Origin of the sequence: Roseobacter sp. MED193, from assembly GCF_000152965.1 — a bacterium.
Classification (GTDB): domain Bacteria; phylum Pseudomonadota; class Alphaproteobacteria; order Rhodobacterales; family Rhodobacteraceae; genus Pseudophaeobacter.
The window spans coordinates 306302-363141 of record NZ_CH902583.1 but is presented as its reverse complement, the minus strand read 5'-3'; the positions used below and the strand labels follow the sequence as shown (position 1 = coordinate 363141).

Annotated in this window: 54 protein-coding genes and 2 tRNA genes (1 of these 56 cut by a window edge); 36 read left to right on the top strand and 20 right to left on the bottom strand. The window is 56.6% G+C overall.

What is annotated here, in order from left to right; translation table 11 throughout:
- From MED193_RS04235 to MED193_RS04225, 3 genes are all read right to left on the bottom strand, one after another.
- Nucleotides 1-431 carry the start of a DUF2235 domain-containing protein gene (locus MED193_RS04235; RefSeq protein WP_009808407.1) on the bottom strand. The gene continues 865 nt to the left of window position 1, outside the view, so the window shows 431 of its 1296 coding nt (coding positions 1-431); it begins with the start codon at nucleotides 429-431; its stop codon lies off the left edge, out of view.
- Nucleotides 432-499: 68 nt separating this feature from the next.
- Complete coding sequence (locus MED193_RS04230; RefSeq protein ID WP_009808406.1) at nucleotides 500-2542, bottom strand: ASKHA domain-containing protein; 2043 nt, start codon at nucleotides 2540-2542, stop codon at nucleotides 500-502.
- A 173-nt stretch (nucleotides 2543-2715) separates the two neighbouring features.
- Nucleotides 2716-3894, bottom strand: coding sequence for a CaiB/BaiF CoA-transferase family protein (locus tag MED193_RS04225; protein ID WP_009808405.1), 1179 nt, complete (start codon nucleotides 3892-3894; stop codon nucleotides 2716-2718).
- 226 nt (nucleotides 3895-4120) lie between these two features.
- Between MED193_RS04225 and guaB the strand changes: the two genes are divergently transcribed.
- The 3 genes from guaB (at nucleotide 4121) to MED193_RS04210 (ending at nucleotide 9203) form a co-directional block, all read left to right on the top strand.
- The gene (gene guaB, locus MED193_RS04220; RefSeq protein WP_009808404.1) at nucleotides 4121-5569 is read left to right on the top strand and encodes an IMP dehydrogenase; all 1449 of its coding nucleotides are present in this window, start codon (nucleotides 4121-4123) and stop codon (nucleotides 5567-5569) included.
- A gap of 48 nt (nucleotides 5570-5617) precedes the next feature.
- Nucleotides 5618-6787, top strand: coding sequence for an RsmB/NOP family class I SAM-dependent RNA methyltransferase (locus MED193_RS04215; protein WP_009808403.1), 1170 nt, complete (start codon nucleotides 5618-5620; stop codon nucleotides 6785-6787).
- Nucleotides 6788-6887: 100 nt separating this feature from the next.
- Complete coding sequence (locus MED193_RS04210) at nucleotides 6888-9203, top strand: PAS domain-containing hybrid sensor histidine kinase/response regulator (RefSeq protein WP_009808402.1); 2316 nt, start codon at nucleotides 6888-6890, stop codon at nucleotides 9201-9203.
- Between the two features lie 70 nt (nucleotides 9204-9273).
- Here MED193_RS04210 and MED193_RS04205 read toward each other — a convergent pair whose 3' ends face one another.
- Nucleotides 9274-9867, bottom strand: a complete 594-nt coding sequence (locus MED193_RS04205) for a hypothetical protein (RefSeq protein ID WP_039966627.1) — start codon at nucleotides 9865-9867, stop codon at nucleotides 9274-9276.
- A 192-nt stretch (nucleotides 9868-10059) separates the two neighbouring features.
- On the opposite strand from MED193_RS04205, the gene recA reads away from it, so the two are divergent.
- From recA to MED193_RS04190, 3 genes are all read left to right on the top strand, one after another.
- Nucleotides 10060-11124, top strand: a complete 1065-nt coding sequence (gene recA / locus MED193_RS04200) for a recombinase RecA (protein WP_009808400.1) — start codon at nucleotides 10060-10062, stop codon at nucleotides 11122-11124.
- A 159-nt stretch (nucleotides 11125-11283) separates the two neighbouring features.
- Nucleotides 11284-13935 carry an alanine--tRNA ligase gene (gene alaS, locus MED193_RS04195; protein WP_009808399.1) on the top strand — a complete coding sequence of 884 codons (2652 nt, stop codon included), beginning with the start codon at nucleotides 11284-11286 and terminating at the stop codon, nucleotides 13933-13935.
- Nucleotides 13936-14104: 169 nt separating this feature from the next.
- On the top strand, nucleotides 14105-14392 hold the full coding sequence (locus MED193_RS04190; RefSeq protein ID WP_009808398.1) for a DUF1330 domain-containing protein: 288 nt from the start codon (nucleotides 14105-14107) through the stop codon (nucleotides 14390-14392).
- A 147-nt stretch (nucleotides 14393-14539) separates the two neighbouring features.
- Here MED193_RS04190 and typA read toward each other — a convergent pair whose 3' ends face one another.
- Nucleotides 14540-16360: a translational GTPase TypA gene (gene typA / locus MED193_RS04185; RefSeq protein WP_039966625.1), complete on the bottom strand. Its 1821-nt coding sequence runs from the start codon at nucleotides 16358-16360 to the stop codon at nucleotides 14540-14542.
- 202 nt (nucleotides 16361-16562) lie between these two features.
- Complete coding sequence (locus MED193_RS04180) at nucleotides 16563-16898, bottom strand: multidrug efflux SMR transporter (protein WP_009808396.1); 336 nt, start codon at nucleotides 16896-16898, stop codon at nucleotides 16563-16565.
- 248 nt (nucleotides 16899-17146) lie between these two features.
- On the opposite strand from MED193_RS04180, the gene MED193_RS04175 reads away from it, so the two are divergent.
- A complete protein-coding gene (locus MED193_RS04175; RefSeq protein ID WP_009808395.1) occupies nucleotides 17147-17965 on the top strand; it encodes a class II glutamine amidotransferase in 819 nt (272 codons plus the stop codon).
- Between the two features lie 4 nt (nucleotides 17966-17969).
- On the opposite strand, the gene MED193_RS04170 is transcribed toward MED193_RS04175, so the two are convergent.
- From MED193_RS04170 to MED193_RS04160, 3 genes are read right to left on the bottom strand one after another with little or no spacing between them, the layout of a single operon-like run.
- Nucleotides 17970-19139, bottom strand: a complete 1170-nt coding sequence (locus MED193_RS04170) for an HD domain-containing protein (protein ID WP_009808394.1) — start codon at nucleotides 19137-19139, stop codon at nucleotides 17970-17972.
- Complete coding sequence (locus MED193_RS04165) at nucleotides 19136-19378, bottom strand: hypothetical protein (protein ID WP_009808393.1); 243 nt, start codon at nucleotides 19376-19378, stop codon at nucleotides 19136-19138. The genes MED193_RS04170 and MED193_RS04165 overlap by 4 nt, the downstream gene beginning before the upstream one ends.
- Complete coding sequence (locus tag MED193_RS04160; RefSeq protein WP_009808392.1) at nucleotides 19378-20031, bottom strand: alpha/beta hydrolase; 654 nt, start codon at nucleotides 20029-20031, stop codon at nucleotides 19378-19380. The genes MED193_RS04165 and MED193_RS04160 overlap by 1 nt, the downstream gene beginning before the upstream one ends.
- A 192-nt stretch (nucleotides 20032-20223) precedes the next feature.
- On the opposite strand from MED193_RS04160, the gene MED193_RS04155 reads away from it, so the two are divergent.
- The 11 genes from MED193_RS04155 to MED193_RS04105 all read left to right on the top strand — a co-directional run bounded on the left by MED193_RS04155 (nucleotide 20224) and on the right by MED193_RS04105 (nucleotide 29074).
- Complete coding sequence (locus MED193_RS04155) at nucleotides 20224-20685, top strand: Rrf2 family transcriptional regulator (protein WP_009808391.1); 462 nt, start codon at nucleotides 20224-20226, stop codon at nucleotides 20683-20685.
- Nucleotides 20686-20748: 63 nt separating this feature from the next.
- Nucleotides 20749-21792, top strand: coding sequence for a cysteine desulfurase family protein (locus tag MED193_RS04150; protein ID WP_039966622.1), 1044 nt, complete (start codon nucleotides 20749-20751; stop codon nucleotides 21790-21792).
- A 15-nt stretch (nucleotides 21793-21807) separates the two neighbouring features.
- Nucleotides 21808-23328, top strand: a complete 1521-nt coding sequence (sufB, locus tag MED193_RS04145) for a Fe-S cluster assembly protein SufB (protein WP_039965874.1) — start codon at nucleotides 21808-21810, stop codon at nucleotides 23326-23328.
- A complete protein-coding gene (locus MED193_RS04140) occupies nucleotides 23328-23561 on the top strand; it encodes a hypothetical protein (RefSeq protein WP_009808388.1) in 234 nt (77 codons plus the stop codon). The genes sufB and MED193_RS04140 overlap by 1 nt, the downstream gene beginning before the upstream one ends.
- Nucleotides 23558-23872 (top strand): heavy metal-binding domain-containing protein, encoded by a 315-nt coding sequence (locus tag MED193_RS04135; RefSeq protein ID WP_009808387.1) that lies wholly within the window; start codon nucleotides 23558-23560, stop codon nucleotides 23870-23872. Before MED193_RS04140 ends, MED193_RS04135 begins: the two co-directional genes overlap by 4 nt.
- Nucleotides 23873-23874: 2 nt before the next feature.
- Nucleotides 23875-24702, top strand: a complete 828-nt coding sequence (locus tag MED193_RS04130; protein ID WP_009808386.1) for a polysaccharide pyruvyl transferase family protein — start codon at nucleotides 23875-23877, stop codon at nucleotides 24700-24702.
- A gap of 33 nt (nucleotides 24703-24735) precedes the next feature.
- Complete coding sequence (gene sufC, locus MED193_RS04125) at nucleotides 24736-25491, top strand: Fe-S cluster assembly ATPase SufC (RefSeq protein ID WP_009808385.1); 756 nt, start codon at nucleotides 24736-24738, stop codon at nucleotides 25489-25491.
- Between the two features lies 1 nt (nucleotide 25492).
- Entirely contained in the window at nucleotides 25493-26773 is a 1281-nt protein-coding gene (locus MED193_RS04120) for a SufD family Fe-S cluster assembly protein (protein WP_039965872.1), read from the top strand.
- Nucleotides 26774-27271 carry a hypothetical protein gene (locus tag MED193_RS04115; RefSeq protein ID WP_009808383.1) on the top strand — a complete coding sequence of 166 codons (498 nt, stop codon included), beginning with the start codon at nucleotides 26774-26776 and terminating at the stop codon, nucleotides 27269-27271.
- A complete protein-coding gene (locus MED193_RS04110) occupies nucleotides 27268-27861 on the top strand; it encodes a YIP1 family protein (RefSeq protein WP_009808382.1) in 594 nt (197 codons plus the stop codon). Before MED193_RS04115 ends, MED193_RS04110 begins: the two co-directional genes overlap by 4 nt.
- The gene (locus tag MED193_RS04105) at nucleotides 27854-29074 is read left to right on the top strand and encodes a cysteine desulfurase (RefSeq protein WP_009808381.1); all 1221 of its coding nucleotides are present in this window, start codon (nucleotides 27854-27856) and stop codon (nucleotides 29072-29074) included. Before MED193_RS04110 ends, MED193_RS04105 begins: the two co-directional genes overlap by 8 nt.
- Before the next feature lie 66 nt (nucleotides 29075-29140).
- Here the strand turns inward: MED193_RS04105 and MED193_RS04100 are convergent, their stop codons facing one another.
- Complete coding sequence (locus MED193_RS04100; RefSeq protein ID WP_009808380.1) at nucleotides 29141-30697, bottom strand: trimethylamine methyltransferase family protein; 1557 nt, start codon at nucleotides 30695-30697, stop codon at nucleotides 29141-29143.
- A 445-nt stretch (nucleotides 30698-31142) separates the two neighbouring features.
- On the opposite strand from MED193_RS04100, the gene MED193_RS04095 reads away from it, so the two are divergent.
- From MED193_RS04095 to MED193_RS04075, 5 genes are all read left to right on the top strand, one after another.
- Nucleotides 31143-31670: a hypothetical protein gene (locus MED193_RS04095; protein ID WP_157041265.1), complete on the top strand. Its 528-nt coding sequence runs from the start codon at nucleotides 31143-31145 to the stop codon at nucleotides 31668-31670.
- A gap of 187 nt (nucleotides 31671-31857) precedes the next feature.
- A complete protein-coding gene (cysS, locus tag MED193_RS04090; RefSeq protein WP_009808378.1) occupies nucleotides 31858-33267 on the top strand; it encodes a cysteine--tRNA ligase in 1410 nt (469 codons plus the stop codon).
- Complete coding sequence (gene cimA / locus MED193_RS04085; protein ID WP_198133850.1) at nucleotides 33264-34886, top strand: citramalate synthase; 1623 nt, start codon at nucleotides 33264-33266, stop codon at nucleotides 34884-34886. Before cysS ends, cimA begins: the two co-directional genes overlap by 4 nt.
- Complete coding sequence (locus MED193_RS04080) at nucleotides 34883-35863, top strand: alpha/beta hydrolase (protein WP_009808376.1); 981 nt, start codon at nucleotides 34883-34885, stop codon at nucleotides 35861-35863. The genes cimA and MED193_RS04080 overlap by 4 nt, the downstream gene beginning before the upstream one ends.
- A complete protein-coding gene (locus MED193_RS04075) occupies nucleotides 35853-36629 on the top strand; it encodes a squalene/phytoene synthase family protein (protein WP_009808375.1) in 777 nt (258 codons plus the stop codon). Before MED193_RS04080 ends, MED193_RS04075 begins: the two co-directional genes overlap by 11 nt.
- A 90-nt stretch (nucleotides 36630-36719) precedes the next feature.
- Here MED193_RS04075 and MED193_RS04070 read toward each other — a convergent pair whose 3' ends face one another.
- On the bottom strand, nucleotides 36720-37937 hold the full coding sequence (locus MED193_RS04070) for an MFS transporter (RefSeq protein ID WP_039965867.1): 1218 nt from the start codon (nucleotides 37935-37937) through the stop codon (nucleotides 36720-36722).
- A gap of 95 nt (nucleotides 37938-38032) precedes the next feature.
- Between MED193_RS04070 and MED193_RS04065 the strand changes: the two genes are divergently transcribed.
- Together MED193_RS04065 and MED193_RS04060 are read left to right on the top strand one after the other, a co-directional pair.
- Complete coding sequence (locus MED193_RS04065; protein WP_254655431.1) at nucleotides 38033-38692, top strand: DNA-3-methyladenine glycosylase; 660 nt, start codon at nucleotides 38033-38035, stop codon at nucleotides 38690-38692.
- A complete protein-coding gene (locus MED193_RS04060) occupies nucleotides 38689-39354 on the top strand; it encodes an alpha/beta hydrolase (protein ID WP_009808372.1) in 666 nt (221 codons plus the stop codon). Before MED193_RS04065 ends, MED193_RS04060 begins: the two co-directional genes overlap by 4 nt.
- Before the next feature lie 52 nt (nucleotides 39355-39406).
- On the opposite strand, the gene MED193_RS04055 is transcribed toward MED193_RS04060, so the two are convergent.
- A complete protein-coding gene (locus MED193_RS04055) occupies nucleotides 39407-40132 on the bottom strand; it encodes an rRNA large subunit pseudouridine synthase E (protein ID WP_009808371.1) in 726 nt (241 codons plus the stop codon).
- 215 nt (nucleotides 40133-40347) lie between these two features.
- Here MED193_RS04055 and MED193_RS04050 point away from each other — a divergent pair, with 215 nt between their 5' ends.
- The gene (locus MED193_RS04050; RefSeq protein WP_009808370.1) at nucleotides 40348-40932 is read left to right on the top strand and encodes an HNH endonuclease; all 585 of its coding nucleotides are present in this window, start codon (nucleotides 40348-40350) and stop codon (nucleotides 40930-40932) included.
- Nucleotides 40933-40992: 60 nt separating this feature from the next.
- Here the strand turns inward: MED193_RS04050 and MED193_RS04045 are convergent, their stop codons facing one another.
- The 3 genes from MED193_RS04045 to rocF are packed head-to-tail and all read right to left on the bottom strand — an operon-like array spanning nucleotide 40993 to nucleotide 43885.
- Complete coding sequence (locus MED193_RS04045) at nucleotides 40993-42039, bottom strand: ornithine cyclodeaminase (protein WP_009808369.1); 1047 nt, start codon at nucleotides 42037-42039, stop codon at nucleotides 40993-40995.
- Nucleotides 42036-42962, bottom strand: a complete 927-nt coding sequence (ctlX, locus tag MED193_RS04040; RefSeq protein WP_039965864.1) for a citrulline utilization hydrolase CtlX — start codon at nucleotides 42960-42962, stop codon at nucleotides 42036-42038. Before ctlX ends, MED193_RS04045 begins: the two co-directional genes overlap by 4 nt.
- On the bottom strand, nucleotides 42959-43885 hold the full coding sequence (rocF, locus tag MED193_RS04035; RefSeq protein ID WP_039965862.1) for an arginase: 927 nt from the start codon (nucleotides 43883-43885) through the stop codon (nucleotides 42959-42961). Before rocF ends, ctlX begins: the two co-directional genes overlap by 4 nt.
- A 112-nt stretch (nucleotides 43886-43997) precedes the next feature.
- Here rocF and MED193_RS04030 point away from each other — a divergent pair, with 112 nt between their 5' ends.
- The gene (locus MED193_RS04030) at nucleotides 43998-44423 is read left to right on the top strand and encodes an Lrp/AsnC family transcriptional regulator (protein WP_009808366.1); all 426 of its coding nucleotides are present in this window, start codon (nucleotides 43998-44000) and stop codon (nucleotides 44421-44423) included.
- On the opposite strand, the gene MED193_RS04025 is transcribed toward MED193_RS04030, so the two are convergent.
- Nucleotides 44424-44891 (bottom strand): disulfide bond formation protein B, encoded by a 468-nt coding sequence (locus MED193_RS04025; RefSeq protein ID WP_039965860.1) that lies wholly within the window; start codon nucleotides 44889-44891, stop codon nucleotides 44424-44426.
- A 1-nt stretch (nucleotide 44892) separates the two neighbouring features.
- Nucleotides 44893-45471 (bottom strand): YqaA family protein, encoded by a 579-nt coding sequence (locus MED193_RS04020; RefSeq protein WP_009808364.1) that lies wholly within the window; start codon nucleotides 45469-45471, stop codon nucleotides 44893-44895.
- A gap of 161 nt (nucleotides 45472-45632) precedes the next feature.
- Between MED193_RS04020 and MED193_RS04015 the strand changes: the two genes are divergently transcribed.
- From MED193_RS04015 to MED193_RS04000, 4 genes are all read left to right on the top strand, one after another.
- Nucleotides 45633-45718: transfer RNA gene (locus tag MED193_RS04015), tRNA-Leu, on the top strand.
- Nucleotides 45719-46077: 359 nt separating this feature from the next.
- Nucleotides 46078-46560 (top strand): MarR family winged helix-turn-helix transcriptional regulator, encoded by a 483-nt coding sequence (locus tag MED193_RS04010; protein ID WP_009808363.1) that lies wholly within the window; start codon nucleotides 46078-46080, stop codon nucleotides 46558-46560.
- The gene (locus tag MED193_RS04005) at nucleotides 46538-47413 is read left to right on the top strand and encodes an alpha/beta hydrolase (protein ID WP_009808362.1); all 876 of its coding nucleotides are present in this window, start codon (nucleotides 46538-46540) and stop codon (nucleotides 47411-47413) included. Before MED193_RS04010 ends, MED193_RS04005 begins: the two co-directional genes overlap by 23 nt.
- 46 nt (nucleotides 47414-47459) lie before the next feature.
- Nucleotides 47460-48218, top strand: a complete 759-nt coding sequence (locus tag MED193_RS04000; RefSeq protein WP_009808361.1) for an enoyl-CoA hydratase — start codon at nucleotides 47460-47462, stop codon at nucleotides 48216-48218.
- A gap of 218 nt (nucleotides 48219-48436) precedes the next feature.
- Here the strand turns inward: MED193_RS04000 and MED193_RS03995 are convergent.
- Nucleotides 48437-48513 (bottom strand) — tRNA-Arg (locus MED193_RS03995).
- 126 nt (nucleotides 48514-48639) lie between these two features.
- The gene (locus tag MED193_RS03990) at nucleotides 48640-49209 is read right to left on the bottom strand and encodes a DUF882 domain-containing protein (protein WP_039965857.1); all 570 of its coding nucleotides are present in this window, start codon (nucleotides 49207-49209) and stop codon (nucleotides 48640-48642) included.
- A 359-nt stretch (nucleotides 49210-49568) separates the two neighbouring features.
- Here MED193_RS03990 and MED193_RS03985 point away from each other — a divergent pair, with 359 nt between their 5' ends.
- Genes MED193_RS03985 through MED193_RS03970 form a run of 4 tightly spaced genes read left to right on the top strand, consistent with a single transcriptional unit; the run spans nucleotide 49569 to nucleotide 53859 of the window.
- Complete coding sequence (locus tag MED193_RS03985; RefSeq protein ID WP_009808359.1) at nucleotides 49569-51194, top strand: murein L,D-transpeptidase; 1626 nt, start codon at nucleotides 49569-49571, stop codon at nucleotides 51192-51194.
- A gap of 45 nt (nucleotides 51195-51239) precedes the next feature.
- A complete protein-coding gene (gene lpxD / locus MED193_RS03980; RefSeq protein ID WP_009808358.1) occupies nucleotides 51240-52313 on the top strand; it encodes a UDP-3-O-(3-hydroxymyristoyl)glucosamine N-acyltransferase in 1074 nt (357 codons plus the stop codon).
- A 48-nt stretch (nucleotides 52314-52361) separates the two neighbouring features.
- Nucleotides 52362-52619, top strand: coding sequence for an acyl carrier protein (locus MED193_RS03975; RefSeq protein WP_039965854.1), 258 nt, complete (start codon nucleotides 52362-52364; stop codon nucleotides 52617-52619).
- Nucleotides 52620-52650: 31 nt separating this feature from the next.
- Nucleotides 52651-53859, top strand: a complete 1209-nt coding sequence (locus MED193_RS03970; RefSeq protein WP_009808356.1) for a beta-ketoacyl synthase — start codon at nucleotides 52651-52653, stop codon at nucleotides 53857-53859.
- 156 nt (nucleotides 53860-54015) lie between these two features.
- Here MED193_RS03970 and MED193_RS03965 read toward each other — a convergent pair whose 3' ends face one another.
- Nucleotides 54016-54630: an invasion associated locus B family protein gene (locus MED193_RS03965; RefSeq protein WP_009808355.1), complete on the bottom strand. Its 615-nt coding sequence runs from the start codon at nucleotides 54628-54630 to the stop codon at nucleotides 54016-54018.
- 650 nt (nucleotides 54631-55280) lie between these two features.
- Between MED193_RS03965 and MED193_RS03960 the strand changes: the two genes are divergently transcribed.
- On the top strand, nucleotides 55281-56825 hold the full coding sequence (locus tag MED193_RS03960) for a helicase HerA-like domain-containing protein (RefSeq protein WP_009808354.1): 1545 nt from the start codon (nucleotides 55281-55283) through the stop codon (nucleotides 56823-56825).
- The last annotated feature ends 15 nt before the right edge of the window (nucleotides 56826-56840 follow it).

The following is a 56840-nucleotide window of genomic DNA, read 5'->3' as shown; positions in this document are numbered from 1 at the left end:
TGGCGATAGGCTCGAAAAACCTCTGCCACTAGGTGTAGCCGTTCAGGCTTAAGGAGGCCGAAGTTATAGATGAAACCGGCCAGGACCCGTGCCGCATAGGCACCTCGCGAAAATCCAAATATATAGATCCTGTCGCGCCCATGGTGACCGGCCCCAAGCCCGTCTCGATAGTTTTTGCACAGGAAGGAATAGGCTCCCAGTACATCGTTCTCTAGCCCCCGGCCAAAGGCCAGCCCCAAGAGCGAGCGCGTGTTGCGCACTAGCGCGGAGTTCACCAGCTTCGGACCTTCGAGCGTCCCAATGCCAGGCACGTAGTGTTTCAGTTGGCTACGATCGTCTCGCAGCCCTTTGTAAAGTTTGAGAACATTGGTTTTAGTGACACCGATTTCGTTACCCGTGCCGTCAAAGCAGAGAATGATCTTGCGCGACATGAAAAAGCCTTTCTGGAATAATACCAGAAAGGCTAGCAAGATGCCAAATTTTACGCAACTTATAGCTGTTATCCGCGGCGTCTGCGGCGGCGCCCACCGGAGGTTCCATCGCCCCCGCCTGTATTGAAATTCACCTCGGGCAAGGACACGATGGAACCCAGAACCGGGAAGGGGTCCTTTGAGTTCGGGATCGCTGAGGCATTGACGAAATGCTCCTGGAAGCGCGGCTCAACTGCGGTTTCGATTTTCTCGATACGTCGCACCGTCTCTTCGATCTCGCCGCGGGCCTTGGTATTGAGGAGGGCGATACGGGCACCAGTTCCTGCGGCATTGCCCGCGCTGGAGACTTTATCGATGGGGCAATCGGGGATCATGCCCAGAACCATGGCGTGTTTTGCGGAGATATGGGCTCCAAAGGCGCCGGCAAGAACAACGCGATCCACGGTGTCGACACCAAATTTGTCCATCAGCAGGCGAGCCCCGGAATAAAGCGCGGCCTTTGCCATTTGAATGGCGCGAATGTCAGGGTTGGTGATGGTGATCTTGGGGCCGCCATCGGCGCTGCCGTCCCAGACCAGATAGGCATTGGTGCGCCCGTCCTGGATACAGCGGGGCGTTCCAGTTTGCTCGGCCGAGCCAATCAACCCGGAGGCATCCAGCACCCCGGCCATGCGCATCTCAGCAATGGCCTCGATGATGCCCGAGCCACAGATGCCGGTGATGCCGGTGGTGGCGATTGCGGCGTCAAAACCATCCTCGTCCGACCAGATATCGGACCCGATAACACGGAACCGCGGTTCTTTGGTGTCAGGGTTGATTTCCAATCGTTCAATGGCTCCAGGCGCCGCTCGTTGCCCACTTGAGATCTGTGCGCCCTCAAAGGCGGGTCCAGTGGGCGAGGAACAGGCCAGTACCTTGTTCTTATCGCCCAGCAGGATTTCGGCATTGGTGCCAACGTCAACGACCAAGACCAGATCTTCGGATTTGTCCGGCGCTTCCGACAGGGCAACAGCGGCCGCATCTGCACCAACATGGCCTGCAATACAGGGCAGCAGATAGACACGGGCTGCGGGGTGAATATTCAGATCCAGCTCAGCCGCGCGCAGGGCCAGGGAGTCTGAAGTGGCCAGGGCAAAGGGCGCCTGACCCAGTTCAAAGGGATCAATGCCAAGGAACAAGTGATGCATCACGGGGTTACAGACAAATACCGCATCCACGATCAGGTCTTTGTCGATCTCTGCTTCAGCTGCGATCTGGGTGAACAGGGCGTTCATACCTTCCCGTACCGCGCGGGTCATCTCCTGGTCGCCGCCCTCATTCATCATGGAGTAAGACACACGGCTCATTAGGTCTTCGCCAAAGCGAATTTGAGGGTTCATAATACCAGAGGAGGCAACGACTTCGCCGCTTTTGAGATCGCAAAGATGCGCGGCGATGGTCGTGGAGCCCAGATCAACCGCCAACCCGTAGACAGTCCCCTCATAGTAGCCAGGCCAGATATGCATGATCTTGGGCGGGTGGCTCTTATCACCAAGATGCACGGCGACAGTGGCCTTCCACTGGCCTTTGCGCAGGGCAGGTTGCAGGCTTTGCAGAATATGGAGGTCGGTTTTGACCCCTTTGAGTTGCCATTGGTTCTCCAGCGCCTCGATCAACCGCTCCATATCGCCAGAGGGTTTGTGCATGTCGGGTTCTTCAACCTCGACATAGAACAGCCGGGTTGAGGGGTTCATGGTGATGTCGCGCGCCTCGGCGCGTTTGCGAACCACCTGACGGTGCACTTGGCTTTCAGGTGGGACGTCAATGACCACATCCCCTTGGACCTGCGCCTGGCAGCCCAAACGGCGGCCATCCAACAACCCTCGTTTATCCTTGTAGCGTTGCTCGACCTTGTTCCATTCGGTCAAGGCATCATCCGCTACGGTCACCCCATGTTTGGAGAACTCACCATAGGAGGGGGTAATCTGGCATTTCGAGCAGATACCACGCCCGCCACACACAGAATCGAGATCGACGCCCAATTGGCGCGCGGCGGTCAAAACGGGCGTGCCCACCGGAAAATGGCCGCGTTTGCCTGATGGTGTAAAGATGACGAGAGGATCGCTGCTCATGAAGGCACCCCTTGGATTCATGTATTGTCCGGGGACCATAGGGGCTTGGCCTAGTAATCAAAAGTCGTAGAACGCCACAATCTGGTCTAGTGGCGTCATTTTCTATCGTCGCAATGGCACCAACACGAGCGTCGATCGGTGCACAGGTGCAGCTGATCTGGGCTTTGGAAAAGTTAATCCGAAGAAACTCTCTTCAGCCAATCCAGAATCTCCTGGCGGTTGCCGTCTAGGCGCGGGGCTGGGGCGCGTGTCTTGGGGTCCAGCAAGCCGGACATTTTGATGGGATTTCCAGCGGCGACATAGGCTGGGGCCCCTTGCTCATCCAGGACATCAACCACCATGTTGCGGGCCAGGATTTGTGGATCTTTTAGGACCTGAGCCACATCCTGGATTGGCCCGGTGGGGATGCCTGCCTCGGTGAGATGGGAAATCCAATATTCGGCAGGCCGGTCGATGGTCACGGCCTCGATTAAGCGTTTTAAAAGGCGGGCATTTTCGCATCTTGCCGGGTTTGTCGCAAAGCGTTTGTCCTGGGCCAACGGCAGATCAAGCGCAGCACAAAGCCGCGCAAAGAGCGCGTCATTGCCAGCAGCGATCACAAACAGGCTGTCCTCGGCATGGAAGGTTTCAAACGGGGTGATCGATGGGTGGCGTGCCCCCGATGGGCGTGGTGCTTCACCGGTGACCGAGGTAATGGCGATAGCATGTTCAAGCAGGGCCAGTTGACTGTCGAGCATGGCAATATCGACTTTTTGTCCGGTTCCGGTCTTTTGCACCTCGAGCAGCGCGGCCAAAACCCCCTGGGCCAAAAACATGCCTGCTGCAATATCCCCTATCGACGCCCCAACCCGAACCGGCTCACGGTTGCGCTCGCCGGTGATCGACATAACGCCACCCCGGGCCTGAACCACCATGTCGTAGGCAGGGCGTTGCGAGTCCGGGCCTGAATGGCCAAAACCGGAGACCGCCCCATAGATCAGCCGGGGAAAGCGTTTGTGCAGATCCTCCCAGCCAAAGCCGAGGCGCTCCATCACGCCGGGACGGTAGTTCTCCAATATAACATCAGCTTGCGCTATAAGGTCATTGAAAACAATGCGGTCCTCGTTAGATTTTAGGTCCAGTGCAATGCTTTCCTTGCCATGGTTGATGGTGGCGAAATAGGCGCTCTCCTCGCCTTTGAACGGGGGGAAGGAACGGGTGTCATCACCACTGCCGGGACGCTCTACCTTGATGACCCTTGCGCCCAGACCTGCCAGGGTCATCGAGGCATAGGGCCCAGCCAAAACATGAGTGAGGTCAATGATGACAATACCAGCCAAGGGGCCAGTGGCAGAAGGATTTGGCGCGGACATCGGGCGCTCCTCTTGATCTGTTCGCAGTGTCTCAAGGCATAGTTCGTTTAGGTGAAACAACTTTGACGTAGATCAGCCCGATGGCAAATTGTGGCCCTGGCCGCTGGTCTGGGGGCGCGCCTGAGGAAATGCTGCGGTGCAGGAATTCTTTGCAGGGGCTCTTTCCTCTCCCGGGGATCTGTGCAATAGGGTCACCGTCAAACGGGGTTTTGCATAGGGGTAGCAAATGCAGATTCGTGAGGCACTCACCTTTGATGATGTTTTACTGGTACCAGGCGCGTCCGACGTCCTGCCCAGCACAGCGGATACGCGCACGCGCGTCACGCGCAATATTGATCTGAATATTCCGCTGATGAGTTCAGCCATGGACACGGTGACTGAGGCCCGTATGGCGATTGCCATGGCTCAGGCCGGTGGGATGGGGGTTATCCATAAGAACCTCGATGCAGAAGAGCAATCAAAACAGGTGCGCCGGGTAAAGCGTTTTGAGAGCGGGATTGTTTATAACCCGATCACCCTGTTGGCGAGCCAGACCCTGGCAGATGCAAAGGCATTGCAAGAGCGCTATCGTGTCACGGGATTTCCGGTGGTGGACGAAGCAGGCCGGGTGGTGGGCATCGTCACCAACCGCGACATGCGGTTTGCCAATGATGATGACACGCCTGTTTCCGTGATGATGACCTCCGATAATCTGGCGATGCTGCAAGAACCCGCAGATCTGGATGAGGCCAAGTCAATGATGCGGGCGCGCCGGATCGAGAAGCTGCTGGTCACCGATGGCTCGGGCAAGCTGACCGGCCTTTTGACCCTGAAAGACACCGAACAGGCCGTGTTGAACCCGACTGCCTGCAAGGATGAGCTGGGCCGTCTGCGCGTTGCTGCTGCGAGCTCGGTTGGGGATAGCGGCTTTGCCCGTTCAGAGCAGTTGATCGATGCTGGCGCTGATATTGTGGTGGTGGATACCGCGCATGGTCACTCTGCTGGCGTTCTGGATGCCGTCAAACGGATCAAGGCGCAGTACCCCAATGTGCAGGTCATTGCAGGCAATGTGGCCACGGGCGCGGCAACCTCGGCGCTGATTGACGCTGGTGCGGACGCGATCAAAGTGGGGATTGGGCCTGGCTCGATTTGCACCACGCGCATGGTGGCCGGGGTGGGTGTTCCTCAGCTGACCGCCATTATGGATTGCGCCGCGGCTGCGGGCGACACTCCTGTGATTGCTGATGGCGGCATCAAATTCTCGGGCGACTTTGCCAAGGCGATTGCCGCCGGTGCCTCCTGCGCCATGGTTGGTTCGATGATTGCCGGCACCGACGAAAGCCCTGGCGAAGTGATCCTTTATCAGGGCCGCTCGTTTAAATCCTATCGGGGTATGGGCTCGCTTGGTGCCATGGCGCGTGGCTCTGCCGATCGCTACTTCCAGAAAGATGCCGCCAGCGACAAACTGGTGCCCGAAGGCATCGAAGGTCAGGTGCCCTATAAAGGCAGCGCTAATGCAGTGATCCACCAGCTGGTGGGCGGCTTGCGGGCTGCTATGGGTTACACTGGTAGCGCTACAGTTGAGGCGATGCGCAAGGATTGCTCGTTCGTGCGCATCACTGGTGCTGGCCTTAAGGAAAGCCATGTGCATGACGTACAGATCACCCGTGAAAGCCCGAACTACCGTATCGGCTAATAAGATTGGAATGATGACGATGACCCTTTGTAGCTTTGGAGCCTGGGCGTGACCCCGGCTGCCCGCCAGCAGGCGGCCATCGAAATCCTTGATCTGATCCTTGACGGGGAAGCAGCTGAAAAGGCGCTGACTTCTTGGGGGCGGCGTAATCGTTATGCCGGCTCCAAAGATCGTGCAGCGGTGCGCGATCATGTCTTTACCGCCCTGCGTTGCCGCCGCTCCTTTGCGGTGTTGGGCGGGGCGCAGACCGGGCGTGGTCTGGTGCTGGGGTCTTTGCGGGCCGAAGGTGTCGATCCGGAAACCGTGTTTAGTGGCCAGGGCTATGGGCCGAGCCCCTTGACGGAGGCTGAAAGCGCCGAACCAGCCGATTTTGCCTCGGATGCCGAGCGTCTGGATATCCCCGATTGGGTCTGGCCCTCCTTCAGCGAGAGCATCGGCCTGGCGGCAGAAGCCGCAGGGCTTGCCCTTCAGGAGCGTGCACCTGTGCACCTGCGGGTCAACCTACTACGCAGCAATCGCTCTGACGCAATTGAGGCCCTGGCGGAGGAAAGCATCCTCTGTGAGCCACATCCTGCTAGTGAAACCGCTTTGGAGGTCACTCAGGGGGGGCGCAAGATCCGCAACAGTGATTGCTTCGCTGACGGTTTGGTCGAACTGCAAGATGCCGCCAGCCAAGCAGTTGTTGATAAACTGCCACTGGAAGATGGCATGCGGGTGCTTGATTTCTGTGCCGGTGGAGGTGGCAAAAGCCTGGCCATGGCGGGGCGCGCAAAAATAGATCTTTTTGCCTATGATGCGAATACTAGCCGGATGAACGACCTGCCGTTAAGGGCACAGCGGGCCGGTGCCGACATTACCTGTCTGTCAGAGGACGAGTTAGAGAACGCCGCGGCCTTTGATTTGGTGTTGTGTGATGTGCCCTGCTCCGGGTCTGGATCCTGGCGGCGGGCGCCAGAAGGTAAATGGCGTCTTACCCGTGCTATGCTGGATGAAATCCGCCTGTCTCAAGGTCAGATCCTGCAGGATGCGGCGCAGCTGGTGCGCGAAGGGGGGCACCTGGCCTATGCGACCTGCTCGATGCTGGACGAGGAAAACAGCGCACAAATACAAGGCTTTCTCGACCGTCACGACGGCTGGAAGGTCGCTGAACAGGCCTCTTGGCAGGTTCAGGATGGAACTGACGGATTTTTTGTCACTGTGTTGACGCATATCGGCTAGGGTTGTTAGGTAATTCGTCAGGAAAGCTACATCTCCCTTAACGTGGCTTTAAGACTTTGGGCGCGTTATGGCGTCTACTAATCCTGAAGATGGAGCCGAAATGTCCGGTCGCCAAAACTCCTCCGTGCCTGCGCTACGGATCTACCATCCCGAGCATCTTCGCCTTGGGGCGACTTTGCTCTTGTCCATTGGGCTGATGGTGGTGCCGAGCTTCTTTGCCTGGCCTGATTGGATCATGCGGGGGCTTCTGACGGTCGGTTTGACGCTGCTTGCGGTGGCTCTGTTGATGCTCTTTCAAGCGCGTCTGCGGATCAATGCACGCGCTATGGCGGTAGAGCTGCTCACGGGGTTTATCGAAAAAGACGCCACGCCCAGTTTTGTCACCGATGATGACGGAACCATTCACGCCTGTAATCAGGCAGCGCAAAACCGGTTTCAGGAGAATGATCGTGAAACCCTGGCCGGAACCTTGCGGTCGGTTCTGGCGAATCCTTCTGCGGTGTTGTTTCGTTTGCAAAGCCGCGCCCGGTTTGAAGGAGCGGCCCGCGAAGATATCGTTACTCGACGCGGCCATGTCCGCCTGGCTGTGCACCAGATGCATGGCGGCAGCTTCCTTTGGCGTGTCGAGGATATTGCCGAACGCCAGCCCGGACGTGGTTCTGAAGCGGTGCCAATTCCAATGATCACGGTGGGGCGCACCGGTGCGGTCTTGTTCATGAACGAGGCGGCGCGCAACTTGGTCGGCGAGCGTGTGAAATCTACAGACCGTTTGTTTGTATCGCTGCCAGTGAGCAGTGGTGAGGTGAATACCATCACCACAAAAAACGGCCCGCTCGACGTGTTGGTTACCGAATTGAACCGAACCCAAGGGCGCAGTGAGTTGTTCTTGATGGAGGTGAGCGGTGCCGGGCTGCAGAGCCAGCAGACCAGTTTCGAACATATGCCGGTTCCCTTTATCAAACTTGCGCCCTCGGGTGATATTCTGTCGCTCAATAAGATGGCGATGGGAATGCTTGGGCTGGACAGTCGTGATAACCTGAAATTGGGGCAGTTGATGGAAGGGCTGGGGCGGCCAATGTCGGATTGGCTCCGCGACACCGCCGATGGGCTGGCCTCCAACAAATCCGAATTCCTGCGGCTGTCGCGGCCGGACAAAGAGGTCTTTGTTCAAGTGACACTGACCCGTGCCGTGGAAGAGGGCAAGACCATCTTGATTGCGGTGCTGAACGACGCCACCGAACTAAAAACCCTGGAAGCGCAGTTCGTTCAAAGCCAGAAGATGCAGGCAATTGGTCAGTTGGCGGGCGGTGTCGCCCATGATTTCAACAACCTTTTGACCGCTATTTCAGGCCATTGCGATCTATTGCTGCTCCGCCATGATCAAGGCGACCAGGACTACGGAGATCTGATTCAGATCCATGAGAATGCCAATCGTGCGGCCTCACTGGTGAGCCAACTTCTGGCCTTTTCCCGTAAACAGACGCTATTGCCTGAGGTGTTAGATGTACGCGATACCCTCTCGGACCTGACCCATTTGCTTAATCGACTGGTCGGGGAGAAGGTCACCCTGACCCTAAGCCACGATCCGGTGATGCGCTCGATCCGGGCCGATAAGCGCCAGCTTGAGCAGGTCTTGATGAACTTGGTGGTGAATGCCCGCGATGCCATGCCCAATGGTGGTGAGATTCGCGTGCGCACCGAGGCTGTCACCCTGGAAAAACCGCTGAAACGGGACCGTGCCTCTGTGCCTGAGGGCAACTGGATCACTGTGAAGGTCAGCGATGAAGGCGTCGGAATTCCCCCAGATAAACTGCAAAAGGTCTTTGAGCCCTTCTACACCACCAAACGCACGGGCGAGGGCACTGGCCTTGGTCTATCCACAGCCTATGGGATCGTGAAACAGACTGGTGGCTTTATCTTTGTCGACTCGGTGCCCGATAAGGGGACACAGTTCACCCTGTTCTTCCCCGTCTACCAGGAGGGAGAGGATGATAGGGCTGCAGCCGAAGCTAACGATGAAGCACCCAAGGCTGCCCCCGCGCCTCAGCACGGGGAGGGCGTGGTGCTCCTGGTTGAGGATGAAGCGCCAGTGCGGGCCTTTGCCTCGCGCGCCCTCCGTATGCGGGGCTATACGGTTCTTGAGGCGGAATCCGCCGAGGATGCGCTGCGGACGCTTGAAGATCCAGGCCTCACGGTCGACGTCTTTGTGACGGATGTGGTGATGCCGGGTATGGATGGGCCAAGCTGGGTGCGCGAAGCGTTGAAAACCCGCCCAGATACCCGTGTTGTTTTTGTTTCAGGCTATGCCGAAGGCGCCTTTGGAGAATCCGAACCGGATGTGCCCAATTCGGTTTTCCTACCGAAACCCTTCTCGCTTAATCAGTTGACAGAAACGGTTCACGCGCAGCTGCATTGAGGTCAACCGGATCAAGAAGTGTCACGCTGGACAGCATGGGCGGTCATTTTGGCATGCCGCTGTCCGAACGTCACGCAATGCTGTCATACAGGTCGAATTCCTCAGGCTTCTTGCGGCGGTATAGCGCTTCGATTTCAGGGCTGAGCGTCAGATCCATGACCGGACTGACATTGCATTTTTGCAAGGAGATTTTCACTTTAAGCCGGTCTTCAAGGAAGGATTGAATGGCTGGCTGGTCCTCGTAGCGAAACAAATGGGTGACATGACAGCCATTTTTCTGCGCCTCCAAAAACTTTGCCTGGCTGCCTACGTTTGCGTGCCCAGGTTGCTGGCCCTTGCAGTAGTCGCGCACAAACTGGTCAAAACTGATACCATGGGTGGCATTGGTTTTACCCAGCATAAAGGGGCGCTGGCGAAACCGGTACCAACTTCCCAACCAACTCACCGGCTCGCGCATGACTGCGGCAACCTCAAGTTCCACATCACAGACACGTTCAAACATCGGGCGAATCCAACGGTTGTAGCGATAAAGCGGTGCATGTTTGAGCTCTGGCGGGTTGGTAATCGCCAAGTCAGCGCGGGTTTGCAGAGCCTCCTGATAGGCCGATGTTCCGGTTTTGGGAACCGAAAGCAGTACCAGCTTTTCGTCATAAAATACCAGCATTTCCCGCGTCAAACCCTTTGAAATAAGATGAATATAGGCCGTTTGCCCCTGTTTAACATCTGCCCTGCGATCTGAATAGGTGAAGTTTGTGTTTGCTTTGTTCTCCTTTTGACCCCATAAGGAACAAAAGGCAAACAAACCAGTGATTGCTGCTGGCGCAGCTCTATGACACATAGAAGGGGACAAGGGACTATGGCGGATCTTTTGACCATGAAAAACAAAGTAAGCGGTGACAAGCAAAAGGCGCTCGATAGCGCGCTTGCACAGATCGAACGGCAATTTGGCAAAGGCTCCATCATGAAGATGGGTGACGGTGCCATTCAGGAAATCGAGGCCAGCTCGACAGGTTCTCTGGGCTTGGATATTGCTTTGGGCATTGGTGGTCTGCCGATGGGGCGGATCATTGAAATCTACGGCCCTGAAAGTTCGGGCAAAACAACGCTGACGCTGCACTGTGCCGCAGAGCAGCAGAAAAAGGGGGGCGTTTGCGCCTTTGTTGACGCCGAACATGCGCTGGACCCGCAATATGCGGCCAAACTGGGCGTTGATCTGGATGAGTTGTTGATCTCCCAGCCAGACACAGGCGAGCAGGCGTTGGAAATTACCGATACGCTGGTGCGGTCCGGAGCGGTAAATATGGTCATTGTCGACTCGGTTGCGGCATTGACGCCCAAATCCGAACTTGAAGGTGACATGGGCGATTCCAATGTTGGCGTTCAGGCTCGGTTGATGAGCCAGGCGATGCGTAAGCTCACCGGTTCTATCAGCCGCTCAAACTGCATGGTGATCTTTATCAACCAGATCCGGATGAAGATCGGCGTAATGTTTGGCTCGCCTGAAACCACAACTGGCGGTAACGCGCTTAAGTTTTATTCTTCCGTTCGTCTGGACATTCGCCGCATCGGCGCTGTCAAGGATCGCGATGAAATCGTGGGCAATGCCACCCGCGTAAAAGTGGTTAAGAACAAGGTGGCGCCTCCCTTCAAGCAGGTTGAATTCGACATCATGTATGGCGAAGGCATCTCCAAGATGGGCGAGCTGCTGGATCTTGGTGTTGCGGCCGGCGTGGTGAATAAATCCGGGTCTTGGTTCTCCTACGGGGATGAACGGATCGGGCAGGGGCGTGAAAACGCCAAACAGTTCCTGCGCGATCATCAGTCCATTGCCTATGACATTGAAGATAAGATCCGTGCCGCGCATGGGCTGGAATTTGACCGCCCTGATGGCGGTGATGAGGATGATATTCTCGAAGGCTAAGCCGCCGCGGGATTTGATCAAAATGAGGTTTAAAAGGGACGCGGCGCATGCTGCGTCCTTTTTACGGTCTTTGGGTAGGCACGGGCTGTGGACAGGGGCTTGTTGGGGGGATAAACCTCTCTCCAACCTTGAACATTGCCCGCGAAGGGACCCCTATCCATGGCGACGCTGAACGATATCCGCTCTACCTTTTTGAACTATTTTGCCAAGCAGGGGCACGAGATCGTAGACTCCAGCCCGCTAGTGCCGCGCAACGATCCCACCCTGATGTTTGTCAACTCAGGCATGGTGCAGTTTAAGAATCTGTTTACCGGCGTTGAGACCCGCGACTATCAGCGTGCCACAACAGCGCAGAAATGTGTACGCGCTGGTGGTAAGCACAATGATCTCGACAATGTGGGCTATACCGCGCGTCACCATACCTTCTTTGAAATGCTCGGGAACTTTTCCTTTGGCGATTATTTCAAAGAAGACGCGATCCCCTTTGCCTGGGAACTCATTACCAAAGAGTTTGGTATCGACAAAAATCGGCTGCTGACCACGGTTTACCACACCGATGATGAGGCTTTTGCGATCTGGAAAAAACTCGGCGTGCCTGAGGACCGCATTATCCGCATCGATACAGCTGACAATTTCTGGCAGATGGGCCCCACTGGCCCTTGTGGCCCTTGCACCGAAATTTTCTATGATCACGGCGATCACATCTGGGGTGGCCCTCCTGGTTCTCCCGAGGAAGACGGCGACCGTTTCATCGAGATCTGGAACGTCGTTTTCATGCAAAATGAGAAGTTCGAAGACGGCTCGATGACCCCGCTGGACATGCAGTCTATTGACACCGGCATGGGGCTGGAACGGATCGGCGCCCTGCTACAGGGCAGCCATGACAATTATGACACCGACCTGTTCAAATCCCTGATCGAGGCCTCAGCCGACGTCACCAGTTCCGACCCCTATGGCGATCAGAATGTGCATCACCGCGTCATTGCGGATCATTTGCGTTCCACGTCCTTTTTGATGGCCGATGGGGTGATGCCCTCCAATGATGGCCGTGGCTACGTGTTGCGCCGCATCATGCGCCGTGCCATGCGTCATGCGCATCTTTTGGGGGCCAAGGATCCGGTTATGCACCGTCTGGTTCCGGCTTTGGTACAGCAAATGGGCGCTGCCTATCCTGAACTTGGGCAAGCGCAGTCCATGATTGAAGAAACATTGAAACTGGAAGAAACCCGTTTCAAACAGACGCTGGAACGCGGTCTGAAGCTTTTGGATGATGAGGTTTCTGGTCTAGACGAGGGGGCGCCGCTTCCAGGGTCTGCCGCCTTTAAGCTCTATGATACCTTTGGTTTCCCGCTTGACCTGACCCAAGACGCCCTGCGCGAGAAGGGGCGTGAAGTCGATACTGACGGATTTGACAGCGCCATGGCCGAGCAAAAGGCAAAGGCCCGCGCCGCCTGGGCCGGATCAGGGGAAGCGGCTGACAGCACCGTTTGGTTCGACATTGCTGACAAACATGGTGCCACTGATTTCCTGGGCTATGAAACCGAAATTGCCGAAGGCCAGGTTGTGGCCTTGGTGAAAGACGGGGGCGAGGTCAGCGAAGCGGGATTGGGCGACAAGGTACAGCTTGTCCTGAATCAGACTCCCTTCTACGCCGAATCCGGTGGTCAGGTGGGCGATAGCGGAGAGATCCGTGTTGATGGCGGGCTCGTCCAAGTTTCGGACACCAAAAAATCCGCGGGCGTCTTTATTCATATTGGTCAAGTGGTTGAAGGCTTGGTTACGGCCGGAGCTCCGGCTCAGTTGGTGGTTGATCCGACACGGCGGTCTGCCATTCGTGCCAATCATTCTGCCACGCACCTGCTGCATGAAGCTCTGCTTGAGGCACTTGGCGAGCATGTGGCGCAGCGCGGGTCGTTGAATGCAGATGACCGCCTGCGGTTTGATTTCAGCCACACCAAGGCCTTGAGTGATGCTGAACTCTGCCAAGTGTCTGCGGATGTGAATGCCTTCATCCGTCAAAACACCCCGGTTGAGACCCGGATTATGACCCCAGATGACGCGCGCGCCCTGGGGGCGCAGGCCTTGTTCGGTGAAAAATACGGCGATGAGGTGCGGGTTGTCTCAATGGGCAAGGCGGATACCGGCAAAGGCCAGTCCGGTGACACCTATTCGATCGAACTATGTGGTGGGACACATGTGCGCCAGACCGGTGATATTGGGACCTTTGTGATCCTCGGCGATAGCGCGTCCTCTGCCGGGGTGCGCCGGATTGAGGCTTTGACCGGTGCCGCAGCTTTTGAGCATCTGCAACGGACCGCGGGCCAGATGGCCGAAATCGCAGGCACGCTTAAGGCCCAACCGGGTGATGTGATGGATCGACTGAAATCCATGATGGACGAGCGAAAGGCGCTGCAAAATGAGATCTCGACCCTGAAGCAACAGCTTGCCATGGGCGGCGGTGCCGGTGGCGGCGTTGAAGCCAAAGAGATCGGTGGCAAGAAGTTCCTTGCTCAGGCCTTGGAAGGGGTTTCTGGCAAAGACCTGCGTGCGTTGATTGATGCACATAAACAAAGCATTGGCTCAGGGGTTATCCTCTTGATCGCTGAGGAGGGCGGTAAGGTGGCCGTTGCCGCTGGGGTCACAGATGATTTGATTGGCGATGTCTCTGCCGTGGATGTTCTGCGAGCAGCCGTTCCCGCAGTTGGGGGCAAAGGTGGCGGTGGCCGCCCGGATATGGCACAGGGCGGAGGCAAGGACTTTGATGGAGCCGCAGCCGCGATTGCCGCAGCTGAGACATTTTTGGCAGGCTAACTGTTCTTTGCAGGTCAAAGGACTGGCTTTAAAAATCTGAGACGCCCGTTGTCGAGAGGACAGCGGGCGTTTTGCATGGGTTGGACCATTTGGTCAAAAAAGTGATCGACGCTGGGTCCCAATCGCCTATGCTGAGCCAAAGCTCAGGCAGATTACTGGAGGATCCCTAATGCCCGCACTTTGGATTGCACATGTTACCGTCACGGACGAAGAGGCCTATGGCAAATATGCCAAATTGGCTGGTCCAGCTGTAGCTAAGGCCGGCGGCGAGTTCATCGCCCGTGGCGGTCGTTTTGTGCAGCTAGAAGGCAAGGAACGCCCGCGCAATGTGGTTGCCAAATTCCCCAGTGTTGAGGCGGCAGTAGACTGCTATCACAGCCCCGAGTACCAAGAGGCGTTGAGCCATGCACGTGGCGCGTCCGAACGCGAATTGATGGTCGTTGAGACCAGCGAATAATTCTAGCCACCTGCTGAACTGAAGTGAAAAGGGCTCCTGGTTGGAGCCCTTTTCCTTTTTTGGTCGCGTTCCTAGGAAAAAACTTGGTCTTGGAAATGAAAAGGACGCCCATAGGCGTCCTTTCAATTATTTTTGGTCAATGGCGGCTTAGCCGTTTTCACGGGCCATCCGCTTGCGCTCGTGTGGGTCAAGGTAGCGTTTGCGCAGACGGATCGAGTTTGGCGTAACTTCCACCAGTTCGTCGTCATTGATGTAGGCAATGGCCTCTTCCAGCGACAGGGTGATGGGCGTGGTCAGGCGGACTGCTTCGTCGGTGCCAGAGGCCCGCACGTTGGTCAGCTTTTTGCCTTTCAGCGGGTTCACTTCCAGATCGTTTTCGCGCGAGTGTTCGCCGATGATCATGCCTGTATAGATATCGACCTGCGAGCCGATGAACATCTTACCGCGATCTTCCAGGTTCCACAGCGCATAGGCCACGGACTGACCGCTTTCCATCGACAACAGAACGCCAGCACGGCGGCCAGGAATGGAGCCTTTGTGCGGTGCCCAGCCGTGGAACACGCGGTTCAAAACGCCAGTGCCACGGGTATCTGTCAGGAATTCGCCGTGGTAGCCGATGAGGCCACGCGAGGGCACATGGGCGATGATGCGGGTCTTGCCGGCACCGGCTGGTTTCATCTCGACCAGCTCACCTTTGCGCGCACCAGTGATTTTTTCAATCACGGCACCAGAGTATTCGTCGTCAACGTCGATGGTGGCTTCCTCAATGGGCTCCATGCGAACGCCGTCGACTTCTTTCATCAGAACCTGAGGGCGGGAGATCGACAGCTCAAAGCCTTCACGGCGCATGTTCTCGATCAGAACACCCATCTGAAGTTCGCCACGGCCGGCAACTTCAAAGGCATCGCCACCGGGGGTGTCCGTGATCTTGATCGCCACATTGCCTTCGGCTTCTTTCATCAGGCGATCACGGATGACCCGGGACTGAACCTTTTTGCCATCACGACCGGCCAGTGGGCTGTCGTTGATGCCGAAGGTCACGGTGATGGTGGGCGGATCGATCGGCTGGGCATCCAGTGCCTCGTCCACTGCCAGGGCACAGATGGTGTCGGCCACGGTGGCTTTGGTCATACCGGCAAGCGAGACAATATCGCCAGCCTGGGCCTCGTCGATGTCCTGCTGCGCCAGACCGCGGAAGGCCTGAATTTTGGTAACACGGAACTGTTCGATCTTTTGGCCAATGCGGGACAGGGCCTGCACGGTGGCGCCAACCTTCAGGGTGCCGCTTTCAACGCGACCCGTCAGCAGGCGGCCCACAAAGGGGTCAGAGCCCAGGGTGGTGGCCAGCATGCGGAAATCTTCGCCTTGGCGTTTGATCTGCTTTGGCTCTGGCACGTGGTTGACGATCAGATTGTACAGCGCGTGCAGATCCTTGCGGGGACCGTCCAGCTCAGCATCGGCCCAGCCATTCCGGCCCGAGGCATACATATGCGGAAAATCCAGCTGATCTTCGGTCGCGTCCAATGATGCAAAGAGATCAAAGCATTCGTCCAGCGCACGATCAGGCTCGGCGTCGGGCTTGTCGACCTTGTTCAGGACCACGATGGGGCGCAGGCCCAGGGCCAGGGCTTTGGAGGTCACAAACTTGGTCTGTGGCATGGGGCCTTCTGCGGCATCCACTAGCAGGACAACGCCATCAACCATCGACAAGATCCGCTCAACCTCACCGCCAAAGTCGGCGTGTCCTGGCGTGTCAACGATGTTGATACGGGTGCCGTTCCATTCCACCGAAGTGGGTTTGGCAAAAATGGTAATGCCCCGCTCGCGTTCCAGGTCGTTGCTGTCCATGGCACGTTCAGCCACAGCCTGGTTTTCGCGGAAGGCGCCGGATTGTTTCAGAAGCTCATCAACCAGGGTCGTTTTACCGTGGTCCACGTGAGCAATGATCGCAATGTTGCGCATGTCCATGACGTCAGCCTTTGTAAGGAAGTTGCGCCGCGCATAGCCCGATCCCAAGCCAAAGGCCAGAAGAAATACGTCCAATCCTCGCTGTTAGGTGAAACCTGCAACAATACTGCGTATTTGGGCTGGATTTTTTTCGATTTGGTACAGGATCCGCCTTGTGCAGTCGGCTCGTCTGATCCGTCGATGGGGCACCAAAACCTTTTGGTTAGTGGCCGGAAGAGGAGGAAAAGAGGTGAATGATTAAAACGCCAGAAAGGATCAGGCCGATCCCCAGGATGGCGGGCAGGTCAAGACGCTGACCAAACATCACCAATCCAATAAGAGCGATGAGGACGATACCCAGGCCCGCCCAGATGGCATAGACAAGACCAACCGGCATGTATTTCAGCGTCAGTCCTAACATGTAGAATGAGAACCCGTAGGCCACAAAAACCAGGAGCGATGGACCAAGGCGGGTGAACTGTTGGCTGGCCTGCAATGCAGTGGTCCCAATCGTTTCTGCCACGATTGCAACAATCAGATAGAGGTAGTGAATGGGCATGCTCGGATCCTTTTCAGTTCTGGACCTTGATGGTTTCAACCTTGGCCATATCTGAAGCTATAGATCTGGAACAGTCAGGAAACGGCAGCAGACGACGTTTTCCTGAAAAACCCTGCGCGGGGCGCGAAGGGGTGAGAAACATGCAGCATTGAACAGGTACCTGTGCGATCGGGATCCTCGACGACGATCCATCCTCTCTGTATCTAGGCGCCCAATCTCTCTCCTCAAACCGCTAGGAAACCACATCGATGTGCCGCTGGGCTGCTTACCTTGGATCGCCAATCTTTCTCGAAGACATCATTTCGCGTCCGGGACATTCCTTGATCGCTCAAAGCCAGGACGCCGCCGAGTGCAAGACGAGCACCAATGGCGATGGCTTTGGTCTGGCCTGGTACGATCAGCGGCCAGAGCCCGGATTGTACCGCGATGTTTACCCGGCTTGGTCGGATACCAATTTGCGCGCTTTGGCGCGTCAGGTGCGCTCAAAGTTGTTCCTGTCTCACGTGCGCGCCTCAACGGGGTCGGCGATCAGCCGAAACAACTGCCACCCCTTTGCAGCTGGGCGCTGGTCTTTCATGCATAACGGTCAGGTCGGCGGGTTTGAACAGTTTCGCCGCTACGCCGACATGTGTGTTCCAGATGACCTGTATCACCACAGGAAAGGGGCCACTGATAGTGAAATCCTGTTTCTACTGGCCTTGAAAGAGGGGCTGGACCAGGATCCTTTGGCGGCACTGGAGCGCGCCGTCGCAAAAATGGAGAGCCTGTCTCGCAGCCGTGGCACAACGCCCCATATGCGTTTGTCGGTTGCAATGTCAGACGGCCGAAAGCTCTATGCAGCGCGTTATTCTTCGGATCACATCGCGCCTTCGCTTTACTATCGATGGAGCAACAGCCGCCAAGGCTGGGCTGTGGTCTCTGAACCTTTGGAGCAACAACAGGAGGGATGGCAGCAATTGCCTGCAGGGGGTTTTCTGACGCTCACAGCGGATGGAGCAGATGCGGGAGAGGCTGTGACGGAATTTGATCCAAACCGGCATGAGGTTGACCTGAACTGCCCAGGGTAACAGCCTACAGGCGTTTGTTTTCCTCAAACCAAGGGCTGATCCTGTCTCGGACGTAGCTCCAGACTTCTGGCGCCCCGCGTGTCACCTTGACGCCAACGCGGCTCTCAACCTGGGCAAAGCTGACATCATACTCCAGCCAGCTGCCGCCCCCGTTGAGAAGGTTCAACAAAACGGGCTGCACCCGATCAATGGCCTTGGCAAAAGTGGCATCCACGCTTGTGGCGGCTTCGAACTCATCCCACAGGGCGCGAAAGGTCACGGCTTGTTGTTCTGGCAACAGGCCAAACAGCCGATCGGCTGCCTGTTGTTCCTGTGCCTCTTGTGCGGCCTGGGCCTCGGGCGATTGCGCGCCGTGAATGGGGGTGTCGCCAGCATCAATTTCAACAATATCATGCAGGAGTAACATGTTGATAACGCGGGATATGTCGATATCTGAGCAGGCATATTCGCCCAAAATCCAACCATAGAGCATGATGTGCCAGCTATGTTCGGCGGAATTCTCTGCCCGTGACCCATCCCCCAGCCAGGTGGCGCGCAAAACGGTCTTTAGACCGTCTGCTGCGTTGAGGAAGGGCAAACGGTCGGTCAGGGCGCTGACTTCTCTGTCACTTGGGGTGCCCAGCAGGTCAAGTGCGTGGAAATAGGCCTCCGGGAAGCTCTGCTCCAAGGCCGCAGCGCGGCCTCCGAAAAGATTACCGCGGACCACCTCCAGGTGGTCGGGGAGCGGCGCAGCCCCATAGAGCGTTTGAAAAATCGGCTGGCAGTGATCCAGATGTTTGGCAAATCGTGCATCTGGCGATTCGGCCTGTTCGAATTCTTGCCAGAGCGCATGAAGCTCAGCCCCCTGATCGTTTGGCAGCAGGCCAAACAGCCGGGTGGCGGCAGCCTGTTCGGCCTCTGCCACAGCCTGCCAGTCGACTGCATCACCAATGGGGTGGTCGCCGGCGTCGATCTCTACCAAGTCATGCAACAGGAGCATTTGAATGACGCGGGTGATTGTAACCTCTGGTTCCGCAAAGGGAGCCAAAACCAAGGCGTATAGCGCCAAATGCCAGCTGTGCTCTGCAGAGTTTTCGCGGCGCGAACAATCCAGAATAAGGTTCTGACGCTCAATCCCGCGCAGCCTGTCTGCCTCTAGCAGGAAGGCAAATTGCGCCTGGATGCGTTGGGTCATTTATTGGCTTTCTCTTCCAGGTCACTTTGAACTTGGGCCAGTTTTTCCGCAATGAAATCGCGTGCTTTGCGTTCAGCAATGCGGACACGCATTTCGGTCAGAAACGCTTCTTCCAAGGATTGAGAGGCTGCCCCAAGCACTTGGGCAACCTCCATATAAAACCGATCCTCGCCGATGGCGTCCTGGACTTTCAGCGTATCGATAGCCAGCTTTTCACCCAGCTTGTCGATGGTACCCATTAGCGGGTATTCTCCGTCAGGCGGCGTTTCACATAGTCGGTGGTGTGACCCATCAAGGTGTCCATGTGATCGCCCTGGAAGAAGTGGTCGGCGCCTTCAACTTCGGTGTGGGTGACGGTGATGCCCTTTTGCTCGTGCAGCTTGTTCACCAGATTGACGGTATCCGCAGGTGGGGCCACCCGGTCTGAGGTGCCGTTGATGATCAATCCAGAGGACGGGCAGGGCGCCAGAAAGGAGAAATCATACATATTGGCAGGCGGGGCCACTGAGATGAAGCCGGTGATTTCAGGACGCCGCATCAGAAGCTGCATGCCAATCCAGGCCCCAAAAGAGAAGCCAGCAACCCAGCAATGTTTGGAATTGTTGTTCATCGACTGCAGATAGTCCAGCGCCGATGCCGCATCGGACAGTTCGCCAATACCCTGGTCATATTCGCCTTGCGAGCGGCCTACGCCACGGAAATTGAACCGCAAAACGGTAAAACCCATATTGTAGAATGCATAGTGCAGATTGTAGACGACCTTGTTGTTCATCGTGCCGCCAAATTGGGGATGGGGGTGCAGAACAATCGCGATGGGGGCGTCTTTTTCTTTTTGCGGGTGATAGCGGCCTTCCAGGCGGCCTTCGGGTCCGGGAAAAATGACCTCAGGCATGGGTGGGTTAATCCTACTCTCATTTTCTGCAGATGCTGTGCGGGAATACTTGACGAATTCCATCAGCCATCTTAGAACAATTCTAATTGTTGGCGCAGGCCATTGCAGTGCACCGTCACGCTGAGATACGCACTCAGGCGGTTGAGGTCAATGTTTTCGCGCCAGCGCCCGGATGTTTGGAGAGATGGAAAGATGAAGCTTTCTACCAAAGGACGCTATGCCATGGTCGCGCTGGCCGATATCGCTCTGCAGCCAGAGGGCGCATTGGTCGTGCTTGGCGATATCTCCAAACGTCAGAATATATCGCTTCCCTATCTGGAGCAGCTTTTTGTGAAACTGCGCCGGGCTGAGCTGGTTGCATCGGTGCGCGGTCCTGGAGGCGGCTACCGCCTGGCGCGACGCCCCTCGGAAATTCGCGTCGTCGACATCCTCAGCGCGGTGGATGAGACCGTTGACGCCATGCACAAGGGGGCTGGGGCCTCGGGTGCGACCAGTGGCAGCCGGGCGCAATCGCTGACAAACCGTCTGTGGGAAAGCCTCAGCGCCCATGTCTATGTGTTTTTGCATCAGACCCGCCTGTCTGATGTCATTCAGAATGACTTGGCGCCTTGCCCCGCAGTTCCAGGTCTGTTTTCGGTTGTTGACGCAGAATAATTTGGACATGACTGCGCCTGATCTGCTTGCGTGTGGTCCCTCATGAACGGAAAAGATGACTCCATGACACGGGTTTACCTCGATCACAACGCGACCACGCCGCTGGCCCCTGCGGCCCGTGCGGCGATGGTTGCGGCTATGGATCACTGCGGTAATCCTTCTTCTGTGCATGCTGAGGGGCGCGCCGCAAAGGCTGTGGTCGAACGGGCAAGAGCGCAAATCGCAGCAGCTTTTGGCGCAGATGGGGCGGATATCGTCTTTACCTCCGGGTCCACTGAAGGTGCTTCACTGGCGCTGGCAGGGCGCGACCTGCACGGGGCAGCGATAGAGCATGACGCCGTAAGAGCCTGGATCAAAGAGGATCTTTCGGTATCCAGCGATGGGCAGGTCGCGGTTGCTACCCCAGAGGATTCAACCCTGCAACTGGCCAATTCCGAAACCGGTGTGGTTCAGAACTTGCCGCAAGGTCTGGCCGTGAGCGACGTGACACAGGGCTTCGGCAAACTGCCGATCGCCTTCAACTGGCTTGGCGTCGGCATGGCGCTGATTTCTGCCCATAAACTAGGTGGACCCAAAGGCATTGGAGCCCTGGTAATGCCACGGGGCACTGATCTGGCGGCGCAGATCAAGGGCGGTGGTCAAGAAATGGGACGTCGTTCGGGCACCGAAAACGTGATTGGCATCGCCGGTTTTGGCGCCGCCGCCGAAGCTGCAGCCGCTCAATTGGCCGATGGCACCTGGGAAAGGGTGCAACAGCAGCGCGATCTGATGGAAGAGGCCCTTGTGGCTGGCGCGCCAGGGCTTATCTGTGTCGGCAAAGGTGTCACGCGCCTGCCCAATACCTCCTGCTTTGCAGTGCCAGGCTGGAAGGGTGAAACACAGGTGATGCAGATGGACTTGGCTGGTTTTGCCATCAGCGCGGGCTCTGCCTGTTCCAGCGGCAAGGTACGCGCCAGTGCGGTGCTAACCGCGATGGGATTTGACGAAAATACCGCCCAGGGCGCCGTGCGCGTCTCACTTGGGCCGACAACAACAGAAGACGAGGTGCTGCGTTTTGCGCAGGCCTGGCTTCAGAAACACAAGAAACATTGCGCCCGGGTGGCGTGAATGCAGGAGAATAACATGGCCGCTTTGGACCAGACCCAAGTCAAGGAAGGTGTTGATCAGGAAACCGTGGATGCGGTGGCCGAAGTCAGCACGTATAAATACGGCTGGGAAACCGATATCGAGATGGAATATGCCCCCAAGGGTCTGACCACCGACATTGTTCGCCTGATCTCGGAAAAGAACGAAGAGCCAGAGTGGATGCTGAACTGGCGCCTGGAAGCCTATGACCGCTGGTTGCAAAAAGAAGAGCCAAGCTGGGCCATGGTCGACTACCCTGAGATCGATTTTCAGGACCAGTATTACTATGCCCGTCCGAAATCTATGGAAGTGAAGCCAAAATCCCTGGATGAGGTCGACCCCAAGCTGTTGGAAACCTACAAAAAGCTTGGTATCCCGCTGAAAGAGCAGATGATCCTGGCCGGTGTTGAAGGCGCTGAAGATGCCCCCGCCGAGGGCCGTAAGGTCGCTGTCGACGCGGTGTTTGACTCCGTTTCCGTTGGCACCACCTTCCAGGCGGAGCTGAAAAAGGCCGGCGTTATTTTCTGTTCGATCTCGGAAGCGATCCGCGAACACCCCGAACTGGTGAAGAAATATCTGGGCTCGGTGGTTCCGGTCTCAGATAACTTCTATGCGACGCTGAATTCCGCCGTGTTCTCGGATGGCTCCTTTGTTTATATCCCGCCGGGCGTGCGCTGCCCGATGGAGCTGAGCACCTATTTCCGTATCAACGCGGAAAACACCGGCCAGTTTGAACGCACCCTGATCATCGCCGACAAGGGCTCCTACGTGAGCTACCTGGAAGGCTGTACCGCGCCGGCCCGTGATATCGCCCAGCTGCACGCCGCTGTGGTTGAGATCATCATTGAGGAAGACGCTGAGGTGAAATATTCCACCGTGCAGAACTGGTATCCCGGTGATGAAAACGGCAAGGGCGGCATCTACAACTTTGTCACCAAACGCGCCGATTGCCGCGGTGATCGCGCCAAGGTCATGTGGACCCAGGTGGAAACTGGATCGGCTGTGACCTGGAAATACCCCTCCTGCATCCTGCGCGGCAACGAGAGCCAGGGCGAATTCTACTCCATCGCCATCGCCAACAACATGCAGCAGGCCGACACCGGCACCAAGATGGTGCATCTGGGGCGCGACACAAAATCTCGGATCGTCTCCAAAGGGATTTCCGCCGGTAAGGCGCAGAACACCTACCGTGGTCTGGTCTCGATGCACCCCAAGGCCAAAAACGGCCGTAATTTCACCCAGTGTGACAGCCTGCTCATTGGCGACAAATGTGGTGCCCACACGGTGCCTTATATCGAGGTGAAGAATAACTCATCCCGGGTTGAGCACGAGGCGACAACCTCAAAAGTGGACGATGACCAGCTGTTCTACTGCCGCCAGCGCGGCATTGGCGAAGAAGACGCGGTCGCCCTGGTGGTCAACGGTTTCTGCAAGGACGTGCTGCAGGCGCTGCCGATGGAATTCGCCATGGAAGCCCAGCAACTGGTGGCGATCTCGCTGGAAGGGTCTGTGGGGTAATGGCCTTTGAAGCACTTGTTTTGGGACTTAGAGAGCTGCATTCGGAAGCTCCAAAAGGTGAAAAGGTCACAGCCATTCACTTATTTGGGATCCGTTATTCAGCAGAGCTCTCTACTTTCACGATGAGTGACCTCTCAAAAATCGCTGAAAATGCCGGTCTTTCCCCAAAATATGGAACAGAGATTCGAAAAATGGTTCGGTTGTCCAGGTACGTTGAGGAGAAAATCAAATGATCGTCACAACCACCCCCTCTGTTGAGGGCTACCAGATCGCTGAATACAAGGGCATCGTCGTGGGCGAGGCCATCATGGGCGCCAATGTGGTGCGCGATGTCTTTGCTTCGATCACCGATATCGTCGGCGGGCGCTCTGGCGCCTATGAAAGCAAACTGCAGGACGCGCGCGAAACCGCGCTGGCAGAGCTGGAAGACCGCGCCCGCGATAAAGGCGCCAATGCGGTTGTTGGCGTTGATCTCGACTACGAGGTCGTTGGCAATTCGATGCTGATGGTTTCGGCCAGCGGCACCGCAGTGGTGATCGGCTGACGATGCTGGCAACGCCCTCACATATCACGCCTTTGCGCCTGTTCTGGTGGAAAGCGGTGCCAAATTTTGGCGACGCGCTTTCTCGCCTTGTGGTGGCGCATCTGAGTGGCCATGAGGTGCGACATGCTGGCCCCGGTCAGGCGGATCTTTATGCCATTGGCTCGATCCTGCAAATTGCCCGGCGCAAATATTCCGAGGTAAAGACCTATGCGCAGAAACCGGTGATCTGGGGCTCTGGCCTGCTGCACGCGGTTGCGTCGACAGATTTTTTATCAAATGTAAACATTGCCTTGCTGCGCGGACCTATCACGGCTTCGCTGTTGGGGGTGAAAACGCAACGCTTTGGCGACCCTGGACTGCTGGTGGCAGATGTCCTTGCGCCGGCGCCATCAAAAACCCACCGGATCGGCCTGGTCCCCCATCACAGCCAGATGGAAGATCCAGGGATTCAGACCCTGGCGAACAGCAGTGAGGAGATCTTGCTGATTGATCCGCGTCAGGACCCAGCCACGGTCTGTGGCCAGATCAGCGCCTGCGATCACATCTATGCGGCCTCATTGCATGGGTTGATCACGGCGGATGCCTATGGCGTGGCCTCGACCTGGGTTTCGCCTGGGGATCAGGGGCATCTGAAATACTACGACTATGCCGCCTCGATCGGGCGGGTGCTTATTTCTCCGCTGACCTGGGACCAGATCCCGGATCATTTGCGAAACAACAATCAACCGGCAGAGCTGCCATATGGCGCGGGCATTGTGCGCGCCCAGGCCGATCTGCGTAACAGCTTTCCTGCGCGCCTGCGCGCTGAGCAGAACACAGGGACCGCCTGAGGGCGCGACCAAGAGAAAAGAGACGAGGAAAAAATGCTCGAAATCAAAAACCTGCACGTCAAACTTGAAGACGAGGACAAACAGATCCTGAAAGGTCTGGACCTGACTGTTGAGGCCGGCAAGGTGCATGCGATCATGGGGCCTAATGGCTCTGGCAAGTCGACACTGTCTTATGTTCTGTCGGGGCGCGATGGCTATGAAGTCACCGAAGGCAGCGCCACCCTGGCGGGTGAGGACCTGCTGGAGCTGGACCCGGAAGAGCGCGCCGCATTGGGTGTGTTCCTGGCCTTCCAATACCCGGTTGAGATCCCCGGCGTTGGCAACATGACCTTCCTGCGCACCGCGGTGAATTCCCAGCGCAAGGCCCGCGGTGAAGAAGAGCTGTCAGCGGCAGATTTCCTCAAATCCATCCGCGCCAAGGCCAAGGAGCTGAAGATCGACGCTGATATGCTGAAGCGTCCGGTCAATGTAGGCTTCTCCGGTGGTGAGAAAAAGCGCAATGAAATCCTGCAGATGGCCATGCTTGAGCCCAAGATGTGCATCCTGGATGAAACCGACTCGGGCCTGGATGTCGACGCGATGAAACTGGTTGCCGAAGGCGTCAATGCCCTGCGCGATGAGGGCCGTGGCTTTCTGGTGATCACCCACTACCAGCGCTTGCTGGACCATATCAAACCCGATGTTGTGCATATTCTGGCTGACGGCAAAATCGTAAAAACCGGTGGACCAGAGCTGGCAATGGAAGTCGAAAACAACGGCTATGCTGGTATCCTGGCGGAGGTTTCCTGAGATGGCATTGGCTGATGTGAAACAAAGTGCCACCGAGGCACGTTTGGCGGCGCTGAGCCTGCCAGAGGGCGGCTGCTTGTCAGTTGCCCGACAGGCAGCGCTGTCGCGGGTACAGACCTTGGGGCTGCCCGGGCGTCGCGATGAGTATTGGAAATACACCCGCCCAGATACGCTGACTGCGGCGGAGGCCACACAGGCATCCGTGTTCGTCACAGATGAAGCACCGATGTTCGATGAATTTGATCGGTTGAAGATCGTTTTTGTGGACGGCGTCTATAATCCTGAGGCCTCGGATGATCTGAGCCTGGAAGGGGTGCAGATTGATCGGATCGCTGACATCTGCTGTCAGGATATTCACTGGGCCAAAGATCTCTATGGCGTGCTTGAGGCGCGCGGGCAGTCTCCGGTTGCCCGGCCCTTGGCGGCGTTGAACACTGCTTTTGCGCAGGATGGTGTTGCCATCCATGTGACGGGCAAACCGAGCAAGCCAATCAACCTGGTCTACGTGCATTCGGATGAGGCCTCCGACGCGATCCTTCATCACGTGATCCGCGTTGAAGCAGGCGCCGAGGCCACTATTCTGGAAAACGGCCCGGCGGCATCGCGGTTCAACAAATGTATGGAGATCGATATTGCCGACACCGGCAAGCTGCATCTGGTGCGCGCCCAGGGGCGGGATCATGAACGCCGGGCTGCAACCCATCTCTTTGCTCGGCTGGGTACGGAATCGGTGTTCAAGAGCTTCACCCTGACGGTGAATGGGATCTTGACCCGGAATGAGGCCGTCGTTGAGCTATTGGGCGATGACGCTATTGCACATATCGCCGGCGCCTGCGTTGGCGACGGGGAATTTCACCACGATGACACGGTGTTCATCACCCATGATGCGGTAAACTGCGAAAGCCGTCAGGTTTTCAAGAAGGTGCTGCGCAATGGGGCCACCGGCGTGTTTCAGGGCAAGATCCTCGTTAAGGAGGGCGCTCAGAAAACCGATGGCTATCAGATCAGCCAATCGCTGCTTCTGGACGATGACAGCCAGTTTCTGGCCAAGCCCGAGCTGGAGATCTACGCCGATGACGTGATTTGCTCTCATGGCTCAACCACCGGGGCAATCGACGAGGAAGCGCTGTTTTACCTGCGCTCGCGCGGGGTTCCTGCGGATGAAGCGACGGATCTGTTGACCCTGGCGTTCCTTGCGGAAGCGGTTGAAGAGATCGAAGACGGTGAAATCGCCGCCGCTATTGTTGCCCGCCTGGAAGGCTGGCTTTCGCGGCGCCGCTAGATGGCGGTTACCGGTGATATCCTGGCAACCTATCGGGGGCCGCGCAGGGTTTTTGCGCGGCTCTTGACCACGGGGCCACGCGAAGACCGTATGTTGGCGATCCTGATGGCGGGTTGCGCTTTGATGTTCATCTCGCGCATGCCCAGCCTAGCGCGAGAGGCCCATCTGACGGGGCAAGAACAAACAATGCTGCTGAGTAACGCTTTGTTTGGTATCATTTTTGTTGCCCCCCTTGCGCTCTATACTCTGGCGCTGGTGGCACATTTCATCGCCCGCGCTCTGCGCGGCACGGGGGAGAGCTTCGCCGCCCGGTTGGCGCTGTTTTGGAGCTTTCTTGCGGCCAGCCCTCTGATGCTGCTCAATGGGTTGGTAGCCGGCATGATTGGCCCAGGAACTGAGCTGAATCTGATAGGCGGGCTTTGGTTCGCTGCCTTTCTGTGGTTTTGGATCTCGGGGATGTATCAGGGTTACTGGGCCAAACCCCAGTTACGAGCATGAGGTTCCTGTGGTCCTTTATGATCCTGACCCTGCGCCAACCCGGCGTTGCGGCCCGGAGCATCCTGTTGCGGCAGTGGCCGAATGAGTCCATTTGGACCGGCCTGTTCCTGGCAGTTATCCTGAATGCGCTGTTTTTTGGGGTCCTGGGCCTGATCCTTCCCGATTCCAGCGAATTGGCCATGTTTGACATGTCGCCAGATTCTCCGGGTCTTTCACTGATGGTTTCCGCGCTTCGAAGCGTTCTCTTCGCCACAATGCTCACGCTTGGCGGTCGCTGGCTCGGAGGGACCGGGCATTTCATGCCTATTCTGTCGCTTTTGGTCTGGGATCAACTGCTACAGCTGGCCCTTATGTCCGTCGCTGTTGTGGTCATGTTGATTTCGCCCCAACTGGGCAACGTGGTGTTCCTGGTGATTGGCCTGGTGCTGCTCTTTGTACTGTTGAACTTTGTCAACGAAGCGCATGGGTTTGCCTCTCTTTGGCGTTCCTTTGCGGTTGTTCTTATGGCCAGTATCGTGATGTTCTTTGCCATGATCTTTATCGTCGGGCTGCTAGGGCCTGCCAATCTTGGACTGCCTGAAAATGTATGATGTAGAAAAAATCCGTAGTCAATTTCCCATCCTGTCCCGGCAGGTGAACGGAAAGCCGCTGACCTACCTGGACAATGGGGCCTCGGCGCAGAAGCCGCAGGTCGTTATTGACGCGATCAATCAAGCCTATTCGCAGGAATATTCCAATGTTCACAGGGGCTTGCACTACCTTTCCAATCTCGCAACTGAGAAATACGAAGGCGTTCGGGGCATCATCGCCAAGTTCCTGAATGCGGCGAGTGAAGACAGCATCATTCTGAATTCTGGAACCACCGAAGGCATCAATATGGTGGCCTACAGCTGGGCCATGCCACGGCTGCAGGCTGGGGATGAAATCCTGTTGTCGGTCATGGAGCATCACGCCAATATCGTGCCCTGGCATTTCCTGCGTGAACGTCAGGGGGTGGTGATCAAATGGGTGGATACCGCAGCGGATGGCAGTCTGGATCCTCAGGCGGTGCTTGATGCCATCACACCAAAGACCAAACTGATCGCAATAACCCATTGTTCCAATGTCTTGGGCACAGTTGTGGATGTTAAATCCATTGCCGAGGGCGCCCATGCAAAGGGCGTGCCAGTGCTGGTCGATGGCTCACAAAGCGCCGTGCACATGCCCGTGGATGTACAAGACCTGGGATGCGATTTCTTCGCTATCACGGGGCACAAACTTTATGGTCCATCGGGATCTGGGGCGATCTATGTGCACCCGGACCGAATGGTGGAAATGCGGCCGTTCCTCGGAGGGGGGGACATGATCCGCGAGGTCTCGAAAGAGGCGGTGATCTACAATGATCCGCCGATGATGTTTGAGGCCGGAACGCCAGGAATCGTGCAAACCATCGGCTTTGGCGTGGCGCTCAACTATATGATGGAACTGGGGATGGAGAATATCGCAGCCCACGAGGCGGGATTGCGCGACTATGCCATGACCCAGCTGACAGGGCTGAACTGGATCAACGTCCAAGGGCAGGCGCCCGGTAAGGCTGCGATCTTTAGCTTCACCATGGAGGGGGCAGCCCATGCCCATGATATCTCGACGATCCTCGACAAGAAGGGGGTCGCGGTGCGGGCTGGCCATCACTGTGCTGGCCCCTTGATGGACCAACTGGGTGTTTCTGCAACCTGTCGTGCCTCTTTTGGTGCCTATAACACCAAGGCCGAGGTCGACGTGCTGATCGAAGCGTTAGAGTTGGCGCATGAGCTGTTTGCCTGAGCAAAGGCGCAGAATCGAGGTGCGAAAATAGAAAAGGCGACGGTTTCCCGTCGCCTTTTCATCCACTTATGAGGCGAGATGAATATTGAACCTGCTGCGAATTTCAGCGTCCAGGGCAGGGTCAAAGCGCGCCGCTGACCGCTGCGATAGGATCTGCTCCTTGCGCGCTGTTGCTTTTTCCAACAGGTCAGGTTTGCCCAACTCGGCCCATTCCTTTGGTGAGGTGCGATCTCCCAGCGTTGGGTAGACATAATCCGACTGCATCCGACCCAATGTCTGGCTGGTGCCTAAATAGTGGCCTGGTCCCCCCATGCAGACCTCTGCAATCTGGTCCAGGGCCAGCGTTTCGTCATTGACCTCAATGCCGCGCACACAGCGCTGTGCTTGCCCAATAAGATCATCCCCCAAGATTAGGGATTCATGGCAAAATCCTAACAGGGAAGCATGCATCCCTGCGGCCTCATAGACCATGTTAAGACCAGAGAGACCTGCCATGACATTGGAACACATCTGCTCCCAACCGGCCTGCATGTCCGGCATTTTTGAATCGCTGGCTCCGGCGGCTGCCCCACCAGGTATGCCATAGAATTTATGCATCTGGGCGCAGCCCGCCGTTAAGAGCGCCTGCTCGCCAGAGCCCATAGTCATGGCGCCAGTCCGCAGATCAAGGCCAAAAGGCCAAGTCCCAATGATCGCAGGGGCTCCAGGCTTCACGGCGTTCACATAGACCAAGCCAGCCAGGCATTCGGCAACCGCTTGAGTAATTGCCCCAGCAATGGTGGAGGGTGCCGTAGCCCCGGCCATTCCCGCCGAAAGCAGTAAGACTGGCATTCCGTGCAGGATACATTGCTCCATGACTTCGCAGCTTTCGGTGGCAAATTTCATAGGCGGCACGACAAAACAGTTGGAGTTGGAGACAAAGGGACGCTCGCGCCATTTGTCTTCGCCCCCTGCAATCATATGCAACATCTCAATGGCTGGCGCGACAAAGCCGGGTTCCGAAAAAGAGACGCCGATATGCTTGGTCGTACCAGAGGTGGTCGCATAGATCGAATTGAGATCCATCTCCATATTATCGGCGATGTCCCGGCACACCATTGGGCGCTGCACAAAGTGGATGTTTTCGAGCGTGTCGCAGATCCGCGCCGCATCATGCAGATCCTGCACTGTCGACTCGCGGTAGTTTCGCCCCTGCACATCAACAACATGAACAGCGGCACCCGCTGTGCCATAGTGGACGCGGTTGCCTGACAGTTCCAGGTCTTGCTGCCCATTGCGGCTATGCAAGGTCACAGAGCGGTTTGCCTTGGCGAGCATGTCTTCGACTAGGGCGGGAGGGAAACGGATGCGACCATCGTCGCCTAGGATGCAGCCTGCCTTTGTCAAATAATCCACACCGCTCGGGGGGGCATCGGCAAGGCCAATAGTCTCAAGGGCTTCCAAGGCGGCATGGTGAATACGTTCTACAGAGGCCTGGCTCAGCGGTTTTAGAACACCGCCCTCCATGCCGGGGCGAATGGGACGCATGTGGTCGGGCAGGGCGCTGGCGCGGGCAGTACGACGCGCGGCGCGGCCCCCGCTACGGGTCGATACACGGGTGGGGCTGCCAGATTGATCTGTCATTGTAGAGATCCTTAATGCAGGAATTCGTCAGTTGTTTCAGAGAGATGAAGACAACGTTCCGCTGGGGCGTCCGCGGGCGGCACGACCCCTGGTGGCGCCAATCGTGCGCCAAACCAGATTAACTACACAGCGTTCCGCCAGCATATTGGATCCTTCTTGCTATCCTTGCAGCCTTGGCGGTTTTTGAAGCTGATTCTAGCAGGTTTGCGACCTAAGTCGAAAATGCGACTTCTTTTTCACAGAACTCTGTTCCGCGGCTGCCGGGGCCCGCCTGGTCGATCAAGAAATTCCCAAACCTGTTTTAATTTCCCTGAATAGAGGGGCGATTTTCTTTGTCTTCGGGCCGATTGAGACAAAATAGGAACCGCTCGTTAAGGAGTTTCTCCGAAAATAGGGGGGTCATAAAGTGCCGCGCCCTGAAGGGCGCCCGAATGGGCAAGAAATCATGCCAGCTGCTCACATGAAACACACCGCTACCGCCCTGGTTCTTGCGCTCGGGGCACTGTCGACCTCTGCCCCGCCTGTTCGTTCAGGTGATTGGGAAACAACCTATTTTTTCTCTGCTCACACCGGGGCGCCACAGGCTGCGACTGAGGCCTCACCGGAAGCGCCCCCCCGATTGGCGTTTTCCGTTGATAGGGACTATGGGCTCGTTGTCCTAGGTGGAAGTTTTTTTCGCGGAAACCCGCATCCTTACCCTGGGTTTACCGGCACAGCCAGAACAGAACAGGTCAGCCTGCGAGCCGGATATGATTTTGGCGATAGTCTTGGGTATATCTCCCTTGGGCGCCAGCAAGGGGTGGGCACAAAACGTCATGAAGTGGCGGAGACCCTGGGCATAGGGTTTCGGGTCTCGCTCAATCGGGCCTTGCAGCTCACCGGTGAGTATCTATATCACGCACCATCCGGCGGTGGGGAGGGCCGGGAACAATCCCCAAACACAATCTCTCTGGGCGCAGCCTTCCGGTTTTAGACAACCCTCTTGGCGCGCAAAGGAAGAGATGTTAGGACGGTTGCATGAACCAAGTACGCGCCCTCATTATTTGCTGTATTACCTGCTGAAATCCTCAGCGGGCTGGTTTCTGTCGTTTCCAACATCATGACAAGTTGCTATGCCCGCTTTGCGTGCCTGCACATCCGTGTCCGTCCAAGGAGCTGTCATGACGACCCCCAACCCCGTGATCAAACTGCACAATACCAAGACCCGCAAAAAGTCGGAGTTCACCCCGATTGATGCTAACAATGTGCGTATGTATCTCTGCGGCCCTACGGTTTATGACCGGGCGCATCTGGGCAATGCACGCCCAGTGGTCGTGTTCGACGTACTCTATCGGTTGCTGCGGCATTGCTATGGCGCTGATCATGTGACCTATGTGCGCAACTTTACCGACGTGGACGACAAGATCAATGCTACTGCCCTGGCGCGCAAAGCTGCGGGGGCCGCGGGTACTTTGGAGGAGTTGGTTGCTGAGCGCACTGAGGAGACCATCGGTTGGTATCTAAGCGATATGGGCAAACTCGGGGCTCTGGAGCCGGGCCATATGCCGCGCGCGACCCAGTATATCCGCCAGATGGTGACAATGATCCAAAATCTGATTGCCAAGGGCCATGCCTATGCGGATGGGGCGGGGCATGTGCTGTTTTCGGTCAAGAGTTATGAAAACTACGGCCAGCTTTCTGGGCGATCTGTTGATGATATGATCGCCGGTGCGCGGGTCGAGGTCGCTGACAACAAGCGCGATCCAATGGATTTTGTTCTGTGGAAGCCCTCGACAGAGGAGCTTCCAGGCTGGGACAGCCCCTGGGGGCGGGGACGCCCGGGCTGGCATATTGAATGCTCCGCCATGTCGCAGGAACTGTTGGGCGCAACCTTTGACATCCATGCTGGTGGCAACGACCTGATGTTTCCCCACCACGAGAATGAAATTGCGCAGAGCTGCTGCGCCAATGGCGATGACAGCTTTGCTCGATACTGGTTGCACAATGAGATGCTTCAAGTCGAGGGCAAGAAGATGTCCAAGTCCCTGGGCAACTTCTTTACCGTGCATGACCTGCTGGATCAGGGCATTCCCGGTGAGGTGATCCGCTTTGTGTTTTTGCAGACGCACTACCGCAAACCGATGGACTGGACTGAGAAAAAGGCAAAGGAGGCAGAGGCCACGCTACGCAAGTGGCGTGCGCTGACAGCGGGCATCGAGCCCGCCGCCAACGCTGCTGCCGCGGTGCTGGACGCACTGGCTGATGATCTCAACACCGCCGGGGCTATCGCGGAGATGCACAAACTCGCTGCCGCGGGGGATGGTCCTGGGCTATTGGCGTCGGCACAGCTGATGGGGCTATTGAGCGAGGCATTAGGTGATTGGGCCGCTACGCCCGATTTGGACCTGTCAGCCTATGCGACGCAGTTGCTGGACGCTCGGGAAACCGCCATGCAGAGCAAGGACTTCTCGCAGGTGGACCGGTTGAAAGCTGCATTTGTAGCGGCAGGACTGGAGGTGCGGATGAGTAAGGCCGGTGTCGAGCTGGTGCCTGGTCCTAGGTTTGATCCGGCAAAACTGGAGGGCTTGTGATGGCCGAACGGCTCTACCTCTATGACACCACACTGCGGGATGGTCAGCAGACCCAAGGGGTGCAATTCTCCACTGCCGAAAAAAAGCAAATCACCCAGGCGCTCGACGACCTAGGTATTGACTATATCGAAGGCGGATGGCCCGGAGCCAACCCCACCGACAGCGCCTTCTTTGAAGAAGCGCCCGAAACGCGGGCGGTCATGACGGCCTTTGGAATGACCAAAAGGGCAGGGCGCTCGGCGGAAAATGACGACGTCCTGGCCGCAGTGATGAATGCTGGCACCTCCGCGGTTTGTCTCGTGGGCAAGGCCCATGATTACCATGTGACAGCCGCACTTGGTATCAGCCTCGAGGAGAACCTGGAAAACATTCGGGCTTCGATCGCCCATCTGGTGAGCCAGGGACGTGAGGCACTTTATGATGCAGAGCACTTTTTTGATGGCTACAAGGCAAACCCCGACTATGCGCTGGCTGCCTGCCGTACAGCCCTGGAGGCCGGGGCACGTTGGATCGTCCTGTGCGATACCAATGGCGGAGCCATGCCAAGTGAGGTCAAGCGCATCGTAGCGGAGGTCATTGCGGCGGGCATCCCGGGCGAAAGTCTCGGCATCCACACCCATAATGATACCGAAAATGCAGTTGCCTGTTCTCTGGCCGCGATTGAGGCCGGGGCCCGGCAGGTTCAGGGCACCTTGAATGGGTTAGGGGAGCGCTGCGGCAATGCCAATCTGACCACCCTGATCCCGACATTGCTGCTGAAACGGCCCTATGCGGACCAGTTCGACATTGGCGTCAGCCGGGAGGCGCTGGCTGGGCTAACCAGACTGAGCCGGATGCTGGATGATATCCTCAATCGGGTACCGAGCAAGCAGGCACCCTATGTCGGGGCCTCTGCCTTTGCTCATAAGGCGGGTTTGCATGCCAGCGCGATTCTTAAGGATCCGTCGACCTATGAGCATATCGCCCCAGAGCTGGTCGGCAATGCGCGGATCATCCCCATGTCCAACCAGGCCGGGCAATCCAATCTGCGCAAACGCCTGATGGATGCCGGGCTCGAGGTTGCCAAGGGGGACCCTGCGCTGGCCCGTATTCTAGAGCGTATCAAGGAGCGTGAGGCTGAGGGATATTCCTATGACACTGCGCAGGCATCTTTTGAGCTGCTGGCGCGGGAAGAGTTGGGGCAATGCACTGACTTCTTTGAAGTAAAACGCTACAAAGTGACGGTTGAGCGCCGCAAGAACAAGTATAACCGGATGATCAGCCTCTCTGAGGCGGTTGTGGTGGTCAAAGTAGACGGGGAAAAGCGCCTGTCGGTCAGCGAGTCGATGGATGAAACCGGCAGCGACCGTGGGCCAGTTAATGCCCTGGCCAAGGCTCTTGCTAAGGATCTTGGGCGGTATTCGTCGATCATCAACGATATGCATCTGGTTGATTTCAAGGTGCGCATTACCCAGGGCGGCACCGAGGCTGTGACACGGGTGATAATCGACAGTGAAGATGGACAGGGCCGACGTTGGTCTACCGTCGGGGTGAGCGCCAATATAATTGATGCCTCCTTTGAGGCGCTGCTGGATGCCATGCGGTGGAAACTGATGCGAGATGGCGGAGAGCTCTCGTGATCAGAGAGGTGCTCAAGGTCATGGCTATTTCCGGGGCGATTACTGCGCTTATTCCGTTAGGACTGATCCTTTCGCAACCGGTTAAGCCGCTTGAATCTGTGGGCCCAACCCTGAACTTTGACGGGATATTGCAGGGCAATGATGGGCCTTTGATACCACCGCCTCCGGCGGAAAGTGTCGCGATGCGAGATGGGTACGCGCTACAGATACGATCCTATGAAAACGGAGAGGGGGCGCTGATTGTCCTGGTGCATGGGTCAGGATGGAATGGCTTGCAATTCTCTCAGCTTGCGCCGCAACTGCGCGGCACCGTCTTGGTGCCTGATCTGCGTGGGCATGGAGCGCAGCCTGGACGGCGTGGCGATGTTGACTATATCGGCCAGCTCGAAGACGACCTTGCGGATTTGATCACAGCTAAGGCCACGCCAGGACAAAAGGTGGTGCTTATCGGTCATTCCTCGGGCGGCGGACTGGTGGTGCGTTTTGCTGGTGGGAAGCACAAAGACCTGATGGATCACGCGGTGCTCTTGGCCCCGTTCCTGCATCATAGCGCCCCGACGATGCGCCCACGTTCTGGCGGCTGGGCCCAGCCGCTGATACGGCGGATTATCGCTTTGTCCATGCTCAATGGCGTTGGAATAACAGCCTGGAACCATCTGACAGCTATACAGTTCAAGATGCCAACCGAGGTGCTGGAGGGGCCATTGGGCCATCTGGCGACCACGTCCAACAGTTTCCGTCTCAATCAATCCTATGCACCACGTTCTGACTATATAAATGATATCAGAGGATTACCGAATTTTCTTCTTCTGGCAGGAGAGCGGGATGAAGCCTTTGTCGCTGACGCCTATCCGCCCTTGATGGAGGCGGAAACAGATATGGGGCACTATCAGATTCTGGCCGGTCTGGGACATCTGGATCTGGTTGATGCGCCGCAGACACTGGGGGCAATTCAAGGTTTTTTGGATGGAATTTGACGATGACCTGACCAGCTGTGCCGAATTGGTTCAGCAGGCGGACCCTGACCGATTTATGGCAGTGATGGCCGCACCTCCAGAGGCCCGACCTCTGCTTTTTGCGCTATATGCCTTCAATGTTGAACTAGCGCGTGCCCCCTGGGCCAGTCAGGAAAGCATGATTGCTGAAATGCGGGTGCAGTGGTGGCGCGATATCGGCGGGGAGATCGCACAGGGTGGGCCAGTGCGCCGCCATCATGTCGCGACGCCATTGGGGCGATTGCTTGCCGCCGAATTGGCAGACCATATCGATCCTATGGCGGAGGCCCGTCGCTGGGATATCTATTCAGAGCCTTTTGCGGATGAGGCCGCGTTTGATGGTTATATTGACGCCACCTCTGGTGGGCTCATGTGGATGGCAGCCGCCTCCCTTGGGCAGGCTGACGAAACAGTCGTGCGCAACTTTGCCTATGGGGTAGGAATTGCCAATTGGCTCCGGGCAATCCCGGGCCTTGTGGGGCACAAGCGCATCCCGCTGCTGGACGGCACCTCTGAGGGACTGCGACAGCTTGCCCGCAAAGGCCTGGACCGTATCCAGGAGGCAGAGCAGCACAGCGGCTTGGTTTCTAAAGAGGCAGGCGTTGCGCTGCTGTCCGGGTGGCAGGCCAAACCCATCCTGAAACAAGCCCTGCGGCAGCCAGAACGTGTTGCTGAAGGGAGCCTGGGGCAAAGCGAATTTCACCGCCGGACAGGCCTTATTTGGCGGGCCGCACGTAGGCGTTGGTAGGTCGGGAAAACCTTCTATCATATTGATAAAATGAACAAAGGCGCTCCTAATGAAGCGCCTTTATTGTTGGTTCCGTCTGACTTTAGCGGTTCATGCCTCTTTGGGACGCATAGCCAGCCAGAGCAGGGCGCCGCCGGCCAGAACCAGGAAAGGAGCCATGGCCATATTCACCGCACTCCAGCCTTCAACCGGGTTCCCGCCTGAGCAGTTCATCAAACCGCCAGAAGCCAGTGACGCCATGGTGACACCGCCAAAGACCAAGAGGTCATTGAGGCCCTGCATTCGGCCGCGTTCTTCTGGGGTATGCGAGGCTGTCAGCATTGTTGTCGCCCCGATGAAACCAAAGTTCCAGCCCACCCCAAGCAGGATCAAGGCGATAAAGAAGTTTTCAAGTTCAACACCCTGCAGCGCGACGGCGCCGGCAGCTGCCAAGATGATCAGACCGGCCGCGACGATCTTATGCACGCCAAAACGCGCGATCAGGTGCCCGGTAAAGAAGGAAGGCACATACATTGCCAGAACATGCAGCGACACAACATCCGCCGCATTGCCTTCGGTAAAGCCACAGCCCACTACGGCCAGCGGCGTTGAGGTCATCACCAGGTTCATCAGCGCGTAAGACACCATGGAACAGATCACTGCAACGGCGATTGCCGGGGTTTTCAGCAGCTCCATTCGGCTACGCCCAGCGGGAAGATCTTCGCTGGGGGCTTTGGGCTTGGGGATGTTTAGAAACAAAAACAAGCCAGAGCCAAAGACATTGATCGCGATTACAGTCAGGTAGGTGCCAAGAAATGGAATAACAAAGACTTGGCTGGTGGCCTTGACCAATTGCGGGCCCAGCAGGGCGGACAGCAAACCGCCCGCCATGACATAGGAGATCGCCTTTGGCCGGAAGCTTTCAGAGGCTGTATCCGTCGCTGCAAAGCGATAAAAGCCATGGGCGCTCATGTAGACGCCAGTCAGCAAACTGCCGAGCAGGAAGGCCGGGAAAGACCCGAGGTAGAGCCCATAGGCGCCAATGACCCCACCCAAGGCCCCAAACATCGCGCCGGTGAAAAACCCCGCGCGGCGCCCCCATTTTTGCATGATTGAGGAGATCGGCGTCGCCGCCACCATCGACCCTGCAACGATCAAAGAGATCGGCAGGGTGGCAAAACAGGGGTTTGAGGCCAGCGACTGGCCGGCCAGCCCACCAATGATAAAGATCATCGGCATTTGTGAGCCGAGGATCGCCTGGGCCAATACCAGGATGGCGACGTTTTTCTTGGCGACGCTGTCGCTCGGGGTGGTCATGTGATCTGTCATATGGGATGCGTAGCGATCAATATTAGAAGGAACAAGCGGCAAGACCCTCTTTGGTACAATGTCGCAGGAAAAGAGAACGCTTTGAGGAGATTGCGGTGCCTCCATTTGTGACCATCTGTGCGCCAACGGCGGGCCGCATTATCTGCACTGACGCCTGTGTGGACGAAGGGGCTGCCTGGCTTGCAGATCATGACCCACGATTTGCCATGGCCTTGGCCCAATGTGGCCCGTTGCCGCTGCGGCGCAAACCGGATGGATTTGGGCAATTGCTGAGCGCGATTGTAAGCCAACAGGTTAGTGTGGCCTCGGCCAATGCGATCTGGAAGCGGCTCAGTGAGGCGCAACTCACCACGCAATCCCAGATCATGGCCGCAACCGAGGAGGATCTGCGCGCGGCCGGCCTTAGTCGGCAAAAGATAAAGTATTCCAGAGCCCTAGCGCAGGAAGATATTGGTTTTGAGGCGCTGCGGGATCTGCCAACACAGGAGGTGATCCAGGTTCTGACCAAGGTAACCGGTGTTGGAGTCTGGACCGCAGAAATCTATGCGATGTTCTCCCTCGGTCGGGCGGATGTCTTTGCCCCTGGCGATCTGGCTCTTCAGGAAGCTGCGAAAGCCCTGTTTGATTTGCCAGAGCGGCCCAAGGAACGGGAGTTGGGGCAACTGGCCGAGGCTTGGTCTCCCTGGCGGTCGGTTGCAGCCCGCATCCTCTGGGCCTATTACCATGTGGCAAAGGACAGGGAAGGGATCAGATGACTCGTGTACTAAAAGCTGAGCGCAGAGAGCCGCTCTCCGGGGTGACCCGGTCTATCGTGGTATTTCTGCATGGCTACGGCGCCAACGGAGCGGATCTTTTAGGGCTGGCCGACCCCCTGGCAGAACATCTGCCGGACACGCTGTTTGTCGCGCCAGATGCGCCAGAGAATTGTCCAGGTGCACCAATGGGATATCAGTGGTTCCCGATCCCCTGGATTGATGGCTCTTCGGAAGAGGAAAGCATGCGGGGCATGAATGCCTCGATCGAGGATTTGAATGCTTTCCTCGACGCCCTGATGGTGGATGAGGATGTCTTGCCTGAGCAGGTCGTGTTGTTTGGATTTTCGCAGGGCACCATGATGAGCCTGCATGTGGCACCGCGCCGTGAAGATGCTTTGGCTGGCATCGTGGCCTTCTCAGGCCGCCTTTTGTCACCTGATACGCTCAAAGACGAAGTGGTCAGCCGGATGCCGGTCATGTTGGTGCATGGGGAGGCCGACGACGTGGTGCCACCGCAATCCCTGCCAGAAGCTGCAGAAGCCCTGGATCAAGCAGGGTTTAAGGATGTCTTTGCTCATATTATGAAGGGCACAGGCCACGGGATAGCCCCCGATGGATTGAGCGTCTCCCTTGCCTTTATGCGCGATAAGCTAGGGCTTTAGGTCATTGGAATAATGAAGAATATAAGGGGTTTAGCCTGCATTCTTTTGCCGTTCAATTAGGCTTGGTGGATCTGGATCTGCGGCGGGGTTTACCGCGCTGCTTTTGCCTCGCAGTCGCGTTGCGCTCAGAGGGATTGCCTTCCTGGTCTTGCCCTTCCTTGTTCCGTTTCTGTTGCGCCCTGCGGTTTGGCAGCTGCGACGGTTTGGCGGGACCTGGAATCGATGGCACCTCCAGATCCTCCCAACTGCCCTGGGGCAGACCGTCCAAGGTCCAGACGCCTATGCTATATCGGATGAGCCGCAGGGTGGGAAAACCCACTGCCGCGGTCATTCTGCGCACTTGGCGGTTTTTTCCCTCTTTCAGCGTGAGAGAGATCCAACTGGTCGGAATGGACTTGCGCGTTCGAATGGGCGGCTCCCGCTGCCAAAGCTGCGCAGGTGCTTCCATCAGATGCGCCTTGGCCGGCCTTGTCATCCCGTCTTTGAGCGCCACGCCTTGTTGCAAAGCTGCCAGCGCACGAGAATCCGGTTCCCCTTCCACCTGAACCCAATAGGTCTTGGCCATTTTGTGCTGAGGGTCGCTGATCCAGGCCTGCAACCGGCCGTTGTCAGTCAACAGCATCAGCCCCTCACTATCGCGATCCAATCGGCCAGCGGCATAGACGCCTGGACAGTTGATATAGGCACTTAGCGTTGGACGTGCAGAACCCTGGCTTCCGGAATCAGTAAATTGCGGCAGCACGTCATAGGGTTTGTTAAAACGAATGAGGCGGGTCATGAGGGATGCTTAGGTCTATCCTCAGAGGCATGCAAGCCATCTAGAAGCATCCTGTCACAGGGCTGTCATGGGGCAGTGATAGCGAACATGCGAAATCTTGTGGCTGACAAGGGCTTGCCAGAGAAAAACCACGAGATATAGTCAAAGACATGCTGGGGCGGGTTCCCCGCTCTGGTGCCGGAAACGGGCAGACAGGGCGAGGAAGACGTAGCATCATGGATGGCGATTTCAGAACTGATTTTGTGAGAGACCCCAGCGCATTGCGGCAGCATCCTGCCCTTGTGCTCAACGCGGACTATCGACCGCTATCCTATTATCCGCTCTCACTCTGGAGCTGGCAGGACGCCGTCAAGGCAGCCTGGTTGGACCGGGTGGATATCCTGGCGGAATATGACGAAGTGGTTCATAGCCCCAGTACCCAGATCCGAATACCCTCTGTTGTCGTGCTCAAAGACTATGTCAAACCTCAAAAGCGCGTGGCCTTCACGCGCTTTAATTTATTTCTGAGGGATGAGTTTTGCTGCCAGTACTGTGGAGCCCGTGGAGATCTGACTTTTGATCATGTGGTCCCGCGCGCAGCCGGCGGGATCACCAGCTGGGAAAACGTCGTGGCAGCCTGTTCGCCTTGCAATTTAAAGAAGGGGTCCAAGCCTTTGCATATGCTGCCTATGTCTCTTCGAAAGGCGCCCCGGCGTCCTGGCGCAGAAGAGCTGCGTAACACCGGGCGTAAGTTCCCCCCCAACCATCTACACGACAGTTGGATGGATTTTCTCTATTGGGATACTGAACTCGACGCGTGAAGGCCCAACATAGGTGGGCCATCGATAGGTTGTCGCCAGGGCTAGACGAAATCGCCCGCCTTAGACCTGTGCACGTTGCAGCATGCCAAAAAGATCGCGCGGATCATCGGGGTCTGCCAGCATATCCAAATCAATAAAGAATTCTGTATCTTTGATGCGGTCGCGGATATAGCGCAATGCGCTGAAGTCTTCGATGGCAAAGCCGACGCTATCAAACAGGGTGATCTGTTTGTCATCCCGCCGTCCGGGTTTCTGACCGAGGATGACCTGCCACAACTCGGTGACGGCAAAATCGTCTGGCATTTGTTGAATTTCCCCCTCAACGCGGGTTTGTGGGGGAAACTCAACAAAGACATCCGCGCGGGTCAGGATACCTGCTGCCAGTTCTGTCTTGCCGGGACAGTCACCGCCGATGGCGTTGATATGCACGCCAGCCCCCACCATGTTGTCTGTCAGGATCGTGGCATTCTGCTTATCCGCGGTGCAGGTGGTCAGAATTTGTGCCCCTTCAATGGCCTGTTCTGGCGTGGTGCAGCGGACAACCTCAAGGCCGACGGCAGACAGATTGCGGGCGCATTTCTCTGTTGCTGCAGGATCTTTGTCATAGAGGCGCACCGTTTTCAGCCCGCAGATTGCCTTCATTGCCAGCGTTTGGAACTCAGACTGAGCCCCATTGCCGATCATCGCCATGGTATCAGCCCCCTTTGGCGCCAGATGTTTAGCAACCATTGCTGAGGTGGCTGCCGTGCGTAGAGCCGTAAGCATAGTCATTTCTGTGAGCAAGACCGGATAGCCAGTATAGACATCCGCCAACAGTCCAAAGGCAGTGACCGTTTGCAGGCCTTCGCTGGTGTTTTTGGGATGCCCATTGACGTATTTAAATCCGTAGGCCTCGCCATCGGATGTGGGCATCAGCTCAATGACACCAACCTCAGAATGGCTGGCGACGCGAGGAGTTTTATCAAACAATTCCCAACGCTTAAAGTCCGCTTCTACATAATCTGCAAGATCACTGAGCATGGTTTCAATACCAATGCTATGGACCAGACGCATCATATTGTCGACGCTGACAAAGGGAACGAGGGCTTTTTGCGAAGGCAAGGTCATGAAGGGGTCCTTTCGCGGGGGCTAAGATGTATACCTGCCAACATGCAGCGCACCGACCCCCCGGCTGTTTCGATTGTGGGAATAGACAGCGGCAGCAAAGTCGCACTGCGCTCTATCTTATTGATCTGATCCGGGCGCAGGGCCTGCAGAGCGCGGGCCGAAAGTGCCAAGAGAGGCCCTGTGCCTGTGAGCGCAAAAACATTTCCTGCGAAGCTCCGGATCTGCTCTTCGGTTAGGTCGATAACCTCATGGCCAGTTTCCTCCAGACGGGTGGCAATTTCAGCGCGCCGTGTTGGATCACTAATCATGGACAGGCAGATCATCGCAAAATCTGTGCCAAGGCCCATCAGAACATTGCTGTGGTAGACTTCGCGCCCCTGTGAATCACGAGCCTCAAAGGCCATGGGTTCATAGTTGAAATGGGTGCAAAACCGTTCAAGAAGCACCGGATCCGCCCGGTTTGACGTGACCGTGTAGGCAATACGCCCCACATGATCGAGCACCATGGCGCCGGTGCCCTCTAGCGCCAGCCCGTCCAGCTCAAGCCCGGAAAAATCGATGACATCCTGCACCCGGTAACTGCGCTTCAACGCTTCAATGATGTCCCAACGCCGTTCCAATCGGCGATTAGGGGCATGCATCGGATAGATGGCAATATGGCCGCCAGAGTGGGTTGAAAACCAATTGTTGGGAAAGACGCTATCCGGCGTGGTGGTGCCGATGTCGTCAAAAACATGAACGCCAACGCCCGATGAACGTATGATTTCTACAGCCTTATCAAACTCCTGTAACGCTTTCTTGCGCACTTCTTTGGGTTTCCCCCCAATGATTTGGAAGGCGTTATCTCCCTGTGTATCGGGGTTGGAGCAAAAATTATGCGGGCGCACCATGACCACGGCGCGAGGGGCTTGCAGCGTATTCAATTATAGCTCCGGGTTGGACGATCAAAGACCCGACGCCCAAGGGCGGATGCACAAAGGTCGACCATCAAATCTGCCGTACGGCCGCGTTCGTCCAAAAAGGGATTGAGCTCAACCAAATCCAAAGAGGTCATCAACCCGGAATCATGAAGCATCTCACAGACCAGATGGGCCTCACGCACGGTTGCCCCTCCGGGAACCGTGGTCCCGACAGCGGGCGCCACAGAAGGATCAAGGAAATCCACATCCAAAGAGACATGTAGCAGGCCATTCTTGTCTGCAACCCGATCCAGAAAATCTGCCAGCGGGCCTGCGATACCGTTTTCATCTATGTCGCGCATATCCTGGCGATGTATTTTGCTGGCCTCCAAGGCCTTGCGCTCTGCATTGTCCACAGATCGCAGCCCGATCATGCAGACATTTTCTTCTGGAACCGGATTGGCCACCGCAGGGAAGCCGTCAAAACCGTCACGCCCGGTGAAGTAGCCAACAGGCGTTCCGTGCAGGTTGCCGCTATCGGTGGTTTGGGGGGTGTGAAAATCCGTATGGGCATCCAGCCACAAGACGAAAAGCGGTCGTCCAACTGAGGCAGCGAAATCGGCTACGCCAGTGACAGATCCCAGCGACAATGCGTGATCCCCGCCCAAAAATATGGGCAGGCCTTCGGCCATGGTGTGGCGCGCGATCTCTGCCAGCGAAACTGTCCAACCTATGGTCTGATTGAGGGCAAAAACAGAGCCTTCTTCGGCGTCGGGATCATGTGGAGCTGCTGTCAGATTTCCCAGATCTGTTACTTCATGGCCAAGCCCCGCAAGCGCTGTAACAAGACCCGCTGTGCGATATGCATCCGGCCCCATAAGGCAACCAGGGCGGCGTTTACCACTGTCCACGGGGCCACCAATCAAGAAACAGGTCTTCTTCGTCACGGTAGAACTCTCCAGCACTATATCTGTTAGGGATTAAAATCTCCGAAATGAGGTGGTTGAAACCAATCAAAATGGCCGATATGGATAATGATCAAACATTATGGAGGGGTAAATGGATAAAACGGACGAGCGGTTGATTGCGGCGTTGCGACGCAATGCACGCGCCAGCCTATCAGATCTCGCATTAGAGTTGGATTTGTCCCGCACAACCGTCAGGGCCCGGATCGAACGTTTGCAGCTGCGCGGCGATGTTCTTGGCTTTACGGTTGTTTTGAAAGAGGACGTTCTGCGGGATCCCGTTCGTGGCTTGATGATGATCGGGATCGAAGGGCGCGGCGCCAGCCGCATCGTTCGCCAGCTTCAGGGCATCCCAGAGGTGCGGGCGATTCATACCACCAATGGCCGTTGGGACCTTATTGTGGAACTGGGCACGGAGACCTTGGAAACGCTTGATGCGGCGCTTGCAAAAATCCGAACCTTTGATGGTGTGGTGAGTAGCGAAACCAACCTGCTCCTGGCGACCAAAAAGGAGTCTTGATCAGGGTTTGCTGCGTGCAGCGGCAATCCACAGGCCGGCCAGAGCAAAAGAGATGATCGCATTCCAGCTGGCCATCGACAGGGTGAATAGCTCCCATGGCACCTCATCGCAGCGGACCAAAGGGGCGCCCATGATCTGTTCCATCAGCTGCTCGGGGGTCAGCCCACCAATCGGACCGGAAGTACAGGTTGTCGGCCCCTCCCAAAACCCGCGCTCGACCCCGGTGTGATAGACGCCAATTCCCGCGGTGACCAAGGCCGCGACTGCTCCGAGGTACAAGAGTGCGGTCAGTCCGACACCTGGCAGCACAAAGGCCAGGACCCCAATACCCACGGCCGCGACATGGGGGTAGCGCTGCCAGTAGCACATTTTGCAAGGTGGCAACTCACCAATGTACTGAAAACCTAGCGCTCCCAGCATCATAGCTGCAGATCCTAAGGTCGCTGCAAGGATCAAAATTCGTCGCATATCACAGATACCTCAATACCAGAAAGCCGCCAAACAAGAGCACTATAAAGACCGTGAAGACAAGGCCCAAGCGCTGTTCGATGAAGTCACGAATAGGGGCCCCAAAGGCCCGCAGCAGCCCAGCCACAATGAAAAAACGCAACGCCCGCGCCAAGACGGAGGTCGCCAGGAATGTCATCACTGGCATGCCAGTCCAGCCGGACATGATGGTAATGACCTTGTAGGGGAAGGGGGTAATGCCAGCCCCTAGCACCGCCCAGAAACCAAAGTCGTTGAATTTGTTATTAAACTCTTCGATCGCGGCGCCTTTCCCCATGGCCTCCAGGATCGGCTGGCCGAGGCTTTCATAGAACATGGCGCCAATGGCATAGCCCAGCATGCCTCCAGCCACCGAGGCGATCAGCGCAACCGAGGCAATAATCCAGGCGCGCGAGGGGCGCGCAAGGATCATGGGAATCATCAAGACATCAGGAGGAATGGGAAAGAAGGAACTTTCGACAAAGGAGACTGCGGCGAGCCACCAAAGAGCATGGCGATGATCCGCAAGGGACATGGTCCGATCATAGAGCCTGCGCAGCATCTGAAACCCCTTTAGTTCTCCCTGCATCAGCGGGGTCGCACAGGGACGAGATGAGGTCAATATCAGTGTAAGAGCTGCAGTGGATAATCGCAAATTTTCTCCGTTCTTGATTACTTTTTGCTCTGGACCTCCGGTTCCGGCTTGGATAGGAACGGGGCGTTGCCCAAGTGGCGGAATGGTAGACGCAGGGGATTCAAAATCCCCCGCTGGTGACAGCGTGCCGGTTCGAGTCCGGCCTTGGGTACCATTAAATCAAGGCCTTGCATGACTTACCTCATGCAAGGCCTTGTTTAGTTTCAAGCATAGCTCTCCCTTCAGTTTCCCCGACCTCTTTTTATTTATGATTTGATCTCTCGATTCTGCCCAAGCCAGGGAAACTGGTTTGGAGACCCGCTGTGCCGATGCTTCTGTATCATCGTTCATGTCTTGTGACCGGGCCCAATTTGAAACTCTGGATTGGATCAGCCCGCCGTCCCTAGGGTCGCTGCGGGCTTGTTTACCAGAGCCCTACATCCCTTGACTTTGCGTCATGCCCTAAGGTGACAGATAGGCATGCTGATATAGTTCATATACGAACTAAATGAACAAAGGGACTGGAGACTTATCTTGTCGGTAAAACTGCGCGTCTTTCATCAGTTACAGGTGGCCCACAGCGCCCTGTTTCGTGCGGCCGATCGGCGGACCCGGCGGGCGGTGGGGCTGACCACAAGCCAGTTTGCCGTCCTCTTTGTGCTCTCACAGTCAGACGCCCAACCCATTTCTGAAATTGCAAAGCGCCTTTCCATGGGCAAATCCAGCCTGACCGGCCTTGTGGACCGGATGGTAGAGCGGGGTTTGGTTGCGCGTATCGCCTCACCCAGTGACAGACGGGTGACCAATATCCATCTGGAGCCCAGCGGCGTCGCGCTGTTGGCCCAGGGGAAGGAGGAAACCAAGCACTTCAACAAGGCGCTTCTGTCTCCGTTTAGCGAGGAAGAACAAAAGGTTATTCAACGCTTCCTAACCCACCTGACAGACCAAGCTGAAGAGATAATCAATCCGAAAACCACCAAAAGTGGAAGTCCCCATGATCCAACCGACACGGCGTGAGCCGATTTCCTTTGTCGCCAGCGACGGGGTCACGTTGCAGGGCGACCTGACCCGTTGCAATACCCCCAATTTAGCGGTTCTGATTTCTGCTGGTACAGGCTTTCCGCGCCAGTTCTATCATGCCATTGCTCAATACATGGCGGAACGCGGGGCAATCGTGCTTACCTATGATTATCGTGGCATTGCAGGATCTTGTCACGGGGATCTCGCCCAGTCAGAAATCGAATACGCCGATTGGGGCCGCTATGATATGGTGGCCGCAGTAGAACATCTGTCGCAGGCCGCTCCTGGGTTGCGGATCACCCATCTGGCCCACAGCGTCGGCGGCCATTTCATCGGGGTGATGTCCAACCACGAGGCCATTGATCGTCACGCCTTTATCTCGGTGGGAACCGGATTTATTGGCGGGCATCAGCTTAAAAACTGGCCCCTTGAACTCTATTTCTGGTGGGGGCTGGGCAGCTATTCTCTGCTGCGTTGGGGCTATATCAAGCCCATTGGGGGCTGGCAGGGGGAGGCGCTGCCACCTCGGGTATTCAAAACCTGGCGCAAATGGAGCCAGAGAAGGCGGTATTTTCAGGTCGACTATGAGGGCCTGCTCAAGCCGCAACACTACGCAGATGTGACCGCACCTATCCGGTCATGGGTCTTTAGCGACGATCCGATCGCAACCCCGCGGGCTGCCCAGGACTTGCTGGATTGCTATCCTAACGCGGCGAAATCGTTGCAAATTAGAACGCCCACTGACATTGGAGTGAGGCGTATTGGTCACGAAGGCGCTTTTCGCCCTGGCCGCGAGCCGCTTTGGGCGGAATGTTGGGATTGGCTTTCACAGGACCGGGAAACCCCATGAACTGGCAGGAATGCCTTTTGGAACAAGACATGTAAGGACTGCCGATATGAGCGACTATATCACTCTTCAAACCCTGGATCAGGTGACTACTCTCACCATCAACCGTGCCCAAAAGCGCAATGCCATAACCCAAGAGATGTATGGCGCTATGGCGGACGCGCTCAAGGCCTACGAGGCCTCCGACACCCAGCGGGCCTTTGTCATCACCGGTGCCGAGGACTATTTCACCGCAGGCAATGACCTACAGGATTTTTCGATGGCGGATCACACTGGCGACCTGCCTCCCGTGGCGCGCTTTCTTGAGGCAATTTCTACCTGCAAAAAGCCCGTCATCGCCGCAGTCAACGGTCCGGCCATTGGCGTCGGCCTGACCATGCTATTACATTGTGATCTGGTCTATGCCGCCGAGAGCGCAACCTTCACAGCGCCTTTCGTCAAATTGGGCCTGGTGCCAGAGGCCGGGTCTTCTCTCCTGTTGGCTGCCTCGGTAGGAATGCCTGTTGCCAATGATATCCTGTTGGCCGGGCGCACATTGCAGGCTTCAGAAGCACATAACTACGGCTTGATTTCGCGGGTTTTTCCCGACACGGAGCTGCAGGCTGAAGTTGCAGCAATCGGCAAACATATAGCGTCATCCGCCCCCGAGGCGCTTAAGCTGTCAAAGTCTTTGATCCGCCATCAGCGCGATAAGGTGGCCGCACAGATGCAGTCGGAGGCCGAACTTTTTGTCGCGCAGTTGAAGTCCTCGGAGTTTTCTGAAGTTGTCACTGCGATGATGCAAAAACGTCAGCCGTCTTTTTCCTGACCAAAAAGCACTAACGTTTGAAATTTTCCAAGGGTGGCGCTCTGAATATACGAAGTGCCACCCTTTGGCATTTGATGCGCTCAACTGAAAAAAGATAAGGCCTAAGGCCATCCTTAGACAGGCGCATCCTAGGATGCCACCGCCACAACAATCACGCCAGCACCCAACATTTTACGCCACCTAATGCGCGATCGATAGTTCAAAGCCAAGGGGGGAAGTGGCGCACCTGAGAGGATTCGAACCTCTGGCCTCTGCCTTCGGAGGGCAGCGCTCTATCCAGCTGAGCTACAGGTGCTGATGGTAGGGGCGGTATAGCGACCAAGAGACTGAGCCGCAATGGCAAATCTGCAGAGGTTAGAAAATTCCCTCAAGGGGGAGAAGGTGGCCAACAACCGACATTCCCCCTCAGAAAGCAGCCAGATTAGCCGCTCCAACTGCGGACGACACCACAGTCCATATGGACAAAATTTGAGCCGCGGTATTTGCCGACGCCACCCGCACGGCAGGCCTTCGCGGCATTGGCCATCTGGCTGACGGACCGGGAGGAAAGACGCAAATCAGCGGCCTGTCCACGCATATGAAGCGAGTTCTTCGCCACGCCGCGGGAGCGGCTGCGCAGCATCGCGTTGGTCTGGGGGCTGCGGTAGCCCGAAAGCATCATGTAGGGTTCGCTCACATCAAGAAGATTGTGCGAGGCTGCCATGATGTCGATGGTGCGCAGATCGATGGATTTGACCTGATCGGTCCTCCAGTCGCGCATGAAATAGTTGATCTCTTTTACGGCGTCTTTGATATAGTCGCCATCAATCCAATAGATCATATCAATACGCTCACCAGTCCGGCCGGAGAACATGCGAATGCGGCGAATATCGCCACCACCGCGTAAGAAACCTGCCGCCTGAGAGAAAGTAGGAGCCGCTGCCACAGTCGTCGCTGCAAATGCCCCGAGAAGTGCCCGCCGGGTCATGCCCGTCTTAGTGAGTTCTGCCATGTCTTAACTACGCCATCCCGAACGTGTTTAGTCCTGCCTATGCCCGATGTTACGAGCCTACTGCGCTTTTTACCTGTGGTGGGTATGCCACAGAGAGAATCAATTACCAAGGTCCGTTTTGCCAGCTGACAATTTGCCGAGGATTTTCGGCAAAAATCTGCGCAAAAGGGGGACGAGTGGTTAATTTTTCCCCTAAGAGTAGCGTCGATTACCCTGTTTATGCGACTGCATCGCACCAAAGTGACTCTGTCAGAGCTTGGTTTCGTAAACGTGAATGGACATTCGGCATTGTCTTTCACCAATAATTCATAGAGCTGCCACCATTGTATTCGTTCATCGCTGTTGAGGACCAAAGAATTATGACCAAGACCAAATTCACGAGCCGCGCTACCCCGCTGAAATCCGGGCTTTTTGCATTGGCCTTGAGCGGCATCAGCTGCTTTGGTTTTGGCTCCATGGCCGCGGCGGAATCAACGGCCTTTCGCCAGGCGGTTGCTGAAATCGCCTCGGTTAACGATGGTGTTGCGAAGTTTTATCGAGAAAATACCTACTCACCGCTTTGGACCGGTGCAGATCAGGCCTCTAGCCAACGGCGCGCAGCGCTCTTGCACGCGCTGCAAGAGGCAACTGCCCATGGTTTGCCCGACCAATCTACTACGGCTGCCCGCCTGGTAGAACAGATGCGAAATGCGCGCACTGCGCGTGACTTCGGCCAGGTGGAGGCCGCCCTCAGCACCGCCTTCGTTAACTATGCGGCCATGGTCCAGACCGGACTGCTGAAGCCCTCGAGCATCGACAGCGGTATGGTGCGTGAGCGCCGCGATCACGATGGGGCCGCCGCTCTGGCGGGGATGCGGGACAATCAGCCCTTTGCCTATTTGCGCACCCTGGTTCCGGCCTCGCCGCAGTATCGTGCACTTATGCGTGAAAAGCTGCGCCTAGAACAGTTGCAAGCCGCAGGTGGCTGGGGGCCAACGGTTCCCGGCAATAAACTAGAACCCGGTGACACGGGCACAAATGTAGTCGCCCTGCGTAATCGTCTCATTGCCCTTGGCTATATGGAACGCAGCGCAACTGCCAGTTATGACCGCGATATGGAGCGCGCAGTAGAGAGTTTTCAGGCCGATCACGGTCTGGAGGTGGATGGGGTCGCCGGCGGTGGTACTCTGAAAGAAATCAATCGGCCAGTTCGGGACCGTCTGAAATCTGTGATCATCGCAATGGAGCGTGAGCGCTGGTTGACGCCCGACCGCGGTGAGCGCCATGTCCTGGTCAACCAAACCGACTTCACCGCCAAGATCATCGACAATGGCGATGTGACCTTTGAGACCCGTTCGGTTATTGGCAAAAACCAATCTGACCGACGCTCGCCGGAGTTTTCGGATGTGATGGAACACCTGGTGATCAATCCGAGCTGGCACGTGCCACGCTCGATCATCACCAAGGAATATCTGCCACAGCTGCGCAATAACCCCAATGCGGTAAGCCATATTCAGATCACCGATAGCCGGGGGCGGGTGGTCAATCGTGGCTCAGTTGATTTTTCACAATATACCGCCCGTAGCTTCCCCTTTGCGATGCGCCAGCCACCCAGCACACGTAACGCTTTGGGACTGGTTAAGTTTATCTTCCCCAATAAGCACAACATCTACCTGCATGACACACCGCAAAAGAGCCTGTTCAAACGGGAAGTCCGTGCTTTCTCGCACGGTTGCATCCGTCTGGCGCAGCCCTTTGAATTTGCTTATGCTCTCTTGGCCAAGCAGACCGAAGACCCTATTGATTTTTTCCACCGCATCCTAAAATCCGGCAAAGAGACCAAGGTTGATCTCGAGCAGCAGGTGCCTGTTCACATTATCTACCGAACCGCATATGTGTCCAACAAAGGTCGGGCCGAGTTCCGCCGGGATGTTTACGGACGTGACGCCAAAGTCTGGGCTGCACTTGAGCAGGCTGGCGTGTCATTGAAGGATGTTCAGGGGTAAATCTGGGGCCCGTTCAGGAGCTTAAGCCGGAAAGGGCCCCTAGATATGTACACTGTTCGCGAGATCGCAGAGGCCATTGGCGTTGATGCGCAGGGTGACCTCGAGCTGTTGATCACCCGCGCCGCAGAGCCACAGGACGCCGGTCCGCAGGATCTCGCCATGGCAACCTCCGCCAAATATGCCCAAGGGCTGGCCAAGGGCTCTGCACAGGTTGCCCTGTTGTGGGAGGGCGCCGATTGGCAGGCCCTGGGCCTGAAGGCAGCGCTGTTTGCCAGCCGTCCGCGGATGGCTTTGGGTGGCGTATCGGTCCTGATGGACAAAGGTCAGGGATTCTCGAGCGGCATTCATCCCTCTGCCGTGATCGACCCGAGCGCGACGCTTGGCGAGGGCGTGTCGGTGGGACCGCTCAGCATTATTGCAGCAGGTGCCAAGATTGGTGCGGGCTCGGTAATCGGGCCTCATTGCTATATCGGGGCAGACGTTGAAATTGGCATTGAGGCACAGCTCCGCGAGATGGTCTCCATTGGCGCACGGGCGCGGATTGGGGATCGGTTTCGCGCGCAACCCGGAGCCCGCATCGGTAGCGATGGGTTCTCCTACGTCACACCAGAAGTGTCCGGCGTGGAAAACGTGCGCAAGACCGTTGGCGATCAAGGAGATGCAAGATCGCAAAGCTGGCTGCGCATCCATTCACTTGGCGCTGTTTCCATCGGTGACGATGTTGAGATTGGCGCCAATTGCACCATCGATAATGGCACCATCCGCGACACTGAGATCGGATCCGGCAGCAAGTTGGATAATCAGGTGCACGTGGGCCATAACACCCGCATTGGACGCGATTGTCTGATCTGTGGCCAATGTGGACTGTCAGGCTCCGTCGAGGTCGGCAACAACGTTGTGATGGGTGGCCAATGCGGCGCAGCAGACAATATCTTTATTGGAGACGGTGTCATTGCCGGGGGCGCTACCAAGATAATCTCGAATGTGCCAGCCGGGCGCGTGGTCATGGGCTACCCAGCGGTCAAAATGGAAACCCATACCGAAATCTACAAAGCGCAGCGCCGTTTGCCGCGTTTGATGCGGGATATAGAAAAGCTGAAAAAGGCTGTTTTCAAATAGGGTTTGAGCCGCTACATCTGCCGGGACATCACAGATCAGGGGGCCAAAATGAGCACTCAGGACAAGGTCATTGCAATCATCGCCGAACAGGCGCTGCTTGAGCCATCGGATGTAACCCTTACCAGCACCTTAGAAGATCTCGGGATCGACAGTATGGGGTTGGTGGAGTGCATTTTTGCCATCGAAGAGGAATTTGACATCTCAATCCCCTTCAACTCCAACACTCCAGAGGACAGCGAGTTTGATATCTCAAATGTGTCGGCCATCATCGCCGGGATTGACAAATTAGTGTCACAAACCTCGTGATATCAGCGCTAAAACCCTTGGGGAAGCAGAGATGAAGCGCGTTGTCATTACTGGAGCCGGCACAATCAATGCCCTAGGGCATTCCGTTGCCTCCACCTTTGAAGCCATGCGCGAAGGGCGCTGTGGAATTGGCAAGCTGGAGTTTCGCGACGTAGACCGGCTGTCAATTCGGATCGGGGGTCAGGTGCGCGGATTTGAAGCCGAGGGACGTTTCAATCGGCAACAAATGAGCCTTTATGATCGTTTTACCCAGTTTACCTTGACTGCGGCAAAAGAAGCGATCGAACAATCTGGCCTGGAATTTCACGGGGAACTGTCGGCCAAGTCCGGCGTTGTTCTGGGCACAGCCGGGGGGGGCGTCTCTACCTGGGATGACAACTACCGCTCGGTCTATGAAGATGGCAAAAACCGGGTGCATCCCTTTGTGGTGCCCAAGCTGATGAACAATGCTGCTGCAAGCCATGTCTCGATGGAGTTCAATCTCAAAGGGCCGAGTTTCACCGTCTCGACCGCATGCGCCTCGTCCAACCATGCCATGGCCCAGGCTTTTCAGATGGTGCGCGCAGGCGTGAGCCCGGTAATGATTACTGGTGGGTCCGAATCTATGCTCTGCTTTGGCGGCGTGAAAGCCTGGGAAGGGCTGCGCGTCATGTCGAAAAAGGCATGTCGACCTTTTAGCGCCAACCGCAATGGTATGGTGCAGGGGGAGGGGGCCGGGATCTTTGTCTTTGAAGACTATGAGCACGCTCAGGCGCGCGGGGCGGATATCCTGTGCGAAGTTCTGGGCTATGCTATGTCCTCGGATGCCTCCGACATTGTCATGCCCAGCAAACAGGGCGCTGCCCGGGCCATTTCGGGCGCCTTGCAGGACGCAGGCGTCGATCGGGATCGGGTCGGCTATATCAATGCCCACGGCACCGGAACTGTGGCGAATGACAAAACCGAATGCGCTGCGGTGGCCGACGTCTTTGGGCCCCATGCAGATCGTTTGATGATGTCATCGACGAAATCCATGCATGGGCATCTGATTGGTGGGACCGGTGCCGTGGAACTCTTGGCCTGTATCATGGCGCTCAAAGACGGGGTAATTGCGCCCACCATCGGATATGAAGAGCCAGATCCTGAATGCGCCTTGGATGTGGTGCCAAATCAGGCCCGCGAAGCCCGCGTTGACGTGGCGCTATCCAATGCTTTCGCCTTTGGCGGTTTGAATGCGGTGCTGGCTTTGGGGCGGGTCTGAACCGATTTGATCTAACCCACCTGCCAAATAAATGCCGAACATCGGTTGATGTGAAAAGAAAACCACCGCAGGAAAAGATCCTGCGGTGGTTCTTGATTCTAGGCCCTAAATTTCGAGCCGGTCTGGCTCAGAACAAACTTTGCCGAGATCACCGGATTATTGTTGTACAACATCCACAACGTTATACCCGGCCGTAAAGCCTTTAAGCGACATCTTCATCTCGACCAGCTGATCTGGGGCAGGGGCAGGGCGAAGCGACAGGGTGGCTTCGCCACCTGCCTTAAAAGTGTCTATGTCAGCTTGTGTCAGGCCGATCTGAGCCACACATCCAAGTGGGTTGCAGAAGGAGTAGTTGTAGCGCTTTCCGGGGGCACCATCGACGGAAATTGTCAGGGCGGCGGGCAGCAGGGTTTCCAGAGGAACGATAATTGTCGCGCCGGCAACAGCCTGACCGCCGGGTTGATCAATCCGGAACAGCGAAACTTCGGCCATCGGATTGCCATTGGGGTCTGTCAGGATTTGTAGCAAGGAACAGGGGTCGGTCTCTGCCTCGGTCTTAACGCAGGCCAGATCCCAGTCGCCATGGGTCTCTTTTGCATAGCGATCGCCAAGCTTTGGCGTGCCATCGTCAACGGGTTGACCAAGATCCAAAATTTGATCTGCAGTTTGCTCGGAGGTCTGGGGAGCGGTTGTTTCGCTTTCCTGGGCTGACAAAGAGCTCGTCACCGCGATTAGGGCGGCCAGGGTCATTGGCGTAAGGGACTTGATCATGAATGCCTCATTATTCTCAGGTCGTTTGCAAAGCCTTTACCATGTTGCAGCTGAGGTGTCAGGCCTCAATCCCTCGCCCAACAAAGAATAGGCAAGGAATTGTATGCAAATTTAATAACAAGTGAAGAGCTTGGAACAAAAGCAAAAAAGGAAGCTCTCCGGCTCCCTTTTTTGTGTAGTTCTCCCCGTCGGACTGGCCGACTTAGTTATTGGGTAGGACGTTACGAAAGGCCTGTGCCTGGGTCAACATGCAATAACAAAAAAATGTGACCCTTGGCGGCTTTACTTGAATTTTATGCCTTGAAAGGTCACGAAACTGACCTGTGTCGGGTGTGACCGATGGCTCAACCAGCAAGGCAACAGAAAACTGGCACTAAAGCTAGCGGCAGACCTTGGCGTCAGGAATGGTTGACGGGCCCTGTTCAGTGACAAAAAAGGGCCGTGCCCAGGGCACGGCCAGTCTGACAGGGAGGAAATGCCCGCCACGATCTCGATTAGAGAGGACGGACATGACATAGATCGCATATAAAAGTTAATAATCTGTTTTCAAGAGATCCCCACTGGCGCGGGAGCAATCCCAACCCGTGATTCCTTCACGAATGTGGGCGGCAGATCTCTTGGGGCAAAGACCAGGCGGGCAAAGGACGACCATGACAAGTAAGATTTTTATCGGCGGCGGTGGTGAAGGCTATCGTGAGCCTCAGGAAATGAGTTTCAAATATGCCAATCGGCACGGATTGATCGCCGGGGCTACAGGGACCGGGAAGACTGTTACCCTGCAGATCCTTGCCGAAAGTTTTTCCCAGGCTGGTGTCCCGGTGATCCTGGCAGATGTCAAAGGCGATCTGTCCGGGTTAGCAAAGCCTGGCACAGCGACGCATAAATTACATGATGCCTTTATGGGACGGGCAGAAACGATCGGCTTTGACCGTTACCACTATCATAGCTGCCCGGTGACCTTTTGGGATCTGTTTGGCGAGCAAGGTCACCCGGTGCGGACAACGGTAGCAGAGATGGGGCCTTTGCTATTAGCGCAATTGCTGGAATTGAGCGAAGCACAAGAGGGTATTCTGAATATCGCCTTCAGGCTTGCCGATGAGCAGGCCTTACCCTTGTTGGACCTTAAGGATCTGCAGGCGCTCCTGGTCTGGATTGGGGAGAACCGGGCGGAGTTATCGCTGCGCTATGGCAATGTTTCTCCGGCATCCGTAGGCGCCATTCAGCGGCGGCTGTTGGTTTTGGAGAACCAAGGTGGGGCGGATCTTTTTGGGGAACCGGCGCTGGAACTTACGGATTTGATGCGTCAGGACCGTGAAGGGCGGGGTATGGTGAATATTCTTGCCTCGGATAAGTTGATGGCCGCGCCTAAGTTATATGCCACATTCCTGCTCTGGCTTTTGAGCGAGTTGTTTGAAGAACTGCCTGAGGTTGGCGACCCAGACAAACCTCGGTTGGTGTTCTTTTTTGATGAGGCGCATCTGTTGTTCGAAGATGCCCCCAAGGCGCTAGTCGACAAAGTTGAACAAGTGGCGCGGTTGATCCGCTCCAAAGGCGTTGGCATCTATTTTATCACGCAGAGCCCCGGCGATGTGCCGGAGGATATTCTGGGCCAGCTGGGAAATCGGATCCAGCATGCGCTGCGGGCCTTTACCGCGCGCGACCGCAAGAACCTGAAACTGGCGGCGGAAACCTACCGCGAGAACCCACGGTTCTCTACCGAAGATGCCATTCGCGAAGTGGGGGTCGGGGAGGCCGTAACCTCGATGCTGCAAAAAAAGGGCGTGCCAGGCATTGTTGAACGCACCCTGATCCGTCCTCCTAGCAGCCAGTTGGGACCGCTCAGCAAAGCGGAACGGGCCCAGAGTCTAAAAGATTCCGACATGGCCGGGAAATACGACAAGCCGCTGGACCGCCATTCTGCCTACGAGATCCTGCAAGAGCGGACCGCGAAAGCAGCAGCGCTGGCCGAAGAGGCCGAGGCCAAAGCCGAGGCGGCGCCCGAGCCTATGGCACGGGAATTCAATGCCGCGCGGCGTTTTTCAGGCTCTCGAATTCCACGTTCATCCGCCCGCAGGCACCGTCCCAAGGACACCTTTGCTTCGGCCATGTCGGAAGCCGTGATCAAGGAGCTCAAAGGCACTACAGGGCGCCGGTTGGTGCGTGGGATCCTGGGAGGATTGTTCAAAGGGCGCTAAGAAAATAGGGGGCTG

Excerpts from the sequence above, each read along its gene's own strand:
- MED193_RS04140 (WP_009808388.1), top strand. The coding sequence starts at position 23,328 with ATGGCCTTTGAAGCACTTGTTTTGGGACTTAGAGAGCTGCATTCGGAA.
- sufB (WP_039965874.1), top strand. The coding sequence starts at position 21,808 with ATGGCCGCTTTGGACCAGACCCAAGTCAAGGAAGGTGTTGATCAGGAA.
- MED193_RS04100 (WP_009808380.1), bottom strand. The coding sequence starts at position 30,697 with ATGACAGATCAATCTGGCAGCCCCACCCGTGTATCGACCCGTAGCGGG.
- MED193_RS04115 (WP_009808383.1), top strand. The coding sequence starts at position 26,774 with ATGGCGGTTACCGGTGATATCCTGGCAACCTATCGGGGGCCGCGCAGG.
- MED193_RS04210 (WP_009808402.1), top strand. The coding sequence starts at position 6,888 with ATGTCCGGTCGCCAAAACTCCTCCGTGCCTGCGCTACGGATCTACCAT.
- MED193_RS04120 (WP_039965872.1), top strand. The coding sequence starts at position 25,493 with ATGGCATTGGCTGATGTGAAACAAAGTGCCACCGAGGCACGTTTGGCG.
- MED193_RS04190 (WP_009808398.1), top strand. The coding sequence starts at position 14,105 with ATGCCCGCACTTTGGATTGCACATGTTACCGTCACGGACGAAGAGGCC.
- MED193_RS03960 (WP_009808354.1), top strand. The coding sequence starts at position 55,281 with ATGACAAGTAAGATTTTTATCGGCGGCGGTGGTGAAGGCTATCGTGAG.
- MED193_RS04095 (WP_157041265.1), top strand. The coding sequence starts at position 31,143 with ATGCCAGCTGCTCACATGAAACACACCGCTACCGCCCTGGTTCTTGCG.
- MED193_RS04170 (WP_009808394.1), bottom strand. The coding sequence starts at position 19,139 with ATGACCCAACGCATCCAGGCGCAATTTGCCTTCCTGCTAGAGGCAGAC.
- MED193_RS04180 (WP_009808396.1), bottom strand. The coding sequence starts at position 16,898 with ATGCCCATTCACTACCTCTATCTGATTGTTGCAATCGTGGCAGAAACG.
- MED193_RS04045 (WP_009808369.1), bottom strand. The coding sequence starts at position 42,039 with ATGACCTTGCCTTCGCAAAAAGCCCTCGTTCCCTTTGTCAGCGTCGAC.
- recA (WP_009808400.1), top strand. The coding sequence starts at position 10,060 with ATGGCGGATCTTTTGACCATGAAAAACAAAGTAAGCGGTGACAAGCAA.
- MED193_RS04130 (WP_009808386.1), top strand. The coding sequence starts at position 23,875 with ATGCTGGCAACGCCCTCACATATCACGCCTTTGCGCCTGTTCTGGTGG.
- lpxD (WP_009808358.1), top strand. The coding sequence starts at position 51,240 with ATGTACACTGTTCGCGAGATCGCAGAGGCCATTGGCGTTGATGCGCAG.
- MED193_RS04230 (WP_009808406.1), bottom strand. The coding sequence starts at position 2,542 with ATGAGCAGCGATCCTCTCGTCATCTTTACACCATCAGGCAAACGCGGC.
- MED193_RS04160 (WP_009808392.1), bottom strand. The coding sequence starts at position 20,031 with ATGCCTGAGGTCATTTTTCCCGGACCCGAAGGCCGCCTGGAAGGCCGC.
- sufC (WP_009808385.1), top strand. The coding sequence starts at position 24,736 with ATGCTCGAAATCAAAAACCTGCACGTCAAACTTGAAGACGAGGACAAA.
- MED193_RS04155 (WP_009808391.1), top strand. The coding sequence starts at position 20,224 with ATGAAGCTTTCTACCAAAGGACGCTATGCCATGGTCGCGCTGGCCGAT.
- MED193_RS04000 (WP_009808361.1), top strand. The coding sequence starts at position 47,460 with ATGAGCGACTATATCACTCTTCAAACCCTGGATCAGGTGACTACTCTC.
- typA (WP_039966625.1), bottom strand. The coding sequence starts at position 16,360 with ATGGACATGCGCAACATTGCGATCATTGCTCACGTGGACCACGGTAAA.
- MED193_RS03965 (WP_009808355.1), bottom strand. The coding sequence starts at position 54,630 with ATGATCAAGTCCCTTACGCCAATGACCCTGGCCGCCCTAATCGCGGTG.
- MED193_RS04105 (WP_009808381.1), top strand. The coding sequence starts at position 27,854 with ATGTATGATGTAGAAAAAATCCGTAGTCAATTTCCCATCCTGTCCCGG.
- MED193_RS04050 (WP_009808370.1), top strand. The coding sequence starts at position 40,348 with ATGGATGGCGATTTCAGAACTGATTTTGTGAGAGACCCCAGCGCATTG.
- MED193_RS04030 (WP_009808366.1), top strand. The coding sequence starts at position 43,998 with ATGGATAAAACGGACGAGCGGTTGATTGCGGCGTTGCGACGCAATGCA.
- MED193_RS04020 (WP_009808364.1), bottom strand. The coding sequence starts at position 45,471 with ATGCTGCGCAGGCTCTATGATCGGACCATGTCCCTTGCGGATCATCGC.
- MED193_RS04060 (WP_009808372.1), top strand. The coding sequence starts at position 38,689 with ATGACTCGTGTACTAAAAGCTGAGCGCAGAGAGCCGCTCTCCGGGGTG.
- MED193_RS04005 (WP_009808362.1), top strand. The coding sequence starts at position 46,538 with ATGATCCAACCGACACGGCGTGAGCCGATTTCCTTTGTCGCCAGCGAC.
- MED193_RS03970 (WP_009808356.1), top strand. The coding sequence starts at position 52,651 with ATGAAGCGCGTTGTCATTACTGGAGCCGGCACAATCAATGCCCTAGGG.
- cysS (WP_009808378.1), top strand. The coding sequence starts at position 31,858 with ATGACGACCCCCAACCCCGTGATCAAACTGCACAATACCAAGACCCGC.
- guaB (WP_009808404.1), top strand. The coding sequence starts at position 4,121 with ATGCAGATTCGTGAGGCACTCACCTTTGATGATGTTTTACTGGTACCA.
- MED193_RS04205 (WP_039966627.1), bottom strand. The coding sequence starts at position 9,867 with ATGCTGGTATTTTATGACGAAAAGCTGGTACTGCTTTCGGTTCCCAAA.
- MED193_RS04075 (WP_009808375.1), top strand. The coding sequence starts at position 35,853 with ATGGAATTTGACGATGACCTGACCAGCTGTGCCGAATTGGTTCAGCAG.
- MED193_RS03975 (WP_039965854.1), top strand. The coding sequence starts at position 52,362 with ATGAGCACTCAGGACAAGGTCATTGCAATCATCGCCGAACAGGCGCTG.
- MED193_RS03985 (WP_009808359.1), top strand. The coding sequence starts at position 49,569 with ATGACCAAGACCAAATTCACGAGCCGCGCTACCCCGCTGAAATCCGGG.
- MED193_RS04175 (WP_009808395.1), top strand. The coding sequence starts at position 17,147 with ATGTGCCGCTGGGCTGCTTACCTTGGATCGCCAATCTTTCTCGAAGAC.
- MED193_RS04150 (WP_039966622.1), top strand. The coding sequence starts at position 20,749 with ATGACACGGGTTTACCTCGATCACAACGCGACCACGCCGCTGGCCCCT.
- alaS (WP_009808399.1), top strand. The coding sequence starts at position 11,284 with ATGGCGACGCTGAACGATATCCGCTCTACCTTTTTGAACTATTTTGCC.
- MED193_RS03990 (WP_039965857.1), bottom strand. The coding sequence starts at position 49,209 with ATGGCAGAACTCACTAAGACGGGCATGACCCGGCGGGCACTTCTCGGG.
- MED193_RS04110 (WP_009808382.1), top strand. The coding sequence starts at position 27,268 with ATGAGGTTCCTGTGGTCCTTTATGATCCTGACCCTGCGCCAACCCGGC.
- MED193_RS04025 (WP_039965860.1), bottom strand. The coding sequence starts at position 44,891 with ATGCGACGAATTTTGATCCTTGCAGCGACCTTAGGATCTGCAGCTATG.
- MED193_RS04070 (WP_039965867.1), bottom strand. The coding sequence starts at position 37,937 with ATGACAGATCACATGACCACCCCGAGCGACAGCGTCGCCAAGAAAAAC.
- MED193_RS04165 (WP_009808393.1), bottom strand. The coding sequence starts at position 19,378 with ATGGGTACCATCGACAAGCTGGGTGAAAAGCTGGCTATCGATACGCTG.
- MED193_RS04135 (WP_009808387.1), top strand. The coding sequence starts at position 23,558 with ATGATCGTCACAACCACCCCCTCTGTTGAGGGCTACCAGATCGCTGAA.
- MED193_RS04055 (WP_009808371.1), bottom strand. The coding sequence starts at position 40,132 with ATGACCCGCCTCATTCGTTTTAACAAACCCTATGACGTGCTGCCGCAA.
- MED193_RS04225 (WP_009808405.1), bottom strand. The coding sequence starts at position 3,894 with ATGTCCGCGCCAAATCCTTCTGCCACTGGCCCCTTGGCTGGTATTGTC.